At 43.8% G+C, this 57,257-nt stretch carries 57 protein-coding genes and 1 tRNA gene (2 of these 58 running past the window's edge); 32 read left to right on the forward strand and 26 right to left on the reverse strand.

The annotated features are described in order from the left end of the window. The 3 genes from JWG44_RS13900 to JWG44_RS13910 form a co-directional block, all read left to right on the forward strand. Nucleotides 1-669 carry the 3' portion of a YARHG domain-containing protein gene (locus JWG44_RS13900; RefSeq protein WP_205275607.1) on the forward strand. 105 nt of this gene lie to the left of the window's left edge, so 669 of the gene's 774 nt are visible here — the last part of the coding sequence; its start codon lies off the left edge, out of view; its stop codon occupies nt 667-669. Nucleotides 670-997: 328 nt separating this feature from the next. After that, nucleotides 998-2,509: a parallel beta-helix domain-containing protein gene (locus JWG44_RS13905; protein ID WP_205275608.1), complete on the forward strand. Its 1,512-nt coding sequence runs from the start codon at nt 998-1,000 to the stop codon at nt 2,507-2,509. Nucleotides 2,510-2,547: 38 nt separating this feature from the next. Next, the gene (locus JWG44_RS13910) at nt 2,548-3,642 is read left to right on the forward strand and encodes an SO2930 family diheme c-type cytochrome (RefSeq protein ID WP_205275609.1); all 1,095 of its coding nucleotides are present in this window, start codon (nt 2,548-2,550) and stop codon (nt 3,640-3,642) included. A 4-nt stretch (nt 3,643-3,646) separates the two neighbouring features. Here the strand turns inward: JWG44_RS13910 and JWG44_RS13915 are convergent, their stop codons facing one another. Both JWG44_RS13915 and ilvD read right to left on the reverse strand, forming a co-directional pair. Continuing rightward, entirely contained in the window at nt 3,647-4,177 is a 531-nt protein-coding gene (locus JWG44_RS13915; RefSeq protein ID WP_205275610.1) for a nucleoside 2-deoxyribosyltransferase, read from the reverse strand. Continuing rightward, nucleotides 4,174-5,856 (reverse strand): dihydroxy-acid dehydratase, encoded by a 1,683-nt coding sequence (gene ilvD, locus JWG44_RS13920; protein ID WP_205275611.1) that lies wholly within the window; start codon nt 5,854-5,856, stop codon nt 4,174-4,176. The genes JWG44_RS13915 and ilvD overlap by 4 nt, the downstream gene beginning before the upstream one ends. Nucleotides 5,857-6,224: 368 nt before the next feature. On the opposite strand from ilvD, the gene JWG44_RS13925 reads away from it, so the two are divergent. Then, entirely contained in the window at nt 6,225-6,839 is a 615-nt protein-coding gene (locus tag JWG44_RS13925; protein WP_232371645.1) for a glutathione S-transferase family protein, read from the forward strand. A 5-nt stretch (nt 6,840-6,844) separates the two neighbouring features. After that, complete coding sequence (locus JWG44_RS13930; RefSeq protein WP_205275612.1) at nt 6,845-7,411, forward strand: metal-dependent hydrolase; 567 nt, start codon at nt 6,845-6,847, stop codon at nt 7,409-7,411. 298 nt (nt 7,412-7,709) lie between these two features. Here the strand turns inward: JWG44_RS13930 and JWG44_RS13935 are convergent, their stop codons facing one another. Then, complete coding sequence (locus JWG44_RS13935) at nt 7,710-8,774, reverse strand: CARDB domain-containing protein (RefSeq protein WP_205275613.1); 1,065 nt, start codon at nt 8,772-8,774, stop codon at nt 7,710-7,712. A gap of 285 nt (nt 8,775-9,059) precedes the next feature. Between JWG44_RS13935 and JWG44_RS13940 the strand changes: the two genes are divergently transcribed. Further along, nucleotides 9,060-9,350 carry a YciI family protein gene (locus JWG44_RS13940; RefSeq protein WP_205275614.1) on the forward strand — a complete coding sequence of 97 codons (291 nt, stop codon included), beginning with the start codon at nt 9,060-9,062 and terminating at the stop codon, nt 9,348-9,350. Here the strand turns inward: JWG44_RS13940 and JWG44_RS13945 are convergent. The 3 genes from JWG44_RS13945 to JWG44_RS13955 all read right to left on the reverse strand — a co-directional run bounded on the left by JWG44_RS13945 (nt 9,347) and on the right by JWG44_RS13955 (nt 13,773). Continuing rightward, nucleotides 9,347-10,672, reverse strand: coding sequence for an adenylate/guanylate cyclase domain-containing protein (locus JWG44_RS13945; protein ID WP_205275615.1), 1,326 nt, complete (start codon nt 10,670-10,672; stop codon nt 9,347-9,349). The genes JWG44_RS13940 and JWG44_RS13945 overlap by 4 nt on opposite strands. A gap of 123 nt (nt 10,673-10,795) precedes the next feature. Continuing rightward, the gene (locus tag JWG44_RS13950) at nt 10,796-11,704 is read right to left on the reverse strand and encodes a glycosyltransferase family 2 protein (protein ID WP_205275616.1); all 909 of its coding nucleotides are present in this window, start codon (nt 11,702-11,704) and stop codon (nt 10,796-10,798) included. Further along, entirely contained in the window at nt 11,701-13,773 is a 2,073-nt protein-coding gene (locus tag JWG44_RS13955; protein WP_205275617.1) for an O-antigen ligase family protein, read from the reverse strand. Before JWG44_RS13955 ends, JWG44_RS13950 begins: the two co-directional genes overlap by 4 nt. A 143-nt stretch (nt 13,774-13,916) precedes the next feature. Between JWG44_RS13955 and JWG44_RS13960 the strand changes: the two genes are divergently transcribed. The 6 genes from JWG44_RS13960 (at nt 13,917) to JWG44_RS13985 (ending at nt 18,802) form a co-directional block, all read left to right on the forward strand. After that, nucleotides 13,917-14,219 carry a sulfate transporter gene (locus tag JWG44_RS13960; RefSeq protein WP_205275618.1) on the forward strand — a complete coding sequence of 101 codons (303 nt, stop codon included), beginning with the start codon at nt 13,917-13,919 and terminating at the stop codon, nt 14,217-14,219. Continuing rightward, the gene (locus JWG44_RS13965; RefSeq protein ID WP_205275619.1) at nt 14,216-14,656 is read left to right on the forward strand and encodes an LIC_11090 family protein; all 441 of its coding nucleotides are present in this window, start codon (nt 14,216-14,218) and stop codon (nt 14,654-14,656) included. Before JWG44_RS13960 ends, JWG44_RS13965 begins: the two co-directional genes overlap by 4 nt. A gap of 79 nt (nt 14,657-14,735) precedes the next feature. Beyond that, a complete protein-coding gene (locus JWG44_RS13970) occupies nt 14,736-15,683 on the forward strand; it encodes an MbnP family copper-binding protein (protein WP_205275620.1) in 948 nt (315 codons plus the stop codon). A 47-nt stretch (nt 15,684-15,730) separates the two neighbouring features. Next, nucleotides 15,731-16,930 (forward strand): MbnH family di-heme enzyme, encoded by a 1,200-nt coding sequence (locus JWG44_RS13975; protein WP_205275621.1) that lies wholly within the window; start codon nt 15,731-15,733, stop codon nt 16,928-16,930. After that, nucleotides 16,905-17,780, forward strand: a complete 876-nt coding sequence (gene lsa30, locus JWG44_RS13980) for a laminin/fibronectin-binding adhesin Lsa30 (RefSeq protein ID WP_205275622.1) — start codon at nt 16,905-16,907, stop codon at nt 17,778-17,780. The genes JWG44_RS13975 and lsa30 overlap by 26 nt, the downstream gene beginning before the upstream one ends. Then, nucleotides 17,780-18,802, forward strand: a complete 1,023-nt coding sequence (locus JWG44_RS13985) for an LIC11086 family outer membrane transporter (protein WP_205275623.1) — start codon at nt 17,780-17,782, stop codon at nt 18,800-18,802. Before lsa30 ends, JWG44_RS13985 begins: the two co-directional genes overlap by 1 nt. An 85-nt stretch (nt 18,803-18,887) precedes the next feature. Here the strand turns inward: JWG44_RS13985 and JWG44_RS13990 are convergent, their stop codons facing one another. Both JWG44_RS13990 and JWG44_RS13995 read right to left on the reverse strand, forming a co-directional pair. Then, nucleotides 18,888-19,490: a hypothetical protein gene (locus JWG44_RS13990; RefSeq protein WP_205275624.1), complete on the reverse strand. Its 603-nt coding sequence runs from the start codon at nt 19,488-19,490 to the stop codon at nt 18,888-18,890. A gap of 27 nt (nt 19,491-19,517) precedes the next feature. Beyond that, nucleotides 19,518-20,534, reverse strand: a complete 1,017-nt coding sequence (locus tag JWG44_RS13995) for an adhesin OmpL37 family surface protein (RefSeq protein WP_205275625.1) — start codon at nt 20,532-20,534, stop codon at nt 19,518-19,520. 726 nt (nt 20,535-21,260) lie between these two features. Here JWG44_RS13995 and JWG44_RS14000 point away from each other — a divergent pair. Together JWG44_RS14000 and JWG44_RS14005 are read left to right on the forward strand one after the other, a co-directional pair. Next, nucleotides 21,261-21,746, forward strand: a complete 486-nt coding sequence (locus JWG44_RS14000; protein ID WP_205275626.1) for an LIC11966 family surface protein — start codon at nt 21,261-21,263, stop codon at nt 21,744-21,746. A 275-nt stretch (nt 21,747-22,021) separates the two neighbouring features. After that, nucleotides 22,022-22,756: a hypothetical protein gene (locus tag JWG44_RS14005; protein ID WP_205275718.1), complete on the forward strand. Its 735-nt coding sequence runs from the start codon at nt 22,022-22,024 to the stop codon at nt 22,754-22,756. 239 nt (nt 22,757-22,995) lie between these two features. On the opposite strand, the gene JWG44_RS14010 is transcribed toward JWG44_RS14005, so the two are convergent. The 9 genes from JWG44_RS14010 to JWG44_RS14050 form a co-directional block, all read right to left on the reverse strand. Beyond that, nucleotides 22,996-23,535, reverse strand: coding sequence for a M23 family metallopeptidase (locus JWG44_RS14010; protein ID WP_332460792.1), 540 nt, complete (start codon nt 23,533-23,535; stop codon nt 22,996-22,998). A 169-nt stretch (nt 23,536-23,704) separates the two neighbouring features. Continuing rightward, nucleotides 23,705-25,108 carry a Na+/H+ antiporter NhaC gene (gene nhaC / locus JWG44_RS14015; protein WP_205275710.1) on the reverse strand — a complete coding sequence of 468 codons (1,404 nt, stop codon included), beginning with the start codon at nt 25,106-25,108 and terminating at the stop codon, nt 23,705-23,707. Nucleotides 25,109-25,113: 5 nt separating this feature from the next. After that, nucleotides 25,114-26,154, reverse strand: a complete 1,041-nt coding sequence (locus JWG44_RS14020) for a pseudouridine synthase (protein WP_232371652.1) — start codon at nt 26,152-26,154, stop codon at nt 25,114-25,116. Continuing rightward, nucleotides 26,151-27,230 (reverse strand): PilZ domain-containing protein, encoded by a 1,080-nt coding sequence (locus JWG44_RS14025; RefSeq protein ID WP_205275627.1) that lies wholly within the window; start codon nt 27,228-27,230, stop codon nt 26,151-26,153. The genes JWG44_RS14020 and JWG44_RS14025 overlap by 4 nt, the downstream gene beginning before the upstream one ends. A 107-nt stretch (nt 27,231-27,337) precedes the next feature. Further along, nucleotides 27,338-29,620, reverse strand: coding sequence for an alpha-hydroxy-acid oxidizing protein (locus tag JWG44_RS14030; RefSeq protein ID WP_205275628.1), 2,283 nt, complete (start codon nt 29,618-29,620; stop codon nt 27,338-27,340). Nucleotides 29,621-29,635: 15 nt separating this feature from the next. After that, on the reverse strand, nt 29,636-30,769 hold the full coding sequence (mnmA, locus tag JWG44_RS14035; RefSeq protein ID WP_205275629.1) for a tRNA 2-thiouridine(34) synthase MnmA: 1,134 nt from the start codon (nt 30,767-30,769) through the stop codon (nt 29,636-29,638). A 1-nt stretch (nt 30,770) separates the two neighbouring features. Further along, nucleotides 30,771-31,730 (reverse strand): retropepsin-like aspartic protease, encoded by a 960-nt coding sequence (locus JWG44_RS14040; protein ID WP_205275630.1) that lies wholly within the window; start codon nt 31,728-31,730, stop codon nt 30,771-30,773. Next, nucleotides 31,709-31,939, reverse strand: a complete 231-nt coding sequence (locus tag JWG44_RS14045) for a hypothetical protein (RefSeq protein WP_205275631.1) — start codon at nt 31,937-31,939, stop codon at nt 31,709-31,711. The genes JWG44_RS14040 and JWG44_RS14045 overlap by 22 nt, the downstream gene beginning before the upstream one ends. A 42-nt stretch (nt 31,940-31,981) precedes the next feature. Continuing rightward, nucleotides 31,982-33,040, reverse strand: coding sequence for a sensor domain-containing diguanylate cyclase (locus JWG44_RS14050; RefSeq protein WP_100784164.1), 1,059 nt, complete (start codon nt 33,038-33,040; stop codon nt 31,982-31,984). Nucleotides 33,041-33,240: 200 nt separating this feature from the next. On the opposite strand from JWG44_RS14050, the gene JWG44_RS14055 reads away from it, so the two are divergent. Continuing rightward, a tRNA-Met gene (locus JWG44_RS14055) sits at nt 33,241-33,313 on the forward strand. Nucleotides 33,314-33,556: 243 nt separating this feature from the next. Here the strand turns inward: JWG44_RS14055 and proC are convergent. The 3 genes from proC to JWG44_RS14070 are packed head-to-tail and all read right to left on the reverse strand — an operon-like array spanning nt 33,557 to nt 35,716. Further along, entirely contained in the window at nt 33,557-34,330 is a 774-nt protein-coding gene (gene proC, locus JWG44_RS14060; protein WP_232371647.1) for a pyrroline-5-carboxylate reductase, read from the reverse strand. A gap of 2 nt (nt 34,331-34,332) precedes the next feature. Further along, the gene (locus tag JWG44_RS14065) at nt 34,333-35,001 is read right to left on the reverse strand and encodes a YggS family pyridoxal phosphate-dependent enzyme (protein ID WP_205275632.1); all 669 of its coding nucleotides are present in this window, start codon (nt 34,999-35,001) and stop codon (nt 34,333-34,335) included. A gap of 1 nt (nt 35,002) precedes the next feature. Next, nucleotides 35,003-35,716, reverse strand: a complete 714-nt coding sequence (locus JWG44_RS14070) for a hypothetical protein (RefSeq protein ID WP_205275633.1) — start codon at nt 35,714-35,716, stop codon at nt 35,003-35,005. A gap of 101 nt (nt 35,717-35,817) precedes the next feature. Between JWG44_RS14070 and JWG44_RS14075 the strand changes: the two genes are divergently transcribed. After that, entirely contained in the window at nt 35,818-36,576 is a 759-nt protein-coding gene (locus JWG44_RS14075; RefSeq protein ID WP_408611978.1) for a flagellar assembly protein FlaA, read from the forward strand. Here JWG44_RS14075 and JWG44_RS14080 read toward each other — a convergent pair. Further along, nucleotides 36,548-37,165 (reverse strand): HAD family hydrolase, encoded by a 618-nt coding sequence (locus JWG44_RS14080; protein ID WP_205275634.1) that lies wholly within the window; start codon nt 37,163-37,165, stop codon nt 36,548-36,550. The genes JWG44_RS14075 and JWG44_RS14080 overlap by 29 nt on opposite strands. A gap of 6 nt (nt 37,166-37,171) precedes the next feature. Between JWG44_RS14080 and JWG44_RS14085 the strand changes: the two genes are divergently transcribed. Together JWG44_RS14085 and JWG44_RS14090 are read left to right on the forward strand one after the other, a co-directional pair. Beyond that, entirely contained in the window at nt 37,172-38,428 is a 1,257-nt protein-coding gene (locus JWG44_RS14085) for a 3-deoxy-D-manno-octulosonic acid transferase (protein WP_205275635.1), read from the forward strand. Beyond that, on the forward strand, nt 38,406-39,098 hold the full coding sequence (locus JWG44_RS14090; RefSeq protein ID WP_205275636.1) for a hypothetical protein: 693 nt from the start codon (nt 38,406-38,408) through the stop codon (nt 39,096-39,098). The genes JWG44_RS14085 and JWG44_RS14090 overlap by 23 nt, the downstream gene beginning before the upstream one ends. 352 nt (nt 39,099-39,450) lie before the next feature. Here the strand turns inward: JWG44_RS14090 and JWG44_RS14095 are convergent, their stop codons facing one another. Further along, nucleotides 39,451-40,425 carry an SRPBCC family protein gene (locus JWG44_RS14095; protein ID WP_408611979.1) on the reverse strand — a complete coding sequence of 325 codons (975 nt, stop codon included), beginning with the start codon at nt 40,423-40,425 and terminating at the stop codon, nt 39,451-39,453. A gap of 214 nt (nt 40,426-40,639) precedes the next feature. Here JWG44_RS14095 and JWG44_RS14100 point away from each other — a divergent pair, with 214 nt between their 5' ends. Next, complete coding sequence (locus JWG44_RS14100; protein ID WP_205275637.1) at nt 40,640-41,167, forward strand: DUF1564 domain-containing protein; 528 nt, start codon at nt 40,640-40,642, stop codon at nt 41,165-41,167. Nucleotides 41,168-41,433: 266 nt separating this feature from the next. Here JWG44_RS14100 and JWG44_RS14105 read toward each other — a convergent pair whose 3' ends face one another. Next, on the reverse strand, nt 41,434-43,548 hold the full coding sequence (locus tag JWG44_RS14105) for a sodium-translocating pyrophosphatase (RefSeq protein ID WP_205275638.1): 2,115 nt from the start codon (nt 43,546-43,548) through the stop codon (nt 41,434-41,436). Between the two features lie 13 nt (nt 43,549-43,561). Between JWG44_RS14105 and JWG44_RS14110 the strand changes: the two genes are divergently transcribed. From JWG44_RS14110 to JWG44_RS14150, 9 genes are all read left to right on the forward strand, one after another. Continuing rightward, nucleotides 43,562-44,782: a tetratricopeptide repeat protein gene (locus JWG44_RS14110; protein WP_205275639.1), complete on the forward strand. Its 1,221-nt coding sequence runs from the start codon at nt 43,562-43,564 to the stop codon at nt 44,780-44,782. Nucleotides 44,783-45,088: 306 nt separating this feature from the next. Then, the gene (gene lsa14 / locus JWG44_RS14115; RefSeq protein ID WP_205275640.1) at nt 45,089-45,604 is read left to right on the forward strand and encodes an adhesin Lsa14; all 516 of its coding nucleotides are present in this window, start codon (nt 45,089-45,091) and stop codon (nt 45,602-45,604) included. Further along, on the forward strand, nt 45,601-45,927 hold the full coding sequence (locus tag JWG44_RS14120; RefSeq protein ID WP_205275641.1) for a TRL-like family protein: 327 nt from the start codon (nt 45,601-45,603) through the stop codon (nt 45,925-45,927). Before lsa14 ends, JWG44_RS14120 begins: the two co-directional genes overlap by 4 nt. Further along, nucleotides 45,924-46,286 (forward strand): TRL domain-containing protein, encoded by a 363-nt coding sequence (locus JWG44_RS14125; protein WP_205275642.1) that lies wholly within the window; start codon nt 45,924-45,926, stop codon nt 46,284-46,286. Before JWG44_RS14120 ends, JWG44_RS14125 begins: the two co-directional genes overlap by 4 nt. Nucleotides 46,287-46,470: 184 nt before the next feature. Further along, on the forward strand, nt 46,471-46,827 hold the full coding sequence (locus tag JWG44_RS14130) for a hypothetical protein (RefSeq protein ID WP_205275643.1): 357 nt from the start codon (nt 46,471-46,473) through the stop codon (nt 46,825-46,827). After that, the gene (locus JWG44_RS14135) at nt 46,824-47,153 is read left to right on the forward strand and encodes a hypothetical protein (protein WP_205275644.1); all 330 of its coding nucleotides are present in this window, start codon (nt 46,824-46,826) and stop codon (nt 47,151-47,153) included. Before JWG44_RS14130 ends, JWG44_RS14135 begins: the two co-directional genes overlap by 4 nt. Next, entirely contained in the window at nt 47,150-47,866 is a 717-nt protein-coding gene (locus JWG44_RS14140; RefSeq protein ID WP_205275645.1) for a hypothetical protein, read from the forward strand. The genes JWG44_RS14135 and JWG44_RS14140 overlap by 4 nt, the downstream gene beginning before the upstream one ends. Before the next feature lie 18 nt (nt 47,867-47,884). Continuing rightward, nucleotides 47,885-48,769 carry a hypothetical protein gene (locus tag JWG44_RS14145; protein WP_205275646.1) on the forward strand — a complete coding sequence of 295 codons (885 nt, stop codon included), beginning with the start codon at nt 47,885-47,887 and terminating at the stop codon, nt 48,767-48,769. A gap of 317 nt (nt 48,770-49,086) precedes the next feature. Then, on the forward strand, nt 49,087-49,554 hold the full coding sequence (locus tag JWG44_RS14150; protein WP_205275647.1) for a hypothetical protein: 468 nt from the start codon (nt 49,087-49,089) through the stop codon (nt 49,552-49,554). On the opposite strand, the gene JWG44_RS14155 is transcribed toward JWG44_RS14150, so the two are convergent. The 3 genes from JWG44_RS14155 to JWG44_RS14165 are packed head-to-tail and all read right to left on the reverse strand — an operon-like array spanning nt 49,551 to nt 52,117. Further along, nucleotides 49,551-50,354 (reverse strand): ABC transporter permease, encoded by an 804-nt coding sequence (locus tag JWG44_RS14155; protein WP_232371648.1) that lies wholly within the window; start codon nt 50,352-50,354, stop codon nt 49,551-49,553. The two genes, JWG44_RS14150 and JWG44_RS14155, sit on opposite strands and share 4 nt — an antisense overlap. A gap of 3 nt (nt 50,355-50,357) precedes the next feature. After that, a complete protein-coding gene (locus JWG44_RS14160) occupies nt 50,358-51,140 on the reverse strand; it encodes an ABC transporter permease (protein WP_205275648.1) in 783 nt (260 codons plus the stop codon). After that, on the reverse strand, nt 51,140-52,117 hold the full coding sequence (locus tag JWG44_RS14165; protein WP_205275649.1) for an ABC transporter ATP-binding protein: 978 nt from the start codon (nt 52,115-52,117) through the stop codon (nt 51,140-51,142). The genes JWG44_RS14160 and JWG44_RS14165 overlap by 1 nt, the downstream gene beginning before the upstream one ends. A 118-nt stretch (nt 52,118-52,235) precedes the next feature. Here JWG44_RS14165 and rlmD point away from each other — a divergent pair, with 118 nt between their 5' ends. The 4 genes from rlmD to JWG44_RS14185 form a co-directional block, all read left to right on the forward strand. Next, nucleotides 52,236-53,591 carry a 23S rRNA (uracil(1939)-C(5))-methyltransferase RlmD gene (gene rlmD, locus JWG44_RS14170; protein ID WP_205275650.1) on the forward strand — a complete coding sequence of 452 codons (1,356 nt, stop codon included), beginning with the start codon at nt 52,236-52,238 and terminating at the stop codon, nt 53,589-53,591. Between the two features lie 87 nt (nt 53,592-53,678). Next, the gene (locus JWG44_RS14175; RefSeq protein WP_205275651.1) at nt 53,679-54,803 is read left to right on the forward strand and encodes a SpoIID/LytB domain-containing protein; all 1,125 of its coding nucleotides are present in this window, start codon (nt 53,679-53,681) and stop codon (nt 54,801-54,803) included. A 250-nt stretch (nt 54,804-55,053) separates the two neighbouring features. Next, entirely contained in the window at nt 55,054-55,755 is a 702-nt protein-coding gene (locus JWG44_RS14180) for an ABC transporter ATP-binding protein (RefSeq protein WP_205275652.1), read from the forward strand. 7 nt (nt 55,756-55,762) lie between these two features. Beyond that, nucleotides 55,763-57,257 carry the 5' portion of an ABC transporter permease gene (locus tag JWG44_RS14185; protein WP_205275716.1) on the forward strand. Its footprint extends 995 nt past the window's final position, so 1,495 of the gene's 2,490 nt are visible here — the first part of the coding sequence; the start codon lies at nt 55,763-55,765; the stop codon falls past the right edge of the window.

A 57,257-nucleotide genomic window follows, 5' to 3' on the forward strand; every position in this document is an offset into this window, starting at 1 on the left:
CTTTTCGCCAAACAAGGCCAAAAATTCAAAAACACAAAACTGGATTCGTATTTTAGAAAATTCGACTGGTATCGACCTGGGTCGAAGCCGGCAAAATTATCCCCAAAGGACCAAATACTCGCGGAAAAATACGTTCGTATGGAAAGGGAATATGCCCTTAAATATCTCGAATTTTTATCCAACGGAATCGCCTGGGACGATTCTAAATTAGAATATTATGAAACTGTGGAACGTTCCTTTCTTAAAAATGATTCGGTTCAGAATCAAATCGATAAAAGAACAGAAAATATTCCCTACCGTTCCGAAGAAATCTTTATCACCGGAATCCGCGTTTCGGGCAAGCCGAACGAAGAAAAATTACTCGATTCGATCCGACTGGCAAAAAGCGGCGAACTCGAATTCAAAAAATATTATACTCTCACACCTTCTCGGGACGGAAAATTTTATAAAATTCTGGAATGTTCTATGGACTCGATCAACCAGGAGATCTGTTCCACGCGCTATATCCTGGAAAAGGACAGACTTCTCTCGGTTTTACAGACAGTTCCTCAGACAAGTTATGTTTCGGAATGGATTTATATCTACTTAGAAGGAAGTCTATTCAGCACCCGATTCTACTTTAAAAGTATGGGACAGGTGGAAAAGGAAGTTGTAGTCAACAGCGACTAACTGACAAAATTTATTTTTCGATTCACCTCTTCGGTTTTGTTCTTGGAAAATAGTTTCTTATAAACTGCGTATTTCAGATTTTTCCATCCAAACGAAGGCCTCTTTCCGAAAGAAAAGAAATTTTCAAAAATTCGGTCTTCCTCAGATACCATTTCATCCGCGGAATATGAGCAAAAGGAACAAGCCCAGGCTGAACCGTCTTCGCCCGGGGAAGCAAGGATTATCTCCCCAATCTCTACTTTGGGAGAAATTTTTATTGTAAACGATTTAAATTCCGTTTTTATCGGTCTGCAATCAAGAACGGAGAGTTATTCAGGAGAATCCATACATGAAAAACGCAAATATAAAATTGATAACAATGGGAACGATCGTCCTTTTACCCATTCTGTATATTACCTTTTTATTTTTCTCTCGAATGGAAAAAAAGACCGTTCCCACATTCCCGGCGACGTTTTCCGATTCGGATACGTATTGTAAAAATAAGAATTCTAAAACTTTCAAATTTATTCCGAATCAGATTAAGGAATTACAAACCTTACTCAACTCTCTGGAAGAATGTACGACCATCGATTTAGCTTCGGGAATCTACGTTTTCAACAACAGCGTTTCTATTTCCGGAGTCAACGGAATCAAACTGAAAGGCGCAGGCAAAAAAGCGACCACTCTGAAATTCGTGGATGCAGGAAACGTCAACGGAGTGGATGTGGAAGCGGCAAATTCGTTTACCATTCGGGATCTAAAAATTCTCGATAGCCCGAAAAACGGATTGGAAATCCGATTATCCGAAAACATCTTAATCGATAACATTGAAGTTACGTGGTCCGCAACCTCCGGTGAAGCGATGAAAAAGAACGGAGCATACGGAGTTTATCCGGTCAACGTAATCAACGTCCTTTTGCAGAATACGGATACCTTTTATGCTTCGGATGCAGGATTGTATGTCGGACAGTGTATCAACGCACTCGTTCGTTACAATCGAGCAGAATACAACGTAATGGGACTTGAGATCGAAAATACGATCAACGCAGACGTCTACGAAAACACGGTAACCAATAACACGGGCGGTTTTTTAGCATACGATTTGAACAAGAATACGATCGTTTCCAGAAACATTCGGGTTCATAAGAATCGGATCTACGGCAATAACAATCCGAATTTTGCAAGCACGGGAATCGTAAAGACTGTTCCCGCCGGCGTAGGAATGGTACTTACTTCGATTCGAGATATCGAGATCTACGACAATGTCTTCGGAAAAAACAATTCTACCGATATCGGAATTATGAACGGCTTGGTATCGGAAACTCCGAATTTTTCCGAATGGCCTATGAACAATTGGCGAGCACACGACATCTATCTGCACGATAACTCTTTCGGAGAGGATTCCGGCAAAGCGGTGGACAACGGTAGCACCGACGGTAAAAACCGTCCTCTCGGTTTGCTCGTTAAATCGGTGATGGATTCAATCAATGAATTTAACGTTTCAAATAACAAAAAAGCGGAGCCTGTTCCCAATATCGTGTATGATGGAGTCGATACCGGATTCACGGTTCTCCAAATGACGACTTGGTTCGGAAATCATCCTGGAAATCTCAACCGAATCTGTCTAAAAAACAATAACAAGGGAAAGGTCGCGCCCTCCCTTTTGGATATAAACCTACCTGCCATCCTCGACAATTCGGAAGACCCGACGGATGAATCCATGCGTAAATCGGTAAGATCGGGTGAAACGAAAGTATATCGATATTCGGATGCACCCGCCTATGGCGGAACTCCTAATTCCGGTTTCGATTGCGAAGGATTTCGGTTCGAAGGTATGCCCGTCGTTTTTCCCGGTGCTTAAACTTCGATTTGAAAATGAGAAGAGATAGGAATAACGATATGAAAGCTCGTTTTTTATGGGTAAGCGTTTTTAGTATATTCAGTTTATTTGTTATAGGCTGCGGGGCAAAAGCCAATCTCAATCTTGAGGGAAAGGTGGTAAAAATAAACGAAAAACTATCCGCTTACGGATTATTCTCAACAATCAACCCGAGTAAACTGATCCCGATCTCTTCCGGCATCGAATACGATTTGAACACTCCGTTGTTCTCCGATTATACAAGAAAGGATCGTATTCTTTTTTTGCCGAACGGAACCAACATGGCCTACAATTCCGAAAGGGAATTCGACTTTCCGATCGGAAGTGTAATCGCAAAAACGTTTTCTCTTCCTGAAAATTTCTCCACAAAGTCAGGACAATTCGGCAAAAGACTGGAAACCCGTCTTTTGATACACCAACCGAAAGGTTGGTTTGCCGTGTCGTATGTTTGGAATGAGGAGAATACGGATGCCGATATCGCATACGCAGGAGAAACCATTCCGGTGAATTATAAGGACGAGGCCGGATCCAAACGAACCTTCAACTACTCGGTGCCGTCCAGAAACCAATGTTCTTCCTGTCATCAATCCTATGAAGGCAGAGCGCAATCCATAGTACCGATCGGAATCAAAGCGAGACATCTCAATAAGGAATACGGTTTTACCTCGGATAAGGAAAACCAACTTCGATATATGTCGAAGAGGAACGCATTGGTCGGCCTTCCATTTTTCGGAATTCCGAAACTCGCGAATGCTCTGGACGAAAAAGAATCGATCAACGAAAGAGCTAGGGCTTATTTGGATATCAACTGTGCCCACTGTCACCAAGCAAGTGCGGCCGGAGGCATTAATTCCAAGCTGATTCTTTCTTACGACGAGGAGGACATGTCCCTATTTGGAGTCTGTAAGACTCCCGGATCCGCAGGAAAAGGAGGCGGGGGACTCCGATTTGATATAGTACCGGGAAGTCCGAAAGAATCCATTCTCCATCATAGAATGGCGACAACCGATCCTGGAGCGATGATGCCGCAGATAGGAAGAGCGCTTGTTCACAAAGAAGGAGTCGATCTCATTTACAAATGGATCGCAGGGATGAAAGCAAAAAGTTGTCCTTAGAATCTCAGATCGATTCGCGCGCGACGATTTCCTGGAGCGCGTCCTCGAATTCTCCTTCTACCAAAAATCCGCGACCTTCGATCGCGTACTGCAGCATCAAGTTGAGGGAATTGCCGAAGTCTTCGTTTAACAAATAACCTTCGCGATCCATCGCGTAGCCGGAAGAATGGGGAAACGTCGGTATCATTCTTTTTACGATTTCGGGCAAAGGAGGAAGCGATTTCGCATAACCGTAGATTGTTTTTCCGAGAGCGAAGGCGTATCCGATTTCAAAGGCAGTGCCGTCGTCCACAAGCGGTCCTCGAAACGGATTACAATTCGCTAATATGAGATCCGATTTCTGGATCAGATCCAAATTTCCAAAAAATATTTTTCGGGCTAGATCCTGGTTTCTTTTTGCGTCTTTCGGAACTTCGGAATCAAAAGGAGAAAGCGCCGAAAAACCCCGGGAAAAACAGAGGGATTTTTTATCCTGAAGAACTTCAACCGCGTCGGGTAAAAAAACTTCAGGCCCTGCAAGATAGATCGTTTTCAAAGCAGATTCGTGATCGCCCCGTTGGAGGCGGATTGGACCAGCTTCGCGTATTTGGCGAGTACTCCGGATTTGTAACGAGGTTCCATCGGTTTCCAATTTTTCAGTCGTCTATCGATTTCTTCCTGAGAAATTTCAACTTGCAGAAGATTTTTCGAAGAATCGATGGTCACGTTGTCCCCGCTTTGAACGATCGCGATGGGGCCTCCGTCAAACGCCTCCGGAGAAATATGTCCTACCACAAGACCGTGGGTTCCGCCGCTAAAACGACCGTCGGTCATAAGCCCAACGTCTTCGCCGAGTCCCTTTCCGACGAGCGCGGACGTAACCGCTAACATTTCCCTCATTCCAGGCCCGCCCTTCGGACCTTCGTAACGGATGATAATCACGTCCCCCGCTTTGATCTGATCGCCCAGGATCGCGTTAAAACAATCGTCTTCGGATTCGAAAACCTTCGCGGGTCCGGTGATCGAAATTTTTTTGAGTCCTGAAATTTTTGCGACGGCTCCATCGGGCGCTAAGTTTCCTTTGAGAATCACAAGAGGACCGGAAGGATGGAGCGCTTCCGACTTCTTTTTAACGATCGTTTGACCGGCGACAAGGTCCGGAATGTCTTTTAGATTTTCTGCAAGTGTTTTTCCCGTGACGGTGAGACAATCTCCGTGGAGCATTCCTTCGTTTAAAAGATACTTCATCACGCCGTGGACCCCGCCTACCTTATCGAGATCGGTCATCGCGTATTTTCCGCCGGGTTTTAAGTCCGCTAGGTGGGGAGTTTTTTTACTGATTCTATCGAAGTCATCCAGAGTCAGATTTACTCCGATCTCTTTGGCGATCGCTATCAAGTGAAGAACCGCGTTCGTAGAACCGCCTAACACAAGAACGACGGTAATCGCGTTTTCGAACGCTTTTTTGGTGAGAATTTTTTTAGGAGTGATGTCTTTTTGGATCAATTCGATCAGGGCCTTTCCCGCCTCGTAACAGTCGTTCGACTTTCTGGAACTGACCGCCGGCATCGATGCGGAACCGGGAAGGCTCATTCCCAGAGCTTCGATCGCGGAAGCCATCGTATTCGCGGTGTACATTCCTCCACAACTTCCGGCTCCGGGACAAGCGTTCTCTTCGATTCGGATAAATTCTTCTCTTGAAATTTTTCCTGCGTTGAACTTACCGACCGCTTCGAAGATGGAAACGATATCCACGTCTTGACCGTCGCAATTTCCCGGAAGAATCGTTCCCCCGTAAACAAAGATGGAAGGAACATCGACGCGGCAAAGAGCCATCAAACAACCCGGCATGTTCTTATCACAACCGCCGATCGCGATCACACCGTCGTGTCTCATCGCATTGGAAACGATCTCGATCGAATCCGCGATAACTTCTCGGGAAGGAAGAGAATAGTGCATTCCTTCGTGGCCCATCGCAATTCCGTCGGATACGGTAATCGTTCCGTAGACTTGAGGCATCCCGCCGGCGGTCCTCACACCTTCCTTGACTTTTTGTGCAAGCCCGTTGATATGAATATTGCAAGGAGTGACTTCGCTCCAGGTGGAAGCGATGCCGATCATCGGTTTTTGAAAGTCTTCGTCCGTAAACCCGACGGCCCGAAGCATGGCACGATTGGGAGCTCGGTTGTCCCCATCCGTCGTCATGGAACTTCTTTTTTTAAAACGATCACTCATATATCAGATCCGATCGGAACCTCGCGCACAAACAACCTTTCGTTTTGTAAAACTTGAAAAAAAGTCAGAAAGCAAGGCGAACGGAAATACGATCTTACAAATTCTCCTCTCCGTCAAACTTAAAAAGGGAAAAAAGAACCGAAGGATCTTTTTGATTCTAACTTCCGTCTTCTTGAAACTGCGGCCTTCTTTTTTGTTAAGAATCGAATCCGATTCTTAAATATTAAGTCTTCCGTTTAAAAAAAAGAAATACAGGCTTCGCGGAGTCAAAAAGATGTTTCCGAAAGATTCTTTGTTTCAAAACGAAAGGACTCGGCTCCAAAACAAGTCGATCGTAAAATTCGGACAAAGACGCGGGAGAATTCGATTTGGAAAAAAATTATAAAGTTTTCGGGATGAAGGTTTCCGGAAATTGCCATAAGGTAAAAACGATTCTTACACTTTTGGATCTTCCGTTCGAATGGGTGGAACTGGATACCAGAAAGGGAGAAACCAAAACTGCGGAATTTCTAAAGATCAATCCAAACGGAAAAATTCCGGTGCTTCAACTGAAGGACGGCGCCAATATTTCGGAGAGCAACGCGATTCTATATTACCTTGCAAGAGATACGAAATTTTTTTCCAACGAGCTTTTGGAACAAACTCGAATTTTAGAATGGCTTTTTTTCGAACAATACAGCCACGAACCTTTTGTGGCGGTCAACCGCTGGCTCCTCAAATTTGCTCCGGAAAATACAAACGCGGAACAGATCGCAAACAATCATTCCAAAGGAATCAAAGCGTTTACGGTGATGGAGGCTCATCTCAAAAACAGGGACTTTTTCGTAGGAAACAGACTCACGATCGCCGACATCGCGTTATACGCCTATTCCCACGTCGCCGAGGACGGCGGGTTTTCCTTGGTAAGTTTTCCTTCAGTGGAGAAATGGCTGCAAAACGTGAAAAGTTTTCCAAAGATGATTTCCATCGATACCAAGGATTAAACCGAATGCCTACGATCATGACTCATACGGCGGTTCCGATTTCCTTATGGATCGCTCTTGGCAAAAAGACGATCCCTTTAAAACTGTTAACCGCGGGAATGATATTTTCAGTTCTTCCGGACGCGGACGTAATCGCATTCAAATTAGGAATTCCTTATGAAGCCGACTTGGGTCATCGGGGTTTGAGTCATTCCATCGGATTCGCATTTTCTCTTTCGATTTTTGCCTGTGTTCTTGTCCGTCGGTTTCAAGTAAAAGCGAGGATTCTTATCCCATTCTTATTTCTATCGATTTTATCACACGGACTTCTGGACGCGATGACGAGCGGAGGTTTGGGCGTTGGATTTTTGGTTCCCTATTCTTCCGAAAGATTTTTTTTCGATTACAGACCGATCCGCGTTTCCCCGATCGGCGTCAAAAACTTTTTGACCGCGAGAGGTATGACGGTGTTACGATCGGAGTTTCTTTTTGTTTGGATTCCGTTTTTGTCGATTTCCGTTTTGGTCTTCTTACTGCGAACGTTAACGCGTCGGATCCGAGTCCCCATCCATAAAAACAAAGCTGACAACTAACGAATCAAAGTCGGATTTTATTAGTATTTCTCTCGAGAAATCCGCGCCTTTAGAATCTTTAAGTGAGCGTCGAATTTGTAGTTTTGACACTATCCTCGAACGATTTTAATACGGACCCTTTCGTTTTCATCTCGCAACTTGTAGAATTTTTTCCGTTTCAAGAAGGGAACGTCTCAATTCTATCGTGAACGATTCTAAAGTTCGTTCTTTCGAGTATTCTGATTCTAAAAATGAAAAAACCGTTCGAGACGTTTTTCTTTGTCTCGAACGGTTTTTTTTCAAAGCGTGAAGTCTTTTTTCAACCGGGATGATTTTTGCAGTATCCTTCCGGAATCGTAATTTCCAAACTCTTCTTATATCCGTTATTCTTAATGTCCGCTTCCTGAATCCAGTTGCCGCGATTGACTCTCAGATCAAAAATGTGCGAACCTTCCATAAACAACGGATCCTTTTCCAAGTAATAGATTGGAAAGGTAACCGTCACGGTTTGACCGGGTTGAATCGCTTCCAGTCCGATTCCATTCCCCCAAACGCCGTTCCCCTCTCCCCATACGGCTCCATTCGTATCGAGCGCGTTCAAGAGTCCGACTTGTAAGAGATTAGGACTTGCCGCTTTTCCGATATTTTTCACTTCGGCCGTCACGAAAAGCATCGGCTTTCCGGCTCTACATTTCATTCCGCTCGGATAAATGGAAGCGCGTGGAATCACGAGATCCGGTAGAAGACTGGAAGGAACGGTGATTTCCATCGTAACACAAAATCTGTTGTTGTTCTCATTCGATTCTAAAACCGCTCCTTCCGGATCGACAATCGCACAAAGATCGTAACTTCCCGCAGATAGTTCTCTCGGAATCCTGAGTTTCTCGAGCTGATATTCACCCTGCCCCGCAGGTAAGTCTTTCGTCAGACTCAAACTTCCCAATTTGATAGGAGTTCCTTGTACCGCTTCCTGATTCTTAGAAAGAAGGAAATCGACTTTATAGCCCACTTGGGAAGCGGTATTCCCTTTTGCTAAAACGTTTCCAAAATTCTTAACAAAAACACCTTCTAAAAACGATTGGCCAACGGGAAGTGTATAAAAATGAGTAATCCCCGTTGGAACCAAATCCGGACCTTCTCCGAACGAAGCGTTCAAATCCGCGATAGGGTTTGATACCAGCTCCGGCTGAATGGAAGCTTCCAGATTCGACCCATCCACGGTCGTTTGATTTTCGATACCGTTCGAATTTCCTACATTGGTTACAAGCGAAAGAAGCGGAATTGCTTCGTCCCCAGCTTGAGAATTTTGATTACACCGAGCAAAAACAAGAAACATAATCAAAATAAAAATGGTTTTCGCTTTTGTTCTAAAATTCAAAGTCATAAAATTTTCCTTCAAGAAATGCACGCACTGATCAGCTTTTCTTGTAGCTGAAACATACAACTCGAGGTTCGAAACTGAGACAACGAGGGAAAACTTTCGCGGTTAAAATTCAAAAAAAAGAAGGTTTCAAAAGGAGCACTCTTCAAAAGTTTGCAGACAAAAACGACTCGATGGTATCCAAAAGCGATCGGAGAAACATCAAAAAGGATATTTGTCTACATTCTCAAAGACATTCGTTAAATTAAGGTTTAAAATACAAGAGTCTCCTCCATTATAGGAATTCCAATGAAACAGTTTATCGTAATTCTCCGCTATCTCACTCCGATTGAAATCGTAGATCAACACGTGATCGAACACAGAGCCTTTCTTTCCAAAGGATACGAACAAAAAATTCTTCTCGCTTCCGGACCACAAGAACCAAGAAGCGGAGGAATTTTGATCGCAAGAGCGGAAACGAGAAAGGACCTTGAGGCGTTTTGCCAACAAGATCCTTTTTATACAAACGGAGTCGCCGAATACCAAATCTTAGAATGGAATCCGGTCAAATACCAGAAAGAATTCGAATTCTGGCTTTAGAGTTTCGCGAGCTCGTAAATGTCCACGGGCTCTTCTCTTCCTTTTACATGGATCGAAGAAAGATGTCTTCCCGGAACCTTGTCTTTTACGTTGTCAAAAACCGCCTGAGTCACTAAAAATTTCGTCTGAAATTCCTTATTCAACTGTTCGACCCTCGACGCGAGATTAACGACGTCTCCGATGATCGTGTATTCTTTGCGGGCTTCGGATCCAACGTTACCCGTCATCGCCTCGCCCGAATGAAGACCGATCCCGATGTTTGTCTCCGGGATTTTTCCTTCCAGGTTGAGTTGTTCCACTTTTTTGAGAATCGCCAATGACGCGTTCACCGCGTTGTGAATGTCGTTGGCCCCGTCCGAGATCGGCGCTCCGAAAACCGCCATAAAACCGTCTCCCAAAAATTTATTGATCATCCCGTTGTGCATGTTGACGATATCGATCAAGTGAGTAAAAAGATAATTGAGATAATCGATCACTTCACCGGGAGATCGTTTTTCGGAGAATCTTGTAAAATTTCGAATGTCCAAAAACATCACACAAACGTGTTTGAACTCGGAGAAGTTTTCGTTTTTCTGTTCGAGAAGACGATCCACGACCTCGGGAGAAACATACTGGCCGAACATTCCGACCACCTTATTCTTTTCCTGAACCGCGTCGGTTGCCGAAATCAGGGTTCTTTTTAACTGAACCGCGACCAAACCGGAAACGACACCGCCCATCAACAACAGAATTCCTTTCCCTAAAAACGGCATAAACGAATTGAAGAACTGAATCGAAAGTTTGATTTCGTTCGCGGGAATATAGATAAAAGCCAGACCGAACAACTCGACGCCGGCGATCAAACCGGTAAACACACTCAGAGAAAATTCAAGTCGTAACACCGAAAGAATGATAAAGATAGAATAAATATAAGGCGCGGGCGAATAAAGCGGAATCAAAGGAGAACCGAACGAATTGATATTCAACCAGATCAAAAATGTAACAAAGGAAATCTCGATAAAGGCGTTTCCAAAACGCGCCGGCGGAAAGATAATCTTTCGTTTTTTCTGAAACAGAAGAAACATCCTGTAGACGATATATTCATAAAAAGAAATCCCGAGACCTGTAAGGACGATCGCTTCAAACGGAAGACGAACTCCGACTTCCTTTGTCATCCTTTCGCCAAAGATAAAATAAACGAAGCCGAGTACGAGAGTGGCGGCCAAAAAGAAACGAAACAAAATCCGAGTACGAACGATCTCACTTTTTAAAACTTCAAAAGAAAGCGCGTCCATCACTAACTTTTTTTTTCTTTGAATGAGTTCCTGAAAACCTTTGAGCATCTAATTTTCTCCGATGGATCTCGATTTTAACACGATACGATCCAAGTTGAAATTACATTTCACAATCGGGAAAAAAAAGAAAACCAGAAATCAAATCGGAGATAAAAAACGATCGGAAAGAAATTAGGTTCGAGTCCAGTTTTCATTGGAGAGTAAAAACGTTTGGAAGGATTTTCCGGACGGAGAAGAGAAACCGTTTCGAATCGTTTCTTCCCAAAGAAGATCCAATCCCGGATTCCAAAGATTTCTTTTGATCCTTCCTTGTTTTAAAACATTCCACTTTATAAACAGAATGGCCTCTGCCTGTTCTTCCTGCGCTGCGGTCAATATATGAGTATTTAATAATTTTAGAATGGAGTAAATCCGGAATCGATCCATAACGGGATACTGAAAGGAGAGTTGGTCTTCGTGACCTCCGTATCGAATCAGGAGTTCTTCGCTTAACAAAACCACGGGATTTTGAGAAGTGATCCGTAACCAGAGATCGTAGTCTTCGCAGGCGGGCAAGTTTTCGTCCATTCCCCCTGTTTCCAAAAAGAGTCCTTTTTGTAAGATCACGGAAGAAGGAGTGACCGCGCAGAATTCCAGACTTTCTCCGAAAATTTGTCCGTCTTTTTTTTGTAAATAAATCGGAGGATTGACCCTCTTCCCGTTTCGGATCCAGACTTCCGAGGATTGAAGAATTCTGACGTTCGGATTTTTTTGCAAAAACTCCCACTGTCTTTCCAACTTCTCGGGCAGCCATTCGTCGTCCGAATCCAAAAACGCGATCCAATCACAGCTTGCGAGTTCCACCCCCCGATTTCTGGCGTAACTCACACCGTGATGTTCCAAGGTAAGAATCCGGATCCTTTCCAAAAAATTCGAAAATCGTCCGCGGATATTTGAGACTGTCCCATCCGTGGAACCGTCGTCTACGACGAGAATTTCCTCGGGCAATCGAGTCTGCTTCAGAACACTCTCGATCGCAGTCAGAATTTTTTGCTCTCGGTTGAAGGTGGGAATGATTACCGAGACGGGAAGAGAATTCATAGAAAACGTTTCTCGATCAAAATTCTACCGCAGATCTTTCGGGGTTCCGGATCCAGAACCCGAGATTTCCAGAATGCGAACTTCTCCAGATCCTTTCTCTCGGTCCCTAAACCACATTCCAATTTTAGAATATTCTGACCTTCCACCGTTCTAAAAATTAAACGATCCTGCCGATCCGTCGACTTTGGAAACAAACGGGATTGTAGATATCCACCTTCTATATCGATCTTCGAAATTCCGTCGGGAAAATCATGTTGCGGATAAACGGAATAAGAATCGGGCTCGCTTACTAAGACGATCGAACTCCGACCTTCCAAGATCCATGCGGAACGCGGCTTCCCTTCGGGAGGCAATTCTACTCCCGGTGGAAAATAAACCCCGGACCGAAACAGCTTAGTCGGGAAAAAATAAAAAGACAGACAAAACAAAACGACCAAAGAAAAAACGATTTTCAGAACATTCTTCTTTTGGAATATTCCAAAAGCGTATTTGTTTGTTTTATCTAAAACTTCCTTTTCGAAAAAAACGAACAAAACAATCCACTGAAGATAAACCCCGCGTAGATAGAACCATTCTTGAAAAAAGGAATAGACGAAGATCGCAACGGCCGCACCCAAATACAAGGAGTTTGCGCCGATCGACGCGTTTTTTTCCTTTTTCCCAAACGCGATCGAATCCAAAAGCAATCCCCAAAGCAGAGCAAAAATGACCGCGCCGAAAATTCCAAGTCCAGAAAAAATCTGAATCCACTGGTTATGAGTCGTGTGATACTGACTTTCTTTTCCGCTCTGGCTCAGACAACATTCGTTGTACCATCCATAAGACTCGAATGCTCCGCCAAACAAGGGTTTGGTTAAAAAAAGTTTCCAACCCGCCGTAAAATGAGAAAGACGTTCCGGATCACCTTCCCCGAGTTTTGTATAAACTACGAGGATCGGAAATCCGATCCCACAAAGAATCAGAGCCGAAATCCCGAATCGAACAAATCCCTTTTGAAGCCATTCTTTTTTTACCGACTTGAAAAAGAGAAAATGAAAACCCGCGACGATCCAAAGAACCACAAAGGAAAGGATTCCTCCCCGAGCTCCGATCCAAAGAAGCGTCAAACCCAGGAAAAAAAAGATTCCCAAAAACCAAAAGATCCGGGTGAGATTCCGGTCCCGAAACGTTTTAGAGATCGAGTCGTAGTTTTCAAACCTTTTGTTTAGTTTTTCAAAAAGGATATAGAATAAAAAAGGAATACTTGAAATCAGATAAACCGCAAACCAACTTCGATTCCAAAACAGGGATTGAATTCCAAAAGGAGCCTGCAGTTTTTTTATCCACGGAAAAAAAGCATGCGGCTCCGCAACGAGTTTGTATCCATCCAGCCAAAAATGATACGCGTCTAACTTTGATTTGACGAATGGAAAAAAATATTCCAGCCAACCCACTATGACCGCGATAAAAAGACCGCTTACGATTCCGATCGCGAAAAAATCCAAAAGCCGATCGGAGTTTTGACTTTTTTTCAACCATTCTTTTCTTGAGTTCAAACCGACCCAAAATAAAAGACCGATCGTAAGAAGTTTGATCGGATACCAGGGCTCGAGCTCCGTGGAATGTAAAAACCAAAACCATCCTTTTTGATAAAAACGGAGATCAAATACGAGTTCCGGATTGGCGAGAAGACTCAAAAACCCGGAAGCAAAAAAACAAAGAAGAAGAATTCCAAGCGGGCGTTTCCAAAAATCCAAAGAGAAGACCGAACTTCCTGAAAACTTGAGTTCAACGATCCCCCTGACGGACCAAAAGATCCAAAAAGAATCCTGGAGTTCTAAAAATCTTCCTCCTGGATGATTCCCAAAAAAAACCGACGAAGCGGCGAGGATCGCTGTGGCGACTAACGGAGAAAATAAATCGATCAGAACCAGCAAAAACATCCCCGCGGTAAAAACGATTCTATACTTCCAGGGATAAAAACTCAAAAGTGGAACGAGAAGCAGAAAAGAGAATCCGATCCAAAGCTGAATCTTCCACGCCGGGATCCGCAAATGGGAGAAGAATGGATTTTGCTTCCGATTTTGCATAAGGATACAGAAATTCAAAAGGATTTTTTCCGAAACGATAAATTCAATGTCTTAGGGTCGAGATTTGGATTCTTATCGAGAAAGAGTTTTTTTGTTTCCAGGAAAAACTTGCTTCTGAAATAGTTGTACGAAAGTTCCCTTTTATGCAACGACTGGAAGAATCCACCATCTACCCCGATAAAAATCTGTTCCGAGTGGAGTTTCGTAAGAATATCTGCTCCGTGGAATCGGAGGAAATCGAGATCATTCTTTCTCAAATCCGGGAAATCCGTCCACAAGCGGTCGTGTTGGATCTGACTCCGGTCGTCGCGATTCCCTCCATGGTTCTCAACCGAATTCTAAAATTTATCTCGGATCTGAAAAAGGAACAAATTCAAATTTCGGAAGTTAAATTGAGCGAAGGACTACAGTTGGTTCTTTCCAAACTCAAGATCAATTTGGGATGAAACGTCTTCTTTCCGTCTATCTCTCGACCACAATCCTATTTCAAGCAGTCGTGTTTTCAAGCGGTCTTTTCGGCTGTGTGTTATCCGAACAGGCCAAAATCTGTGAATGCAATCACGGAAGCCGGGCCCAAAAACACAAAAATCAAGAAGACGATCGTTTTACAAAAACCGTCCGTTCCGAATCGGAAACGTTCCATTCTTCCCAAAAACTCCCGGACTGTCATTCCGCAAAATCGGGAGAAACACATACCTGCGCCTGTAAAAAATCGGAGAACAAGGTTTCTCAACTGAGTGCGTTCTATTCCATTCTTTTTTCCGCGGTAATTTTCCGTCCGATAGAACCGGTTTCCGGTCTTCTCGAAATCATCGTATTCAAAGATTTGAATACAGGGATTCATTCCTCTTCTTTCCTCCTTCGTCCCCCTCAATTCTCCTAAATTTCGATTCCGCTTTAGAATAGGCGCCGAGCCTTCTTTAGTTTTCAAATCGGCATTTTATGATTTTAGGAGAATTCTCATGACTAAAAAATTACTAGTCGCATTTTCGATTCTTTTCGTCGGTTTTACGTTTATCAACTGTCCTTGGAACAAAAAAAAGGAAGACGACAATCTTCTTTCCATCGCCTCGCTCGTTGCTTTGAATACCACTCAGGGCATTCAATTTTCTGCATATGCAGGAACTCAAAAGTTAGAATGCGGACAAACCCTCAAAGGTCACGCGCTCACTCTGGAAACCGTCCCTTTTGTTCCTTCGGCGCATATCGCCGAAAGTCTAACGTTTCAGTTGCATGACTTTCGATTGTTTGTCTACGGGGTTACTCTCGTCGCGGCGGACGGAACCGAAATCCCTCTGAGTCTAAACCAAGACGGGAAGTTTCAAAACGGAAATATCGCGCTTCTGGACTTCGAAGACAAAACCGGAAAATGCGACGGAACAGCGGAAACAAACAATATGGTTTCGGCGATGATTCCCGCAGGAACTTATAAGGGACTCAAGTTTACGGTCGGACTTCCGGAGGAAAAAAACCACCTAAACGCCGACAGTCAACCTTCTCCCTTGAACACGACCGGTATGTTCTGGAGCTGGACCGCAGGTTACAAATTCTTAAAATTGGATTTTGAAACCGCAGAAACCGGAGCAGCCGGAACCTCGGTTCATATCGGATCGGGAGATTGTACGGGAACCGGAAGCGCGAGCACCTGTGTTCGTGCCAATCGAATTCCGGTTACTTTGACTCCCGACGGAGGTTTTAACCCGGCGACTCAGACCGTTAAAATCAACGTGCAGGCGCTTTTACAAGGAATCGACCTTACCGCAAACGCGAACGGCGCTATGTGTATGTCCGGAACCGCAGGTATGATGGCGGTCGGTTGCCCCACCATATTTCCGAATATCGGATTGAATCTCGCGACCGGTGTACCGATCACTCCGAATCAGACGGTTTTTTCGATCATCTCCAAATAACCTATTAGAACGCCCGGAAAAATTCCGGGCGTCGAAGGGACAAATATATGAGATTTTTAGCATATTCCATTTTTTTACTTTTTTTGATCCAGTGCGGATCCGGAATCCTTCCGATCGATCCTTTCAAAAAAAAAGAATCCAAAAACAGCGACGCTTTGCTTCTTTTGCTTCTTCCCCAAAATTCTTACGTATGGAATCTTCCACCCGGTTTTCCGGTTCCCCAGGTTCCGGCTTCCAATCCGATGACTCAGGAAAAAGTGGATTTAGGCAGATTTTTATTTTTTGATAAAAGAATTTCCGGAAATCAAACCCAATCCTGCGGCTCCTGTCACAAACAAGCCAAAGCGTTTACGGACGGACTCGCAACGGGAATCGGTTCCACCGGCGACGTTCATCCCAGAAATTCTCAGGGAATCATCAACGTCGCCTACAACCTCCGTCAAACTTGGGTCAATCCCAATCTAAGAAACTTAGAAGACCAGATGTTGGTTCCGATTTTCGGAGAACATCCGGTGGAACTCGGACTGGCCAATAAGGAAAACGAAATGTTGGATCGTCTTCGATCGGATAACCGCTATCAGACGATGTTTGCACGGGCCTTTCCCGGAGGAGATCCTTTTACAACGGGGAATCTCGTAAAGGCGATCGCGAGTTTTGAACGGACTCTGATTTCAGGACGTTCTCCCTATGACAAATATCTCTACGACGGTGACGTCGCCGCGCTTGGAAACTCCACACAAAGGGCGTCCATCCTGAGAGGAGCTCAGATATTCTTCTCGGAAAAGGGAGAATGTTTTCACTGCCACGGCGGATTTAATCTCGCTTCGACCAGCGTCCACGTAGGAACGGTGTTAGAGGAAGTTACGTTTCACAACAACGGACTCTATAACGTCGGCGGAACCGGAAGTTATCCTACCGGCAACCAAGGACTTTTCGAATTTACGGGGCTTGCTTCCGACAAAGGAAAATTCAGAGCTCCGTCGATCCGCAACATAGAATTGACCGCGCCTTATATGCACGACGGTTCGATCGATACTCTTGAGAATGTCGTGGAACACTACAACAACGGCGGAAGAAACGTCACCGTCGGTCCCAACGCAGGAGACGGAAGAACCAATCCCAACAAAAACGGTTTTGTCTTTGCGATCGGACTTACGGCGGGTGAAAAAACGGATCTCGTAAATTTTCTCAAAAGTTTAACCGATACGGAATTCGTGACCAATGCGAAACACAGCGATCCTTTTTAGTTTTTTTTGCGCTACCCTCTTTTTCGGATCCTGCACGTTTGGCTCGGTCGGAAACTCAAAAGAGGAAGAAGCGAAAATGATTCAAAAACTTCTTACACTTTTTAGTCAGAGAACTTCCTCGTTTCAAACCGGGATTTATTTTACGGACGACCAACAGGACGTCAATATCGGAACTTTTAGTCTTGTTTCCGGAGGTACTACCTACAACTTACAGTTGTTAGCCGGATCAAAAATCGTTTGGGACGGGGTTGCGATCCGAGTCAATCCGAATCCGGTACCGACCATACCGAATCAGTCCAGTTCGATCGACAAAAACGAACATTCAGCACAATCGCATACTCCGTATACGGTTCCTTTGGACTTGCCCGTATCTTCCCCCTATGGAGCGGACTACGGGACTCCTTCGTTTACGGATTCGAGTCTGGAAGTCGCGAACGGATCGATACTGACGGGGGACGTTCATTCTTCCGTAGTTCCTCCCATCCAAGGGATTCCCTCTGGTTATCTCGCCTCCGTAAAGTATAAGATACAATCCCTGGATCTTTCGTTTCAGATCACGGCTCCGGGCATCAATACGACGGTAAGAATCCAACTGGCTCCCTTTGTTGTGGAGTTGTTTCCGAGATGCAGATTCGATATCGTTCCCGAAAAACTCGGAAACTTTCCGGTCACTTGGAACCTAACCGGAATTTTGCAGGATCAGGCCGGTATCTCTCTCCTAGGAACGGTTCCGGCGGCCGGAACCTTCAATATCAACCCGTATCAAAACGTAAACCTCTACAACCTGATCCTGACAAACTTTCAACAACAGGACAGAGTCTTGTATCAAACCGGATGCAGTGTATTTTAATGAAACGGAATATTCTAATTTTATTGATTCTTTGTTTTTTTTCGGCGTCTCGCTCCGTTTTCGCGCATCACACGGGGATGGGGGGAAGCGATCAGGCCTCCACTCGATTTGTGGATCCTTTTACGGGAAAAAGGGAAAAGCCTGCAAACTATTTCGTACTCACCCAGGATTTCTATAAACAAACAAAAGAGAACAGCAACATCCATACGACCACCTTCTACGGCGAGATGAATCTGAAAAACGGAATGTTTGCGATCAACCTAAGCACACCCTACACTTATTACGAACAAAAAGATCGATCGGATGCGGCGCGTATCGGAAAAACATACATCGGAATGAAATATCTCCCGTTGATCGACTTTCAAAAAAACTACTTCGTAGTTTTTAGCGCAAACGTAGGCTTCCCGTCCGGACCGGACACGGATAAGTTCACGGGCGGGAATTACTATTCCGGAATTCCGGGAGTTACTTTGGGATATCTTTGGGGAAAGTTCAGCTTTGTAACAAGACTCAGCGGAATTTTTCCACTCTCAAGATCCCAACCTAACAACTTACAAGACAACGACGGGATCGCCTACTGGCTCAGAGATCCTTCTTCCGCTCCGCCGGAAGAAACGTATTTACTCAAAAAAACCGCGATGATTTCAGGATACGTTACCTGGCTTTGGAAGCCGGGACTTTCTTTTTTTACCGGTTATCTCTATCGAACTCCGTATGAAGGAATCGATCTCAAAAGATCCGATCAGGGAAAGGTTCCTTCCATCTTTAGAGAGGTCAGCGTGGGACTTTCTGCCAACGTTTCGGAAAAACTCAACTTCAATCTTGCGTATCGTTACCCTCTCCTTCGAGGAGAAGATCAACGATTGTATGATTATGCCGTTACCGCCGCAGTATCGATCGAGATCTCCGAATTGGACTCCGATATAAAAAAAGAATCCGATCCAAAGGAAGAGGTTCGTAAAAATCCTTCCGAAACAAAGGACGACTCGGCGGAAGAAAACGAAAAGAAAACGGGGGAATAAAAAAACAAAAGGAAGTTTCTATCGAAATAGATTCTACGACGGTGCGATAAAAACGAATATCCTTAGAGTACAGGAAGGCTGATTTTCACTGCTTAGTTTTCTTTTTTAAAAAACCTTCGTAACCTTTTGGAGGATCCAAATCCAAAGAATCCAGCGCCTTTAAAGAATACTGAATCGATCTTCCGTACAAAACGAGTGCGTAAAAATCATTTCGATCCCGGTCAAACTTCTCGGCTTGATTGAATTCTTCCTTTGCCATGCGAAAGTAGTTGGAGGATTTTTCCTCGTCCTTGACGGAGATCGGAGTTTCATCCGGATGATTCTTTTTTTGTAAGAATGCTTCCGAATAACGGATGATCAAGTTTTTAGCGGAGCCTTTTCCTTCGGCGGCAAACTCCGAAGTGATCTGTGGAACCGCTCTTTCTAAAAGAAGCAAAGATTCTTCTCTTTCTTGAGCGCTTCCGGAACGCGCGAAGTTTTGAAAACGTTCCTTTAGATTTTGGAGTTTTGTCCAGTTTTCATCCTGTTTGTGAAAGGGGATCGCCTTTTTGGATTCTTCCAAAATTTTGATTTTTCTTTCGATCGATTTTTTCTTCTCTCGAAAGGAAAGAGTTCCGGCCTCCAAAAAACTTGGAAGAACAAAAAGCGCGAGAAAACAAACGATAGAATATTTCTTGGATCGATTCATACTTCTAATTCCTTTCGGAAGTCAATTTTAATTTCCGGTTTTGGCCGGTATCGGAGGAAGAGTTTCCTTCTGAATCATATCGTCGGTTTTGATCTCGTCGTTGCTCATATCCATAAAAGAGACTCTTCCGGACGTGATGAACGAATAATTATCATCATGAATTTCTAATATATCGATCGGTTTGTCTTTGGATTCTCCGGGAGGAACGATCTTTCTTTGAATGAGATCGTTATCGATATAATTGATCATGGTGTTGCGGATTCTTTCGTAATCCGAGATGTTCTCTTTTTCAGCGGTCGCTTTGATATCGTCGAGATTTACAAATTGATATTCCGGTTTGTCTTCCGCGGGGGTTTTGGAAGCGATCATTGCAAGGAGCGCAAATCTTCTCGCCCTTCTTGCAATTTTGATTCCTTCGCTATGGAGCAGTAGTTTGTAGCGGAACTGATACGGAGCGGAATTGTATGCGGTCGTAAAATGATCTTCCGAACTTTTAAGGTCCCTAAATCCCAAACGAAGAAGATGTTGAGCGATCTTATCATTGCTCCTCACGATCAAAGGAGAGGCGTATTCTAAAATGACCCTTGAGTTTTGAAGATACGCCTCGTGTGTAGCTTGATAAAGATCCTTCATCTCGCCCTGAGCGCCTCGAAGATTTTTAAAGGAAAGGCTATAATTACTCTGATAATACCACATGTTTCCGTTAAAATCGAATTGATTCGCTTTTTTCAGACTCGTATACGATGGAAGCGCGTTTAACTTTTTATAAACCTCTTCTTTGCCCGCGCTATTTTCGGCGGGAGAAGTAGCAGGAGCCGCCGTTCCGGCCTCCGCCTTTGTATTGTTTGGCGGTGTTTTATCTCCGCCTGCGCCCTCTTCCAAGGGCGGTGCGAGATTACTCACACAAATATTGATGAATTTGAGATTGATTTTGTTTTCACCAATCAAAATTCCGAGATTCGTTTGATCCGGTGAAACGGCCCACAAAAGGCCGCCGGAAAGGGAGATAAATACGATCAGTGCTGTTTGAATTCTGGAAACCATGGCTTTCTCTACTTTTTTATATCGGCCTTCCACCCTTTTTCCAAGGAAAAAAAGCTCAAAATTCAGGGGTTTGTTCGATCCCGGAAACGGATTCTAACCGCCTTGGAATCTCCGCAAATTTGAATCCGATTCGAACTTTTATCACCATTAGCCCAATTCCAAAATTCGAAAGAATCCGGTTTCACTTTAAAAGATTTGTTCTGAAACTATTAAAGTGTGGGAACTCCAATCAGGATTTAGCAAGATAGAGTTCTTTAGAAAATTCATAAACCGTTCCAGAAGCAAACTTTGTGGGAACTCCACCGTTTTTTTTATAAAATCATGGCGCGCTGTAAGTGATTTCTTTTGAGAATTTTGGAAAAGTTCTTAGTTTAAATCGTTCCCGATTACGGTTTAACCCATTGTAGGTCCAAATCTTCAAGAACTCAACGAAAGAAGAAACGCTTTGGCCCCATTTTCTAGATATCAGCAGAAAGGTTTAGGGCGGCACACAATTCTTCACAAAAGGTCATCACTTACACATCCGGATTTGTTCGAACCGAATTCTTAAATTGAATTCTCGTTTCCGGATGATCGTCGAAGTAGAGCAATATTCCATAAAGATTCAACTCCCAGTTATAGGTTGAACTCGTTTTTATTTAAATAAAGATTATTCATTTTATCAGATGCGATAATTCTAATTTTCAAAACTCTTGCATAGAAAGATGTGCAGGAAACGATCGGCCTATGAAAACCATGAAGAATATTACAATTTTTGCAACTATCAGTTGCCTCCTCCTTGTTTCCGCCTGCACTTCGCAGGATCCGGTAGCTTATAACAATCAAATCATCGACACGGTCAACGGCGCCGGACAAGACATGGATGCAATGAACGACGCGATGGGAAAAGAGGATTTTACGGCCGCGGAAACGATTCGAAAACAATGGGAAACCAAACTGGCAACGGCTCTCGAAGAATTAAAAAAAATGAAGGACTTCAAGGGGAACGGTTCTCTAAAAAATGCGGGAATCGCCTCGATCGAATTGTATCAAAAAATAGTAGGATCCGATTACAAGAGCCTCATTGATCTCAGAGTCGGCATAAAAAACGGGGCAAAAGCCGACGAGGCTCAGATCGACACTCTTTTGGATCGTATCAATCAAAACCTGGCAAAGGCGACTAACGATTTGAATGCGGCTTCGGACAAATTCGGTCAAGAATTTACAAAGTAAAACTTACGAAATCTGTCCCGAGACGGGACAGATTTCCTGCGAATGTATGGTTCCGATAAACCGCAGTTTGACGAACGGCTCTAAAAATTCTACTCGATACTGATCGGTTTCCTTCTATCGAGCCCGATAGAATAACACAAAACTACGATCGACCGTCGATTCTTCCGAATTTTCGAGATCGACGCTTCTCTTTTCCTTAATAATTTATAGACTCGGATTTATGGAAATGTTTTTCTGAGATTCCGTTCCGATCGGCAAGGAGAGACGAAATTCGAATGAAAATAGACAAAATGGTCCTGCTCAAATCCACCACCAAAGCTTCTTTATCCGGTCTTTTGAACATCGTATTTTTTTCCCTGATCGGACTTACCTTTAACTGGATTCTTCTCGCTTTTCTTTTTCCCGAGATGCAAACCCTTTTCTCCAATTTGGGCGGACTTCCGATCGCAAGAGCTGGAGGAATCGGCGCAGTGATCGCGCTCGTCTTCATCATCATCGAACTCTGGCCGGTCACCTTAATTGTGTTAGGTTTTGGAATCCTATTTCCGGGGCTTCATTTTCTCTTCGGAAAAAAATTCGCCGTCACAAAAGCGCTCTATCAACTCCTTGGGGACAATCGGGGAATCATCAGCGAATATCTTTCGGAACGTCTGGAAGAATCGATCCGAAAAAAAGCGGAAACGGACAACACAAAAGGAAAGAATTTTTCGATCGCGCAGCAGATCCAAAATCTTCCCTACTATTTAACGAAGTTGGACAACCTTCCCTTTCCACTGACCGCCCTCGTCTCGAGACTTACGCAAAAACTCAAAGTTGATACGCTTCTGAAGGAAATCTCGGCGAAAATTCCGGATCAGGAAAATCCGAACTCGGAAGATCTGCAAAACGCTCTCAAAAAAACGATCGACTTTGCGATTCTGGAGACGATCTCTTCTCCGAGTTTTCAATGGTTTTTTATCTTAGGCGGAATAAACTTCGGGACTTTTTTGGTTCTGAAAATTTTGATCTAAAAGATTTTTCGATTGGAACATTCCATTTTTTGAATTTTGAATCTTCCGAAAACCTAAAATGTGGGAACTCTCACAGATTGATTAGAATTTTATAAAATGAGAATCTTTCGGTTTACGAGATTTTGGGAAAAGCTGTAATTTTCGTTTGTTCTTGTCTCCAAAATTAGGAAGTCGTAATATACAGAAAAACGAAATTTTTCTCCTTTAAGGTTCCGCCAAAACGTTTAAAACTTCATTTTTTATTTGCGAAACGAAGAATCGGATTCAAGAGCCGATTGGATGTAATGAATCGGATTGAGAAAGAACATTTTTTTCCATCCTTCTCTGTCCCGATCCATTCTCCAAACATAAGGAATCGGGGTGAGAATCGCATAATGCAAATGCGGCGGTTTACCGATTGCATTTCCCGTCGTGCCGACGGTTCCGATCCGCTCCTTTCGGTTTAACAAAGACCACATTGAAGTTTTTATTTCTTTCAGATGTGCGTAATAATGAAATCTCCACTTCGGCCCTAGGACAAGAACCACATTCCCTCCCATTTCTATTTCGCCGCAAAAAACTACAATTCCATCCGTGGAAGAAAGAACGTTCTCTCCTTCCTGCGCAAAGATATCGACTCCTTTGTGAGTTCCCGACCTTCCCCAGGGATAGAACCAAAAGGATTGTTTGTTATAACTGGATATTGTTGCGGCTTGCACCGGCATTGAAAATTCTTGCGGAACTACAAAGCCGATCATGACGAATGACAAAAGGCTTAAAACTATTTTATACTTTCCCATCCTAACCGTCGAAACTGATTCTTATCCAAAGAAAAGAGAGACGACTCCGGCTCCAAACGTAAATTGTAAAATAGGATCGTAAAATCGGAATTCTATTTCTTCGCACCAAACTACTTCGATCTTAGAATCGCAAAACTTCAATTTCTTTTGACGTTTTGGAAGAGATCCTTCATGAAACTTTCCGACGAATCGTCCAGCCGGTCCAGGCGCAGATCAGAGAAATGATCGGACTGCTTAGGTTCATAAACGCGTAGGGAAGAAAAACGATCACGGGAACGCCTAACGTGGCCGCCATAAACGAACCGCAGGTATTCCAAGGAACCAAAGCGGAAGTCATCGTTCCGGAATCTTCCAAGGCTCTGGAAAGATTTTTCGGATCCAAACCTCTTTCTTCATACGCTTTTTTGAACATCTTTCCCGGAACAAGAATCGAAAGATACTGATCCGAAGAAAGCAGGTTCGCCGCAAAACTCGTAAGAATCGTTCCGGTCAAAAGAGAACGGTCCGTGGTAGCGAATCTTAAAATCGCTGTCGTAATTTTCTGAATAAACCCCGCCCCTTCCATCGCACCCGCAAAAAACATCGCCGAAAAAATAAGCCAAACGGTCGGAAGCATTGAAGCCATTCCACCTCTCGAAAGAAGCGCGTTCGTCAGAGTGTTTCCGGTCTCCATGGAATTTCCTTTCGAAGCCGCATTCAAAATCTGTCTATAAACTTCTTGAAAACCCAAATCCGGATGTTGTAAAAATATCCCCGAAACGATTCCGGAAAGAATTCCCGCCAAGATGGAAGGAATTGCAGGAATTTTAAAATAGATCAAGACAAAAGTCAGAACCGGAGGAAACAATAAGGCCGGATGGATTCGAAACGAAGACTCAAGAAGCCGAATGACCTCCTCGGTCTTTTGACCGGAACCGGAAGATCCTGAAAATTCTCCAAACCCGATCCAAACAAACGCGACAAGCGCGATACAAAAAGCGGGAATCGTAGTATATAACATATGTTGAATATGCGTAAAAAGAGGTGTTCCTGCGATGGAAGAAGCTAGGTTTGTAGTCTCCGAAAAAGGAGAAAGTTTATCTCCGAAGTAAGCCCCGGAAACGATAGCGCCTGCCGAAATTCCGGGAGGAATTCCCAATGTGGTTCCGATTCCCATTAAGGCGACTCCGACCGTACCCGCGGTGGACCAGGAGCTTCCCGTGATCAAAGAAACCACGGAAGAAAGAAGACAGGCGGTGATCAAAAAGTAAGAAGGATCCAATATTTGCAAACCCCAGACGATCATCGAAGGAACGATTCCGGACCAAATCCAAACTCCTATCAAAGAACCGATCAGCAAAAGAATGAGAACGGGTTTTAAAACATTCTTCAATGATTCTAAAATCTGATCTTCTAAGGTTTCCCACTTTACTCCGAGACGAAGACCGAGCAAACTCGCGACCGTTCCGGATAGAATCAAAAGCATCTGAGCCGGCCCGTCCACTGTGCCGTTTCCGAAAACCACACCCGCATATCCCAGGCCCAAGACCAAAACAAAAACAGGAATGACCGATTCGAACAAACCCGGTTGAATGAGTTTCATAAAAAATCCTCCGGTATCTTCGCTCGAATTTTCAACTTCCGATCGGTATCCGGATGTATAAAAAAAACTGCATATGAGTGTAAGGCCTGTCTTTGCATTCCCAATCTTTCGACAAGATCGGGTTCTTTTCCTTCTATAAATTCCAAAAAGACTTCTTCCTCTTTTCCGTAGAGTTTGTCGCCTAACAACGGATAACCGAGACCGTAAAGGGTAGCGCGGATCTGATGCATTCTTCCCGTAACCGGCTTACAAAGGACATACGAACTGATTCTTGCGTCCGTCCTGGAATCAATCCGATCCGGTTTGATTTTGCGAAAATAAGTCAGACTAATTTCTTCTTCCACCGAAGTTTCCGTTTCCAGAATCAAACTTTGTTTTGAAATAAATTTATTTTTTTTCAAAGATACAAATTTTCTTTTTTTGCGGATTTTAGATTTTTCGTCGGATTTAAGAACGCCGTATCCTACAAGGGAATCCGGAAAGTTGCCCCAAACTTTTGTAATGTAGAATTTCTGAATATTCCCGGAACTGAATAGACCGCTCAGTTTGGACGCTGTTTTTTGATTCTTTGCAAAAAGAATCACTCCCGATGTCTCTCGATCCAAACGATGGATCGTATATAATTCCGGAAACTTTCCCGATTCCAACAAGAGTGTAAGAAGATTTCCCTTTCTGTAAACCCCGGCCGGATGAACCGGAAGATCCCCCGGTTTATCGATTGCAACGAGCCATTCGTCTTCAAAGATGATTTTGTAATCGGTTCGAACCGGCGGTTCCGTTTTGTTTTCGATTTGATAAACGACTTGATCGCCTTCTTTGAGAAGTATCCCCGGTTTTACTTTTTTACCGGAAAGAAGAATTCTACCTTCGGAAATCTCCCTCTGCCAAACGGTTCGAGAATGATATGTGAATTTTTTGGACAAAAAGTGATCGAGTCTGACGGCCGAATCTTCCGCTCGAACGATAATCCGCAAAGACTCGGAGATGGATTCTTCCGATTCTAAAATTTGTAAAGAATCAGATAGGATCGGATTCAGGACGCCTGTTCCTTGGAATCGATATAATTCTGAATCATCGATTCTTCTTTTTCATTTAGATTGAAAAACTCGCAACCGATCCGAAACATCTTATCCGTGTTATTGATGTTTCGTATCACGGCACGAAAAGTCCCTTTGTTATCGGCGGAAAGATTGAGATCGAAAAGAATCGTTTCACCAACCGTAAAACTTCTGGAAAAGAAAATGGATTGAGGATGAAAAAAACCGAGACCTTGCAGAGAAATATTATCCACGCTGCATTTTTCTTTTGATTCTTGAAAAAATCCGGAAGCGATCACGTCCTTGGAAACTGCGCTCGCGGCGATGTTCGCGGAGTTGAAGTCGTTCGTATTCAACTCCTTTTCGGAAAGAATCTGAACGTAACCGAGCGGAGTATAACCTTTGTAGCGGATCATGATCGATACTTCGGACGTGATTCCGGATTCTAATTTATTGACCGTGATGAGTTTCTGATATTCCGGAAACGGTAAAAACTGAAATCCGCCGCTTCCGTCATTTTTAGAATAACGATCCAAAACGTAGATCGACTGATCGAAGTTATACATCAATCGCAGACGATTGTCCATTCGATCGGAGAAAAATACGGTCGAATTCGGGTATTTTTCTTTGAGTTGTTTTGCGTGTTTTTTTACGATCTCATCGATCTTTTTATCAGCAAATGCTAATGTCTTTCTGAGATTCCCTTGATTGATGATGTTTGTAAGAATCGTCTGAGACCCGGAAGAAGTATCAACCGGAATCCGTTCTTCGGTTCTTTGTGCAATCGTAACTTGAATCGAAGTAGCAAGCAACAACTCCACGCCGTTTGCGGGATTGTGCATTTCCACGGCGAAGTTCGCCGCAAATCGATGATTGTTATGAATCAGATAGAGTTTACGATTCGGTTCGGGAGTTGTTCCCGGCGGAAGTGTGACCACGATACGAGTCGCGTCCTTGAGTCCGACGATTCTTACGGGAAGAGGACGATTCTCCACAACGATCGCAACGGGAAGTCTCGTAAAAAGAGACTGAAGAATTTTGTGAATCCCTTCCGGGTCGTTGATGAGTTTGTCCATGATTCTATAATTACGATTTGAAATCCGTTTTTGTAAAGGATCCTATAAACTGACGATCGTAAGTTTGAATATTCAATCGGAAAAGTCGAGTTAGTAAAACGATTTTCTCATTGAGACGCTGAATTTTCTTCGTCAATTTTTTTCCGAAAAAGGAGATCGGTCCCGATTCCCTTTAAATTTTCCACTCCGGTTACATTCATGGATTGTAATAAATTTTCCGTAAATTGAGAGATCAAGTATCGAATTCCGGCGACTCCTCCGCCTACTGCATAGATCGCCATCGGCCTTCCTACGAGAACCGTGTTTGCTCCGAGCGCGAGCATTTTAAAGACGTCCATTCCGCTGCGAACCCCTCCGTCGACCGCGATCGGAAACGATTCTCCCACCGCCTTTCGAATTCCGGAAAGAACCCTCGCGGTTCCGGGCATATCGTCCAAAACCCTGCCTCCGTGATTGGAAACTACGATACAATCCGCGCCGGCTTCGATCGCGAGTTGTGCGTCTTCGGGGGTCATCACACCTTTGATGATAAAGGGAAGTTTTGTGAGAGACCGGATCTTTGCGAGTTTGGAAACGTTTCTTGTCACCGAGGAAATATTTTTCATCGCCATCGTTTTAAAATTCACGGCGTCCACATCCATTCCCAGCGCAAAAATGCCGGCGTTTTCGGATTCTTGAAAACGTTCTTTTAAAAGTCCTTCGTCCTCTCTCGGTTTGCAGATAAGAATCGCGTCCGCCTTTGTCTTACGAACCGCTTCGAGCATGATGAGATATTTTTCAGGACTGGCTCCATCGCCTAACCATGCTAAGGTGCCGGAGGATCGACAACCTTCAAGAAGTGTCGCCGCAAACGTAAACTCGTCCATTGCCCCGTTCATGTTCGTGACCGCTCCGGTCATAGGAGCCGCCATGATCGGAGTTTTTAATTTTTTTCCTAAGAATGCGGTTTCCACCGAGGCCTGTGTGTGTTCCCGGATATAACGCGGAAGAATCGAATATTCCTGAAGTGCGGCGATATTGTCTTGGAACGTAAGCATTCTTCCCAAACCTCCCATACCGGGAACTCCCGAAGCGCAGTCGGTTCCGTCGCAGACTTTGCAGACCCAGCAGACTTCTTTTCCAAAACGAGTCCTCGCGTTTTGTTGGATTTCTTTTTCGGAGATAGAATAGAGTTCGTCGCAAGTAAAACGGATCGTATTTTTTACTTTTTCAAAGACCGATTCCGCGTTTTGCAAGTTGTCAGCGCTGATGATGACGTGTCCCGTCTTTTCGATGTTATTCGTAGGTTCATGGATGATATCGCCGATCTTGTTCATAAAGAAGAGATCGTTGACCCCTTCGATCTTACGCGCGTCTTCAATTCCGTCAATGGCGAGTAACTTTCCTCTCGGAGCCAAGAGACAACGTTCGATCGAAACCCTTTGGACCGTAGGTGTGAGATTGTCGGGTTCTTCTCCGAGCGCGATCAAAATAGCCGCGCGATTTAAGTTGATCCCCGAAGAAAGGGGAAACGTAAACGCGGACATAAAACCGCCGGAAAGTCTCGCGGCGATCTCTCCCACCTTGACACCGTCCGGAGTGACCTTGATGTCTCCCTTACCGGCTCCGAGTGTAATGCCCAAGGCTTTCATACTGCGAAACATTACGTCTTCCACTTCTTTCAAAACGGAAGGACTCAAAGCCGAAGGCATGTTGTGCCCCATCTCGATAAAAAACGGTTCTCTTTCTATGATTCGATCGGCGATTCCCGTGATCACAAAATTTCCGTTCCAAGTCAAAGCGTCGACCGAGACCTCCGGGCCGGGCATATATTCTTCGAGAATCATTTCTCCCGTGGGAGAATATTTTTTTGCGTGTTTGAAGGCGGCTTGTAATTCTTCTCGATTCTCGACCTTGATCACGCCCCTGGCGCCCATATTGTCAGCGGGTTTCATGACCAAAGGAAATTTCAAAAATTCTAATGCGTCTCTCGTATCGGCGAGGCTCCAGACGGGAGCAAAACCGGGAAGAGGAATTCCCGCTTTTTTGAGACGTTCGCGCATCTTGACCTTGTTGGAAGCGGCCTCCGCGTCCACATAACGAATCCCGGGAAGATCGAGCGCGTTTGCGACCGCTGCGACCGTCATACTCGCATCCGTTCCCGCGGTGATCACTCCGTCGATCTTGATCTTGGTCGCGAGTTTTTTGGATTCTCGCACCATTCCTTCGATGTCTTTCGTGCTCATCACCATCGGGACGTCGCAGATTTTCATTCCCGGAGCTTCTCCGTTCATGTCGGCGACTACGGTTGTAAGTTTCATCATTCTCGCGGTTTGGATGATCGGAACCTGGAGAAGTCCCCCACCCACGATCATGATGGTTTTCCCGGTGATTTTGTGATTCACTGACAAAAAAGAAAGTCCTATTTAGTTCTGAAGCGCAACGGCCGGAACCGTTTCTCGGATCTGCATCTCAATACTTCCCTTTCGAATGATTCCACCTAACAAGAGATAGTCGGAATCGACGGGATAGAACACGGCGGATTGTCCCGGAGTTACTCCTCTCACGTCTTCGAGAGGTTCGACGACTAAATCTTCTCCGCGTTTTGTGATCGTACAACGGATCGGACTGTGTCTGTAACGGACTTGCACGCGGCATTCCAAGGATTCCCCTTCTTCGAGAGGAGCCAAACCTTGGTAGTTGGTATCGATTACGGAGAAAGAACCCGTATAAGTTTCATTCTCTTCTCCTAATATTACGGATCCGTCATCTTCGATCGCGATGACATACAACGGGTTTTTCCAAGCGATCCCGAGACCCTTTCTTTGGCCGATCGTGAAGTTTTCCCGTCCTTTGTGTTTGCCGATGATTCTTCCGTCTCTGAGTTTAAAAAAACCGGGAGTGAATTCCACGTTTTTCTTTTCTAAGAATTTTCGGTAGTCGTTCTCGGGGATAAAACAGATCTCTTGCGATTCCGCTTTTTCCGCGACGGGAAGTCCCATTCTTCTTGCGATCTCTCTGACTTCCGGTTTTGTCATTTCTCCGAGAGGAAAGATTACGTTTTTGAGATTCTCCTGAGAAAGTCCGTATAAATAATAGGCCTGATTTTTTCCCATATCGAGACCGTTGGCGATCGCGTAACGATCTCCGTTTTGCGCGATGCGGGCGTAGTGACCAGTTGCGATCTTGTCGATTCCGAGGGCTTTTGCTTTTTCAAAAAGTGCGCCGAACTTGACGAAGGTATTACATTCCACACAGGGGTTCGGAGTTTTTCCGTGTTGATAGTCGTCTATAAAACGATCGATCACTTTCTCTTGAAAGACCTTTTCCATCTTCACTACGTAGAACGGAATTTTGAGCGAAAGACCCACGTCTCTCGCGTCCCGAATGTCTTCGGGAGAACAACAGGATTTTTTGGTCGTGTCGCAAGCGGGGGCTTCGTATTCCCAGGTTCGGAGATTGACCCCGATGACTTCGTAGCCTTCTTCCATGAGAAGACCCGCCGTCACCGCGCTGTCCACTCCGCCGCTCATGGCTACAATGATTTTACCCTTGCTCATCTTACTTCCCGCCGTCTTTCCCTACTATACCTATAAGACTCCGTTTCATGTCCAAGAGAATTCTGTGCTCGTTTAACCAGTTTACGCCGAGAATTCCCTGGATCCGAACTCCGGTCGAAACACCGGCAAAATCGACCGGAAGCCCCGAAGGTAGAATTTCGAGATCATTTACACAATTGGACGTCGCGAGAATACAAAGTTTACGAACAAAACGCGTTCTCACGTTCAAAACCTTTCCTTGGAAGTTGAGAATCTGAACGGGACGACTCGAAGAAGTTTCTTCCACAAAACCGGGAATCGGATTCGGCAATTCCAAAAGACTCAAGTCGGCGCCGGTGTCCATCAGGAGAAGCGCCTTTTCTTGGGTTCCATATTCGATTTCCAGAACCGGATGTCCGGAAAAGAATCGAAGCGGTTCCGTATTCTGAGCAAGGCCGGGGAAGGGAGAAAGCATGGCTTCGGTAAATTCTCCGCCGGCGCTTTCCAAAAAACGAATCTGCGTGGGATATTCTAAGATTAGAATTTTCTCATAGAGCGCGTCCATACCGAGGATTCCGTCGAGTTCGAGATTTCCGGCAAAGGAGTGAGAAAGTACGGTAAGATCCTTAAAGACCGAATGAGATTTGGAAAAAAGCTGAATCGTCCTCACTTTGCGGTAAGAATCGTCTTTTCCTCCGGGATAGGTGACCGCAATCCTTCGTTTAGAATCCTGTTCGTTGAAAAACTTTTCATCCAAAAAGGAGAATCGAGAACCGGTATCGACTAAAAACCGAAGGGGTTTTTCTTCGGGACTCAAGGAAAGTTGAATAAAACGAAATCCTTGTTTTTCAAAAAAGGGAAGAATGATTTCCATTCCCCCGGAAACTACATTGACCTGTGTTTTCGAGGGAAGAAGGGAGCAGGAAAGAAACGCAAAAAGAAAGAGTGTAAGGAAAAACCTCAGATCAATTTTTTGATACATTTCTGATTGGAACATCGTGTGTAGTCGATCACGCAGTCCCTGTACTGAATGCCTGTCATTGGGTCCGCTGGTTTGTATTCTATAAAACACGAATACGGAGAAAAATCAAATTTTTCTTTCCCGAGCGCTCGGTCTTGGATCCGTTTTGTGAGTTCTCTTTCTTCGATTTGGGTCAGAGGAACTTGGTACAGCAGGAGATTCTTTTCCATGCTGTACTGATCGGCAAATTCCGAAAAAAGAAAAAGGTTTTCTTAGGTTTCTTTATAACAAATGGTCCGATTCTTTCCCGAATGTTTCGCCATATAAAGGGCCTTGTCCGCTCTTTCGATCAGATCTCTGTTATTTTTGTCTTTTGGCCAAAACTCGGAGACTCCAACGGAAAGTGTGACTTTGAGATCCGGACCGCCGTTCGGGTTTTTTACGCTGCTGGCTTCCACCGCTGCACGGATCTTTTCTCCCATCTCATATCCTCTTTCGAGATCCGCTCCCGGCATCACGAGGCAGAATTCTTCTCCGCCGTATCGAGCCGGCGTATCGTGTTTGCCTGCGTTTCGAATCAACTGTCTCGCGACTTCGATCAGAACCTGATCCCCGGCTTGGTGACCATGTGTATCGTTGAACTTTTTAAAGTTGTCCACGTCGGTAAAAAGAAGAGTCAGATGAGACTTTTTCTTTCTACAACGATCCATCTCTTCTTTGAGTTTTGTCTGGAAGTAGTGATGTACTTTGAGACCGGTCATCATATCCACGGTCGCGAGTTCGTAAAGACGAGAGTTTTCCACTGCAATTCCCGCAAGAGTGGAAAGTGTAGTTAAAAAATCCCGGTCCTCTTCTTGGACCTCGTTCATGGTCATCTTTTCTCCGAGTACAAGAAGACCGTTCACCTTTCCCTTTGCGTTCAAAGGAATGATGAGGTCTGCTCCGATTCCCCGGAGGAAATCGATTTCGGTTACGGATCGGCCCATACTCTCTTCAATCTGGTTTACCGTCATCGCTTTCATTCTGGTTTCTAAAAACTGAATGAGAGCCGCGTCCGTTTTGATACGGAATGATTTTTCGTTTTCCGAAAGATCAAAACCTTTGTAACTCGGATCCAATTCGAAAAAATCGGAATCCGCTTCCGGGCTGACATAGATTGCCGCCTGCAAGGTTTGCAACTGTGCGAGACAAATATTAAGAATTGCATCCATTAGATATTTGTAATCTAACGTGGAATTGAGAGCTTTGCTGATTTCTAATAATTGCTTTTGATCATAGATTTTCTTTTCGAGATATTCTATCATCAGTGGATCATTTTCTTTACTGATCAAACGGTTGGTTCTCCGGTGCTATAGATACGAAAGGAGCCTTTTCCAATTTATTGCCGAAACTTTGAACGGCTTTCTTTTTCATTCGAAACGAATCTCTTAATACAAAGGATATAAGATCTAATTTTTCTTTAAAAATCAATTCTTTTTGTCGATTTATTCTTGCTTTCGAGGGTTCAGCACAAATACTGACCTATATACACCGCGCGGTGGAGCAGCTGGTAGCTCGTTGGGCTCATAACCCAAAGGTCATAGGTTCGAATCCTGTCCGCGCTAGTGTTTTAATCCTTCCCTCTTTCTTTTCAAGATAAATTTTCCCTTTTGTCCTTGTTTTCCAATATAACTGAATATTCAGCTAAGTTTGCATCCTTTTTCTAAAAAGGAAAGTGAATATTTACTCACAGCCTTACGTTAGTCTCTTCTTGCTACAGAAACTAATCAAAAAGAGCTACCCCATTCATCCGAAAACGCCTTTTGAGAAAATGTTTTGGTGACAAATGGGATTTCTCCCATTTCGCATTAATTTCCGAGTTCTTTGGATCGTCTTGTAGCAGCTTGAACCGCTTCTAAGATCGCATGGGTAAACCCGTGTTTTTCAAGTTCCGCGAGTCCGGCGATCGTAGTTCCTCCAGGGGAAGTCACTTTATTCTTCCAAACTTCCGGATGTGTTTCCGGATCTTTTTTTCTTTCTTTGCGAAGAAGTTCCGCAGAACCGATCACGGTTTGTATGCTCAGATCCAGAGCCTCTTGATAACCTAGACCGGAAAGAATCCCGCCTTCTGCGAGAGCTTGGATAAATTTAAATACATAAGCAGGCCCCGATCCGGAAAGCCCGGTCACCGCGTCCATCAAGGACTCGGAACTGAGAGCGATCGCATGCCCAAGAGATTGAAAAATTTCTTCTACGGTTTTGTAGAGTTCGTGATCGCCATAATATCCGATCGCCCCTTCCCCAACGAGTAAGGGAAGATTCGGCATGATACGAACGACCTTGGATCCGGATGGAAGAGAATTTCGAATCGTCTGTAAGCCGATTCCTGCGGCAACGGAAAGGACCAACTTGGGAGAGGAGATTTGTTTGAGAAGTTCAACGACCTTTCCCGGTTTTACACAAACTACGATGAGATCCGATTTTGCCGAGAATTCTTCCCAAGAAGATACGAGTTCTATCTTTTTATTCGAGGTCATGTGGGGATCGTATCCAAAAACCTGTGTCGGATAACGTTTCTTGAGAGAGAGATAGATCGCTCCTCCCATATTTCCGCAACCTGCGATTCCAATCGTATGTTTCATGATCAATTCCTTTCTCCAAAGATGGCGCTTCCGATTCTTACAAAATCGCTTCCCTCTTCGATCGCGATTCTGTAGTCACCGGACATTCCCATGGATAATTTTCCTTCGGGATAATATTCTTTTCGGATGTTTGCGAGTTCTCGAAAAACTTCTCTCGTTTTGTTAGGCTCTCCGTCGGACGGTCCCATCGTCATCATTCCTTCCAAAAAACAAAACTCGTTGGAAAGGCTTTCTTTTTGGGAAAGAATTTCGAGAAGTTCTTTTTTATCAAAGCCGTGCTTGGTGTTTTCGTCCGTGAGATTGGCTTGTAAGAAATAGCCGATTTTTTTTTGTTCTTTTTGGGCGCGTTTCAAAAGTTCTTCTACGGTTCCAAGACTACCGACCCCATGCGCGTATGAATAACCTAAGAATAATTTTCGAAGGGTTCCGCTCTGCACCGGCCCGATATGATGCAGAACCAGAGGAGAATCTTTTTGTTTTAACCATTCTTCGAATTTTTCCAATCCTTCCTGGATTCGATTTTCTCCGAAATGAAGAACTCCTCCGTTTACGGCTTCTCTTACCGCCTCCAATGTTTGGAACTTGGAGACCGCGATCAGAGTGGGAGGTTTTTCGGGTCGAAGTTTTGTCAGCTCTTCTTGGATTTGAAAATAACGTTCTCGGATCCCCATATCATTCGCTGGATTTTAACTTTTTCATTTCTCTTTCGAGTTTTTCTACGCGTTTTTCCAGACTTCTTTTGGAAGAAGTTTTTTTGGTTTTGCCCTTTTTTTTAGAAGGAGAAATTCCCAATTTTTTTTCCAATCGATTCACCCTCGTTTCCAAGGAGCGAATTCTTTTTCCGGTTTTGATTGAAGGATGTTTTTTAAGATGTCTTTTCTTTTTGACGGGATGTTTTCTTTCCGCCTTGTCTTCCCAATCCGTTTTGTCCTCTTTTACCCTTTCTTTTTTGGATTTGGGTTCTTCGTCTTTATAGACGCTCGTTTCGTCTTTGGGAGGATTCCATTTTTCTTCGGGATATTTTTCTTTTTCGGGTTTTGAGGGGGAAGTCGTCTTCTTTTCCTCGGGCCATTCTTCTTTGAGACTTTTGTTTTCTTTGGATGGAGTTTTCTCTTTTTCCATTCCCGTAGAATCGCCGATAGGTGGAGAATTTTTTTCTTCGGTCGGAAGCGTATTGAGATCGTTCGGAGAAATCGGAGGTTCGGTGTTCATCTCGGGACTTAAGATGACTCGATCCGTTTTAGAATTGTTCGAGACTTCTTCGCCTTCTTTCTTTTTTAAGAATTTGGAGATGTCTTCCCGAAAGAGATAACTGTAGAGGATCAAAGATCCTAAGAGTAAAACTAAAATTCCGGAAAGTAAGATTTTCAACTGGTCTCGTCTCATGGGCATACCTTTTTAGAATATCGGTTTTTTCCTTCGAAAAAGGGAAGGGAAAACGGGATAAGTGTCTCTTTTTAAGTCTCATTTTCACCGAATAGAATCCTGTGAACCTTCGCTTTTCCATTCTCACCCTTCTCTGTTTCCTTGGTTTGAGCTTGTTTGGAGGTTTTACCGATCTTCCTTCGGCTCCCGTCAAAAGAGACGAAGACGAGGTCAGCCGGGTTCTGATCTTGGAAAAGATACTCTCCGACTGGAAGCAATACAATCTTTTTCTTGTGGATTCCTTCGACGGAGAAAGACCTTGGGAAATTTATAGAGGAGTTTCGTTTTTAAACGAGATCCGTTTCAATTCTCAGATTCCTGCCAATTCCGCGTTTTTAAAGGAAAGAGAATTCTATCCGACTCTCACTCCTGCGAATGACTACCGTTCGATGATGGTCCAGACCTTTTTTGAAAATCCGAAACACTCACATCTCGAACTTCGCCCCAAAGAAAAAATCCGTCTTCCGATCGGCGCCCCGACTCGGATCTTTTTTTGGATGTATGCTTCTTCCCAAAACGCAAAGATAGAATTGGTTCTTCATCAGTATCGGTCCAAGGAGATCGTGATCGAACTTTCGGATTTGAGTTTTGACGGTTGGAAACGAATCGAGAAAAAATTGGAGATTCCGGCGAGAAACACAAGACTCAATCGAAGTTTGCGTTATCCGTTCGAGATCGCGGCGATCCGGTTGATTCCGGGTCCGTTTCAAAAAAAGGGGGAATTCGTTTTTTACTTGGATCGAATGGGACTTCTCATCGACACAAGAGACGAAGCTTATCCGGGCGCCGAGATCAAAGACAATTGGGGTACTGGTTTTTAAAAAACTCTCCGAGTTCCGAAGGATTTTTAGAACTAAATTGAAACGTATCCCAACCAACGTAACCAGCCGCTTCCACGTTAGTCGCGTTGTCGTCGATCAAAACGTAACGTTTATCGGGATAATCGGTCTGGATCCATTGAAAGTATTCCTCCGCGGGTTTTCGGGTTCCTAATTCGCAGGAAAAATAGAGTTGATCGAATTGGGAAAAAACTTCCTGCATTTCCGGGAATTTTTCGAGTTCCTTATACCAGATCGAATAATTGCTCGCGAGGACGAGTTTGTTTCCGTTCGCCTTTAGGAGTTTGACGATTCCGACACTTTCCTGAATCAAGCGGACTTTTTGAAACATCAGTTCCTTGATCTTACGAGGATCGGGAAGATCGGAATTTCTAAATTCGGGAAGATAGAATCGTTCGAAAAATTCCTCTTCTTCGATATGCCCTTTTTCGAATTCGATAAAGGCGTTTCTTTCCCTTCCCTGGATAAATTTTTCTCTCGATTCGCTGGGAAGTATTTTATAAAGTGCAGAATGAAAGGGATCCTTGATCAAGGTATCCATCAGATCAAAAGCAAACAGAACTCCGCTCATAAACCAATGATTTTTCTCTATCAAATCCTGACGATCTTTCTTCGTATCTTTATCGTTCCTCTTTTGTTCCTCTTTCCCGCGGGAAGAATTTTTTTTCTAAAACGAAAGGAAGATCGGAAAAGAATTCTTTCCAAACCCTTTGATTCTTCCGGAAAAAAAACGATCTGGCTTCACGCCGCTTCGGTGGGAGAATTGGATCAGTGCCGGGCTTTGGCATTAGAGTTTCGAAAAAAAGATCCAGACGCCTTTTTACTTCAGTCCGTTTTTTCCGAAAGCGTTAGAGATTCTCAATTGGAAGCGTTTCCGGCGGATGAAACCTTTCGTCTTCCGATCGACACTCCGTTTGGTTACGACTGGATTTTCGGACACTTTCATCCAAACGTTCTTGTGCTGATGGCTTGGGACACTTGGCCGAATCTGATTCTTTCGGCAAAACGATTCGGAACAAAGGTGGTTTTGGGATCCGCAGTTATAGGAACGCGCAAAGACGGAATTTTAGGAATGTTGACGAGGTCCGTTTTCCGGAACCTGAGCGGGATCTATCCTTCCCACAAAAGTTTTTACGATGCGTTCCGTTCTCTTGTTCCGGAAAAAATTCCGGTAAAGGTTTTAGGAGACACACGATTCGATACGGTTTTAAAAAAAATCGAGGATAACCAAAAGAAATTCGTCAGACCCAAAGATTATCCGTATTCAAAAATCATACTATTCGCGTCCACTTACGAACCTTGCGAAGAACTTTTTGTTTCCTTTTACAAACTCGCCAAAGAAAAACAACCGAATTTGTTAAACGAATTTGCGTTTTGGATCTTTCCTCACAAAACCTCTCCCGAAAGAATCACTTCCCTAGAACACAGACTGCAGGACGCAAGGATGGAATACCAAACATGGACTTCCACTCCCTACGAAAAGATGAGCGCGCAGACGATCGTATTCGACGTTTTGGGAATTTTGGCGTTCGCCTATCAAGCTGTGGATTTCGCCTACGTCGGTGGAGCCCTTCACAACCGGGTTCACAACGTTTTGGAACCCGCGACCTTCGGCCTTCCTCTAATGACGGGTCCTAAAATTTCCAATTCTCCGGAGGCGATGATCTTAAACAAAACCGGCGGTTTGTTTGTAGTAAATAAACCGGAAGATATATTAAGAATTTTGAATTTTCCTCCGAACGAAATCGCAGAGATCAGAAAACAAAACTCTGAGTTTGTTAGAAACGGTCGGGGCGCGGCGGAAAGATTGTATGAAGAGATTTCTAAACTTTAGGTCGGGCGTGGAAATCTATCGATTTCCCTTTATATTAGTCTTTTGTTGTTTCTTTCTGATCGGAATCGGGAAATTACATTCCGCCGAAACAATTTCGCAGGTCAAAATCCTTTCGGCCGTTTCCGCCGAATTCGTCAAAGAACCAAATTCACATTCTTATATTCAAAGGGCCCTAAAAAAGGAAGATTTAAATGGTCATTCTCATATTCCCGGTTCCTCTTTTTTCGGGTTTTTAAACCTTCTAAATCCGACGAGGTGGTTCGATCGAGAGATCACGGAAGACGCGTATGATGTTCTTTTGAAGGACGTCTCCGTTTTGGAAGGCAGCGATATAAAGCGGAAACTCGATTTCGTATTAATAAGACACGTTAAGCGCGGTCGGAAACCGGAATGGTCCTGGGATCAAGGTTACGACGGTTTTTCCAATCTTAAAAAGTTCCTAGTCGATCGACCCAAAAACGATTCGGCAAATTCGAAGCTTCCGATCGACACTACACTCTGGTATTCGGATACTCCCGTTTTGCTTTCGAAATTGAGTAAGGAAAGAAAGGATCAAGATCGACTCGTTTATGTTGGCCATATTCATATCGATCAAGAACTTCCGGAAACGGTGAAAAAACAGTCCGTTCCTCGGGTCAACTTCGGAAGATTCGGTGTTTTTTCGGTGTGAACTTTTTAGAGGAAATTCTTTTTTACTCGGACCCGATCTGCTCCTCAAATTCCCACGATAAATAAGGGAGGAAATCTCCTTTCGGATTCAATTCAGATTTCTTTCGGTTCGATGAATAGAAAATGTGGAAAACCATAAGTGTGAGAGTTCCAACAGATTACGTCTCTTCGGCCCATCTCGTAATCATTCGAATCGATCACTGACATCCGGAAAAGTGTGAGAGTTCCAACATATTAAGTCTCATAAGGCTTATTGTGAGATTTCGAATCCTTCTCTTTGATTCCAAAAAAGTAAGAGTTCCCACGTTTTTCGATTTTAGGATAAGATCAAAGTCCTTTTGAGCGAAATCGTTCTAGGACTTCTCCATTCTCTTTTTCAAAATTCTCAAAATCGTATTTTGAATGTCCCGCATCAGAAAATCCCCCCAGAAAGACGCATAAAAGTTAAAATGGGTCGAAAGGCGATATTTGCTTCTGAGATGTAAGATTACGTTCCGCTTTTCGTTCTCGCCGTCACCTTTTGTATATTCCAATTCGTATTCTCCTTGGAGCGCGTCGAAGTAAGCCCCTCCCGGAACCACATGGGCGTCTAACGTAGTAAGCGGTGTGAGATTCGGATCCGCTTTGATTTCGAACTTCAATCGATGTTGCGGTTTCCATTCCGTGATCGTTTCGTAAAAGAAAAGTCCCCTTTCGAATTTTGCTTCTCGAATCCCGCCGACTCCTTCGTGAGAAAGTGTCGCCTCGATCGGCCTTGGAAACCCTATCTTGTAAAAAAATCCTTCCTCCGTTTTTTCCAATTCCGAAATTCGAATGATATTCTTCCAGATCGTTTCCGGTTTTGCATTTACGGAAATGCTAGTTTCCACAAAACGGATTTCGTTCGGTAAATCCCAGTGTGATTCTAAATATCCTGAAACAAGTGGAAGGGAAAGAATGCCTAACGCACCGAGGAAATTCATCCGATTCTCCGGAAAAATATAAAACCAGATTCCGACTGCAATTCCACCCACGCTCGATAAGACGAGATAGATCGGAAGACCCATGACGAGACAAATCATTCCTTCCCAGTTTACGAGAAAAGAAAGCAACATCGAAATCGTCGTCGGCATCCATGGAAAGAAGATATGAAAAAAAATCGATCTTGGTTTTTCTTTTTCGGCCCAGTAGACGCTGATCGCTCCGATCAAAAACGGAAGGATAAAAACGGCGCCGTAGGCCATCGTGATTCCAAGATTTTTTAAGGATTCAATTCTGATAATATACTGAACCGCGCTTGCGTAGAGGACTGAAAAAAGTGCGGGAACTACAAAAGATCGAAGTTTCATAAGGATAAAAAGAACTTCTTTTAAGAATTTGCAAGTGAGAATGTGGAGAGTGAATCGAACGGTGGATCTAATTTCCGACGTTGATTCTAACGGATTCTAATTTTGATTCGTTTCTCGGGCCGTTTTGTCTTTTTGTTGTGAACTTATTTCCCGAAACTTTCTTTTTTTTCGCTTTTGGAGTACGTTCCGCGTTAAAGAAAGAACCGTTTTTAGTATGGATATTCTTTTACTTTCTTCTAAAAAAAAGATTCTTTCCGCTCTGAATGAAGGCGAGTTGGGCTCGGATTCTCTTTTGATTCCGTTCAGTTACTGGAATCGTTTAGACAAAATTCAAAAGAAAGCTCTTTCTCAAAAACTCCCTTTTTTGCTGATAAGATATACGAAATACATTGCTTCTTTGGATCGTCTTCATTGTAAAGGAGGTAGGATCAAATACAATTGGGGAGTCGGAGACCTGAAGAAGATGACGATTCATGTGCATTCGGGTGTTTGGGCGGTTTTGGGGGCTTTAGCGGCGGCTCACGGTGTTTCGCGATGTTTTCTTTTTAACTATCTTTTGTGGTTGGAAGACGCCGGAGTCGGGGATTCTATCGTTGAAACGATGAATCGGGGAGTTCCTCACTTCCATACGATTTACCAGATGACATGGACTCTAAATCTACGGAAAAATCAAATCGCCCGAGCCTTACACTTCGAACCAGACCCGATCACAAGCGAATCTCCGCCCGATCCCTTTCCCTAAAAGCCCGAAAATCTCTGAGGCTCCCCCAAAGCGTGAGCGATCGACGCGGAGTCAAGTTATTGCTCCCAAATTCGTAACATCGCTCTCGGAAAAACTTCAATAACTTGACTGAAGCGGAGAGCGCGACCTTCGCAGAAAACTCAATCTTGCTCCCGATGGGTCGCAAGATAGGGCACGCCCAAATGAAAATAAAAAAGCCCCTCCCGCTTATTTGCGAAAAGGGCTTTTTAAAATTATAAATTCGAACGGAATCGAATTCTAAAATTCTATTGAAACAATCTTAAAACCAATCCGCCGTGCTGAACAAAAAACTCAGCAAAGACAAGACTTGTGATCGCCATCAGTTTGATGAGAATGTTGATCGAAGGTCCGGATGTATCCTTGAACGGATCTCCCACGGTATCGCCTACGACCGCAGCCTTGTGTTGGTCGGAACCTTTTCCACCGGCTTTTTTCTCGATGTATTTCTTTGCGTTGTCCCAACCGCCGCCCGAGTTTGCTGCGGAGATCGCGAGAACCACACCGGCAACGAGCGCACCCGCGAGAACTCCCGCAAGAGACTTTACTCCGAAAAGATAACCGACAACGATCGGCGTCAAAAGGACGAGCAATCCGGGAAGAATCATTTCTCTCAGCGCCGCCGTCGTGGAAATGTCCACACAACGTTTGTAGTCCGGTTTGTTCTTTCCTTCCATAATTCCTGGAATTTCACGGAACTGTTTTCGGACTTCTTCCACCATATCCACCGCCGCTTTTCCAACCGACTTCATCGTCATCGCTGTGAAAAGAAAAGGCAACATCGCGCCAAACATCAATCCCCCGAAAACTTCCGGGTTTAGAATTTCTAGACTTGTGGTTTGTGTTCTCGTGATAAAGGCCGCAAAAAGAGCGAGTGACGTCAAAGCCGCCGAACCGATCGCAAACCCTTTTCCGATCGCCGCAGTCGTATTTCCCGCCGCGTCCAGCGTATCCGTTCTATCACGGACTTCTTTTCCGAGTTCCGCCATCTCGGCGATCCCGCCTGCGTTATCCGAAACAGGACCGTATGCGTCGATCGTAAGACCGATTGCGATTGTGGAAATCATCCCAAGCGCCGCAATCGCGATTCCATACATTCCCGCAAGAATATTCGCGGTTACGATGGTGATCACGAGAAGAATCACGGGAATCACGGAAGAATGATATCCAAGCGCGAGTCCGTAGATGATGTTTGTCGCCGCACCGGTGTTAGACGCTTCCGCCACTTCTCTTACGGGTTTGTAAGAATGGGAAGTGTAATACTCGGTTATGATCCCGATGAACATTCCCGAAAAAAGACCGACGAGCATGGAGATATAAACGTCCCATTTTGTGATCGTCTTTCCGGCGATTTCAAAAGAATCCACCATAAAGGTGTTGGTTACAAAATACATGATGATCGCAACAAGAATCGTCGAAACCCAAAGCTGAACTTTCAGAGTGGTTTCCACGTTTCCACCTTCTTTGACTCTGGCGAGAAAACTCGTCAAAAGAGAAGCCGGGATTCCAAAAGCGGAAATGAGAAGTGGATACAAAAGTGCGTCCACGGATCCTGAAAGAGCCGAAGCGGTCGCTCCGATCACAAGAGCCGCACAGGTCGCTTCCGCACAGGAACCGAAAAGATCGGCGCCCATACCGGCAACGTCACCCACGTTGTCTCCCACGTTATCCGCAATCGTAGCTGGGTTTCTCGGATCATCTTCCGGAATTCCCTTTTCCACCTTTCCAACCAAGTCAGCTCCGACGTCGGCGGCCTTTGTGTAAATTCCTCCGCCTACTCTTCCGAAAAGTGCGACCGCAGAACCACCCAGACCGAAACCGGCGAGGGATTCCATGAGAAAGTGTTTTTCGATTTCAGGATGTAATCCTGTGAAAATCATAAAAAGAACGATCATTCCGAGGATCGCAAGACCTACGAGACCAAAACCCATCACGGCTCCGGAATCAAAGGCAACTCGGAACGCTTTGGAAAGAGAAGTTTTTGCGGCTTCTGCGGTTCTCACGTTTCCTGCGGTTGCAATCTTCATTCCGATAAATCCGCAGAGACAGGAAATCACGGCTCCGGAAACGAATGCAATCGCGGTGTGAATTCCGTCATTGAACCCTTCCGAACCCGGATTGTCCAAAAGAAGAACGATCAGGACCGCCATAAAGGCGATGAATACGGAAATAACCTTGTATTCCCGAACGAGGAAGGCCATGGCCCCTTCGGAGATGGCGGATGATATTTCGATGAGTTTTTGAGTCTCTTTATCGTTACTACCCGGGGCGCCGACTTTGATGCCGATCACTTTGAAGGTATAGACTACTGCAGTAACGATCGCCAAAATGGACATGGCGATAATAATCGTAACTGAATTCATTCAGTGAAACCTCTTGTTTTTTTTCAATGTTCCGATGTTTAAAAAGATGGGAAGAATTCTACCTGACAGAGCGCCTGGGAAACTGCTATCCACTTGGTTCTTTTTTGTACTTTGCACAGGTTATTCAACGCTCCATGGGAATTCAACCTTTTCTTACGGAGAGTTGCTCAGACAGGCAAAGGAAGAATTGGGACGTCTCCGCTATGACGAAGCGCTCCAGAAGTTGGAAATCGCCGATTCTTTAGGAACCAAAAGAACCGCTCCCTACTACGAGATCGAAGGAAGAGCTTGGATCGGAAAGGGCGACCTGACGACCGCCTTGGAAAGTTTTGAAAAAAGTATTCAGATCGAACCGGCAAACCAACCCCTCTTACAAGAAATAATCGCGGGTTTTGAAGAATTAAAAAAACCGGATAAGACCTTTCGATTTACAAGACTCAGCCTCAATCAAAATCCGAATCATCCCGAATACCGTTACAAGGCGCTTGTCTTGAGTTCGAGACTTGGAAATCTGAACTATTACAAGGAAACTCTGTTTTGGATTCAAAAAAACAATCCATACAGGGAAGATCAAGCGGCAATCGAAGCCGAGGTCAACACCTCCAACGAAACTGGAAAAATTGACGAGGCGATCTCCAAATGCAGAAAATATCTTCTCTACTTTCCGGAAAATTCTTATCTCCACCGAATTCTTCTTTTGTCTCTGAAAAAAAAACAATCTCCTCTATTAGAACAAGCCCTTCTCGATCGAGCCGCGATTTTCCGGGATGAACCGATCTTCGCCTACGAATCCGCTCTCGAATTCCTGCAAAACAAAAGATATAACGAGTCTTTGGCGATGTCCCGAAGGGCGTTTTATCTGAGTCTCAAAAAGGAAGGAAGGGCCGGAAAAGAAATTCTTTATCCCTTGCATAGAATCTACAGACAAAGAGGAAACGTCTCCGACATACAAGCGATCGAAATTCTACAAGAAATCGTAGAATCGAACCACCCTCTCGACGAAGAGTTTTTGGATTCTAAACTCAAACAAACCGGATTTAACAGAGAATTGCTTTTATTCTCTCTTTTTTATATTCAAAAAAATGCAACTTCCACATCCAAAAAAAAAGCGGAAATGTGGAAAGGTGTTTTTGGAAAGATACGAAGACAAAAAGAGGAAGACGATATCTCCCATACCATTTCTCCGTTTTCTTACGATCCGGAAGAATCGGAGACTCTCTCCGAAAAAAACTGACCTTTTTTTGGGAAACGGATTCCTAAAAAAAAAGTTTCAGTTTCCATTCGGTTTTTTATTTCGCTAAAAGATAAAACGTAAAAAAAAAATTGAATCATTCCGGAACCTCGCTTGGACTCTCACAAAGAACAAATCGGACTAAAATTCCTCATTTCGCTAATGTACGAATTCACAAACCGCTTTTTCGGGCTTTCTTTTTTAGAAAACCCGCAAAAAAGCGGAGAATGACTTTTTTTTATCGAAAAATGCAAATTCTTCTGTCTTAAAATTTTAGAAAGATATGATATAAGAGGTCAGGGGGAATTTATGGCTTCATCGTTTTTATTCCGAAAAGACCTTCGGTTTATTTCCGGAGTCTTTTTATTAGGAATCCTTTTTTCTTCCGGCTGCACCGGGGTCAATCTCGTCAATTCTCCCGTAGGCCCGGAAGAAATGAACACCAACCCCACTCCCGCTTATGGAAGGCCGTCTTTGGAACTCTTTTATAAGGGCGGCTTTTTTTATCACAACGAATCGATCCCTGCGACTCTGACCGGAAACGCGAAAAGTATAGACCGAGGAGAAGCTTGTTCGAAATCGGTGTTGTCCTTATTTGCTTGGGGAGATTCCTCCATTCTTACCGCAACACAAAAAGGGAATATTAAAAAAATTGCACATATAGAATACGAACACACTGCGATTCTTGCGATCGTATATCACAGTTTTTGCACAATCGTTGTGGGAGAATCCAACCCGACTCCGAGCGTGGGAGAAGACGCACAAAATTCAAATCCGGATTCCGAAATCATAAAAAGGAAAAAAATCAAAGGTGCGTCGGAATGAAAAATCAAAAATCGTTTCTCTTTCTGATTCTTTCTTTATTCTTCTTTGTAAACTGCGCTTCCGGTCCGGTCGGAGGTCTTCTTTTTACTTACAACAAATATCCGGGACAAATCAATCCTGCAAACGACGTAAAACCGGAAACGATCGCAGACGGATGTATTCATAACATTTTCGGCTTGATCAGTTTTGGGAACGCGGGTGTAGGAGCCGTCGCCAAAAATAACGGGATCCAAAGGATTGCAATGATCGACTACAGCGCCCTTCATATCCTCGCGATCGTATATCGAAATCACTGCGTCATCGTTGCGGGAGAAAAAGAATGAAACGGATTTTTAAAAACAATCTTTCCTCTTTCACAATCGTAACGTTTCTGATTCTGCAATTTTCAAATTGTATCGCCACTTCGGAACCGGCTCTTCTCGTCTCTTACAATACGCAACATCTTCTTTCCAAAAGCAACGGAAGTCTGATTTCTTCCGCGAGAGTTTTAAAAAAAGGAGAAAGTTGCGCCTATGCGATCTCTCTTTTCTACTACAATTCGATGTATCGTGGACCCAAAAACAGCGTCACCGAAATCGCCAAAGAATTCGGGATCGAAAAGATCGCGGTCGTTGACTATGCTTCCTTTAGTTTTTTAGGTCCGGTCTTTTACAAAAACTGCGTCGTCGTCTGGGGGGAATAAAATCGCTAAAATGATTAGAACTGTCCGCGAGAGAATCATTCAATCCAAGTGAATTTTTCCGCGGGCAAAACAAAACTATCCGGCGCCAAATCTAAAGGAACTAAAGTTTTGTCTCCCGAATCCTTCGTAAAAAATACTTTACCCGTATTCGTTAAGTCAAGATCATTCTGAATCGAGAACCTTCATGAAACAATCTTTCGTTCTTATCTATATGCTCCTCGCGATTTCTATTTTCCATCAATGTTCTTCCGATCACATTCTTCTGCAACCCGCTTTGACTGGAAATGAAAAGACGTTAGGCGATGTAAAAGGTAAAGCCTGCGGTTTTGTCGGATTCCCGCTTCCGGTATTTATTCTTTTTCCAATCCATTATTTGATTCCGATTCGGCAAACTTCTAAAATAGAAAGAGCTCATCAAAATGCGTTAGAACAAATTCCCGGAACAAAGGCGATTAAGAATATCAAAATAGGAGAATACTGGTTTTGGGGAATTTTCGGGACCTTTCAATGCCTTACCATCTCGGGCGAGGCGATTCAATGATTTCAAAAATCGGATTTTTCCTTCTTTTTCCTTTTCTTTTCCTTTCTTGTTTTTCAAATCCCGTTTTGATCGAACAGAATCAGAGGATCGAAATCGGATCCGTCAGTTCTCCCGCATATGCAAGAGAATGTGGGACCGTATTCTTATTTTTCATTCCGATCCATATAAACGATCGATATACAAGAGCCTACTCAAAATTATTGGAACAGGCCAAAGACGGGATATTAACCGAAATCAGAATCCAGGAATCCTGGTATTATCAGTTTTTAGGAACAAAATACTGCACTACGTTCACTGCACAAGTGATCAGAGGAATCCCGAAATGAAATCCGAGTCCTATATATTAAACATTTCCTTTTTATTATATTCTAAAATTATTGTTTTATTTTTATTTCTTTTTACGTTCACTTTTTTCATAAGTTGTATCTCGATCCGGGTTTATATTCCGCAAAAAGGAACGGATGTATTCGATATCGGAAACGTGGATACGATTCCTCATTTTGCCGTTCCAAGGGAGAATCCGAATTTTGAAGTGATAGAATCGCAGGAAACAAATGGATCCGCTTTTGCAACGAGGGACCCGTCCTTATTCTTCTTAGCTCCGCGAAAATTGGAAAACGAGTATGGATCGGTCAAAACGCTGATTTTGAGGGAATTGGATCGAAATAGGAAGGATTACAAGGTCGATCAAAAGTATAAAATTCTAATAAAGAATTTCGAACTCAAGACGAACGACCGTTGTTTTTTCGGAAGTATGACCGCCGTCAATTTGGAAATCGACGTGATCCGGTCCGCTCGGGAAGAAAAAATTTTAGAATTTCATTTTGAAGATTCCATCGATTCGAACGTGACCGATTGTAACTTTACTCTTGCGACCGCTACGATCGTTGGATGGTTGATCTATATGCCTTATTTGGGATTTCGTGGAAACAGAGAAGACCAGCTCAATCAGCTCGGTAGAATCGCTCTCTTGGAATTCTCTGAACGGCTCAAGTCCTCTCTGGAAAAGTCCTCAGTTCCACGAACTGAAAAAAAATAGAGGGAAAAAGCGCCATTCATGAATTCGACGATAAAAACCGTAAGTTCGTTCCTTCTCCTTTTTTGTATCATGACCTCGATCGGTTGTTCTTATTCCGTTGAGAAAAAATATGTTTATGCAAAGCCTTATTATCCGAACGAAAATTATTTCGACGAGGACAATCCTCAATTTGAGGAAGGAGAACCCTACTGGTTTTTGGACTTACTCGGCAACATCTTCGGCGCTTTGACAAAACTCATCCTCTGGAATTCCAAGATGAACAATCATAACATTTCGGAAGAAACAAAAAAGTATCTGATGGATTATATCCGAGAGAACAATCTCAAAGACGTCAAGGTCCGTTTTAATCAGTATTCTCCGGGTAACGATTTGAAACAACTCTGGAAATCCGATACGGTTCATCCCGTCTTAAAATACACGCTTGGAATCGTTAGCTGGCTGATTTCCACGGTATTCCCCGAAAGACTTTTCGCCGGTTTTATTTTCGGAGGAGGAGATCACTACAATCCTTACACAAATACGATCAATATCTACAGCGACATTCCGGCGGTGGTCCTTCACGAAGGAGGACACTCCAAAGACTTCGCTATGAGAAAGTATAAATCCCTTTATAGCCTCGGATATTCGATTCCAATTTTAGGAGCTCTTTATCCGGAGGCAAGAGCCTCCGATGACGCGCTTCGTTATCTCAGACACAAATGTGATCAGAAAAACGAACTCCTCGCCTACAGAACGTTATATCCCGCGTATTCAACTTATGCGACGGGCGCCTTGTTGGGGTCCGCCGGTCAATATCTCGGTTTGTTTTCTTCGATTCCGGGACACGTCCTGGGATATAGAAAAGAAAAACGTGTGGAGAAAGAGGAGATTCCGGAATGCAAAATTTTAAAGGAGATAGAATGAGTTTTGTGAACCGAAATCGAGTTCAAATTTACCGCCGATAAATCGGATTTTACGAAAAGTGTCGGATAACGTTCCCGATCTTCCTCCAATTTTAGAATCTACGATAAACCTCCTCTTTGCAGTTCGCGATTACAACCAACCCATTGCATAAGGGAAAACTTAAAAAAGCAGATCCGCTTTTTGTATAAACCTTCGGAAGGATCTTTTGTTCTTTCGCCGCAAGGATTCTTTCGGAACGGTTTCCGGATCGTTTGCGGTAAATTTCCTATAGAAATAGATTTGGCAATCTGCGCCTCCCCCGTGAAATGGGAATTGTAATGAATATCGAACTCACACGCGAACAATACGAAGCCCTTCTCAAGTCCTTAGCGATCACCCGTTTTCTCTATCACTCGATCTTAGAGGAAGAGGAACCCGCTCCCGACCGTTTGGATTCGTATGATGCCTACGAGGACATGGAACAACAAGTGCTGTCATACGCAAAAGCTTTGGAAGTTTCCCATTTGGTTGCGTATGACAGCGAGGAAGAACTTCACTACCTGACGAGAGAGTTCGAAGAAAAGACCGACATTTCCGATTTGATTACGGAATATCAGGATAGTATCTTCTGGGACGAACTCGTTCAGAGATTGGCGGGAAGAGATTTTACTAGAACTTATACCGAAGCCGAAATCAAGGGAATGGCAATCGAAGAAAGAATCGAAAAAGAAGCTCCCTTTATTTCAAAATACGAGGAGATCTTTACGGAATCCGGAATCGAACACTTAGAAATCAAATCATTCTAAGTTCCTGTCGATTCGTATCTTTTCTGACCCGTTTTCCAGAGAAACAAGGAACCGAAAAAAAGAAAACAACCTACCGGAAAGTTCAAGTATATAAAAAAAGGATGAAATAAGGAATCGCCGCTTTTATCCAAAAAATAATGCGCTGGATAAAAATTAACGAATCCGAGAGGAAGCAAAAAAGTAAGAAGAATACGAATCGAAACGTTGTAGATATTCATCGGATACATCATAAACTCCCGGCTCGAAAAAATAAATAAGTGAACTAAAGAATAATTTTGAATCGCATAAAACGCGATCGAAGCGATCGCGATTCGGATTCCCGCCAGAATCATCGCACTTCCTAAAACTACTAAAAACAACATGATCACCTTCTCCCAAGTCCATTCAATATTCGTAAACTGATTGGCCGCGATAAACGTGACGACTCCTAAAATCAAATGAAGGAGTCCGGTGATATCGAAGTGGTTCATCAATACCTGACCGATCGGAGAAAGCGGTCTTAAAAGATATCGGTCATAACCTCCGTCTCTCACAAGCGATCCGAATTCCACCATTCCCGAAAATACTGAAGCGACGATTCCCTGTGCGAAAATCAAAAGACTGTAAAGAAACGCGATTTCTCCGCGGCTCCATCCGCCGATCGAAACAAACTTAGAAAGAAGAATAAAAATCGTCGCAGCCTGCGCGGAATAGTAGATGAGCAGTGTGACAAGATAGATCCAAAAACTCGCCTTATATTCCATGTGTGATTGAACCGACGAAACCGCCAACTTGAGATAGGTTTTCAAAGCGCGTAACAACGTCTAACCTCCCGCCAGTTCCAGGCGTTTCAGCCCGGAAAGATAAATCGCCGACGCCGCAGCGGTAAGAATTCCGATCATCAGAAAGTAACGAGCGATCAACTCTCCATATTCCATTCCGATCGGCTGCGAAGTCAAAACTTGTGTCGGATAATAATATAGATAAGCGAAGGGAAGCCAGGAAGAAACACTCCTTAAAAAATCGGGGAATAGATCCAACGGAATGACTGCTCCCGAAAACAAAGTAATCAACGCGAAATAAAGCAGAAAAAAGGAAAACACTTCGGTAAAATAAAAGGATAAGGACGAGATTAAAAATCCGATCAAGAAAAAGATTAAAAACGCAAGACCGTAAACCAACAAAAAGGAAAAAATGGAAACGAGTTCGGGCGCAAATCTTAGATCCAATACCGCGTATGCAAGAATCAGAAGGGGAAACGATCTTGATAGAAGATGATAGATGCTGACTCCGATCGTATCGGCAAAAACGATCAACGGGAATCGAATCGGTTTTAGAAGATCAAAAACGATCGTTCCATTCTTAATCTTAGAAGAAACAAGTCCGTCCTGTCTCCCAAACGAAACCTTGATCAAGGTGGAGATAACGGCGTAAAGAATCAGGGATTCTCTGCTCCTTCCTCCTTCCAAATCATTTCCTGAAACTGACTGCCAGACTGAAGTCAGAATGGCGAGATACAAGACCGCGTTGAGAACTCCGGTAAAGTATTCAAGTCGATAGGTGGAAGATCTCTGAAACGCTTTGGAAATAACTTTTAGATAAAGCATCAGGATTTTTCCCCGTAGATCTGCTTGATAACGGTTGCAAGATCCGGTTTTTTAAAGTTTATCTCCGTTATTTCCAATCCGGAGGCGCTCAAAAAAGAAAGAAGACGATTTAAGGACTCGCCTTCCTTTACTACGATACTTGCGTGATTGGGTAAACCGTTTTGAATCCAAGCAAACTCGGAAGGAAGTTTTGAAATCGTTTCACCTTTGTATTGGATCTCTACCACGTTGTTCGTCCCGCCCAACCCTCGAAAAGAATTCAGATCTCCGTCAAAACGAATTTTTCCGTGGTCGATGAGAATGATCCTTTTCGCGAGATATTCTATGTCTTGGACGTCGTGGGTTGTCAAAAGAATCGTAACCTTCTCTTCTTGATTGATGGTTCGAATAAATTCACGCACCTTTTCTTTTACAAGAACATCCAATCCGATCGTGGGTTCGTCCAGAAACAAGACTCGAGGAAAGTGAAGAAGGCTCGCGGCGATTTCGGCCTTCATCCTTTGTCCCAAACTCAATTTTCTTACCTGTTGCTGAAAAAATTCCTGAAGACCCAGAAGATCGTTGAACATCTCCATTCGTTTTTTGTAATCTTTCTCTTCGATCTTATAGATGGATCTCAGAAGATCGAAAGATTCTCCCACGGGAAGATCCCACCAGAGTTGAGTTTTTTGGCCGAAAACAACTCCGATTTGTTTTGAATTTTCCCTTCTGTCTCTGGAAGGATCCAGACCGAAAATACGAATCTCCCCCTGATCCGGAGTCAAAACTCCGGTCAATAATTTAATGGTAGTGGATTTTCCGGCACCGTTAGGACCGATGTATCCGAGAAATTCTCCGGGCTGAATTTCAAAGGACACGTTTTCGACTGCGTGAATGATTTCTTTCTTTGTATGAAAGAGCGAACCGATCGCCCCGATGATTCCGGGTTTTCTTTTGGAGATTTGAAAGGACTTCTGAAGGTTTCTGACTGTGATCAAAGAATCTGGCTCCGATCTATATCAGACAGTATTCCAAATCAAAGTAGATAAAAAAATACGGATCAAACTCGAAAACAAGCGATTTACAGAGGAGTCTTCGCTCCTAACCTGACCTAAAATGGAAGTCGATCCCGCTCACAAAGCAGTTCCCTCCGCCACCGTGGAGAAAATCAAATCCAATCTTCGCGGCGTCCTCTTATTCGAAAAAAATCAGATCGAAGTCCCCTATTCACTACCGGGGGATATTTACAACGTAACTCTTTTTAAAAAGAAAAGAAGAAAACCTTCCGCCAAACTCGAATTAGTTTCCCAGGTTCCAAGAACTACAATTCCGCCCTGTCCGGCTTTTACACGTTGTGGAGGTTGTTCGGCCCAACACATTCCCTATGAAGAACAGTTTTTACTAAAGACTTCTTCTCTTTTGCAAAGTTATCAAAATGACTTCGGAGTATCGCCGATTCTGATTCCGGCTAGGGAAACGTATCAGTACAGAAATCGAATGGACTTCTCGGTATTTCCGGGACCCGTAGTCGGCCAGAGAGAATCCGGATCCTTTCGATACGTGGTCGATTTAGAATCCTGTTTTATCCAAAGCGCCGAGTCCAACGAGGAACTGACAAGATTTCGCAATCTCATCCAAAAATTTCCGGAACTCCCTTATGATCGAAGAGAAGATTCAGGATTTCTAAAATACATCACACTTCGTAAAGCGAGAAACACAAACGAACTTATGTCGATTCTAACCTTTGTGGAAGAATTCAAAGATACGGAGGAAGAATTCAGATTTGCGGAAGTGTGCAAAAAATTCCTAAAATCGGATCATCTTCTTTTTTGTTTCAATCGTAGAAAGGGAGAAATTTCAGCGATGGGAGAAATCAAAATTCTCAGAGGAAAGGATTCTTATCTCGAACTCGTTGCGGGAAAGGAATTTCGAGTTCCCTTTGATTCTTTTTTTCAACCGAATCCTTTCGGGTTTCAACCGATCTTGGATTTTATCCAAGACGAAATTCCGGAATCTTCCGAACATCTCATCGATCTTTTTTGCGGGTCCGGTTTTTTTAGCAGAATTCTTGCGGACCGTTTTCAAAAGATCACGGGTATCGACTCGATCGAAAGTTCTTTAGAGATCGCCCGTAAACAAATGGAGACCGATTTTCCGGAAATTTCTTTTTCCTATATTCGAGAAGATCTTTTTTCCAAAAAGGCGATTGAAGGTTTGGAAAAACTCTTTCAAGGAAAGGAAAAAATTCTTCTGATCGCGGACCCTCCTCGCGCGGGCTTGGGCGAGTTTGTCATCGACGTTTTAAAAAATTCTAAGATTGCCTCTTTTCTCTATGTCTCATGCAATCCTTCTTCTCAAAAAGAAGATCTCTGGAAACTAAAGGATCGTTTCCAAATTCAAAAGATCCTCGTAACGGATCCTTATCCTCAGACTCCCCACCTGGAATCCGTAGCGCTTTTGAAGTCGATTTAGATTCTTAAAAAAACAAAAATCTCTGCAGGGATTCCGACTTCCCAACGATATTTAAGAAAGAGATAGACGTATCTCCAGGAATCCTCTATGACCAGAAAACTAGTTTTATTCTTCTCACTCTTTTTAATTCTTTGGGAAACGGGTTGTAACACCGTAATCATTCGTCCCTGGACTCCTCCTTATAAAAGCCGTTCCGTTCACGACGTCCGAGTTCTCATCGGAAAAGCGGAAGGTGATCTTCAGATCCGAGGCGAAGGAATCCTCTCCGTCTACGACGCAAACGATCTTTTGATCAAAAAGGGAATCGATCTTATATCTCTCGACGTTTCTCGTCTCAAGGCTCCGATTCGTTTTTCGGGAGAAGGCAACCTACTCCAATACAAATCCTTAAAGGTCCGCGGCGCAATCTTTGTCCTTCCCCAAGGCCAAGGCCCCGCGTTGATCGTTAACTCCCTTCCACTCGAAGAATATCTCTACGCCGTCGTTCCTTCCGAAGTTCCTTATAGCTGGCCGAACGAGGCGTTAAAGGCGCAAGCGATCTGCGCGAGAACCTATGCAGTTCGTGAAATATTAAATAAAAAGAATGCGCTCTACGACGTGGAAGCTACGACCAACTCCCAAGTCTACGGTGGATTGGAAAAGGAACATCCCTCCACTACCAAAGCGGTTCAAGACACGACCGGCGTGATGGCGATTTATGAAGAAACTCCGATCCAGGCTTTCTTCCATTCGAATAGCGGCGGTAAGACGGAAACTCCGGAGAACGTCTGGGGTGGAAAAAAAATTCCTTATCTTCCAACGGTCGCTTCCGAGTTTGATCGTGCGGGCGACAATTTTTATTGGAAGGAAACGATCTCTCAAGATCTCATCTCTTCCAAATTTCCAAATCTCAAAATCGGAGAAATCCAATCGATCCAGGTTTTATCCAGAACCGGATCCGGCCGTGTGGATCTCATGGAATTTGTGGGAAACGAAGGTTCCGCAAGAATTCGAGGAAAAGAATTTAGACAGGCATTGGGAACGCCGGTTCGTTCTCTTCGTTTTGGAATTCAAAAAGAAGGAAACGGATATCTTGTCAAAGGAATGGGTTCCGGCCACGGAGTGGGTTTAAGTCAATGGGGAAGTTTCGGAATGGCAAAGGAGAATTACAACTACGTAGAAATTCTCAGACACTATTACCCTGGAATCGAACTCGCAAGAATCACTCGTTAATCCTTTTGAAATTTTAAAACCGGAAACTTTTAAGAATCACTTCTTAAAAGCGCCTTCGATACAACCGCTTTTTGCGGACAATCCAGGGCGCTTTGATTTCGGTCCTTTGAGCGGAATTCGGAAATCTTGTAAAAGAACATGAACCTTTGATTACAAATCGTTTGCTGGATTCTGTTTTCTTTAAACAAATCGAAATCTTTTTTCTCTTTTCACGATCCCGATTCTTCTATCTTCTGTCTGATCATAAGAAATGACAAATTCCATTCTTTCGCAATCTTCCCCTTTCCGGATCCGCGTCTCTCAACTTAGAAAATCCTATCAGAGCGGAAAACTCCAAACTTTTGTTTTAAAAGGTGTAAATTTAGATATTCCCGGCGAATCGGTCATAACCCTTATGGGTCCATCCGGTTCGGGTAAATCAACATTTTTGAATATACTTTCCGGGATCGACACACCGGACTCGGGGGAAATTTTCGTAAACGGGCATCCTCTTCACTCCATGAACGAAAAGGAACTCACGAAATACAGAAGGGAAGAAACGGGAATCATCTTTCAATTCTTTCATCTCCTCCCCTATCTGAGCGCCTTGGAAAACGTAGCGGTTCCCCTCTACATTTCCGGGATCGGAAAAAAACAAGCTCAGAAAAAAGCTAAGGAAGCGTTGGAAAAAGTCGGGCTCGAAACAAGAATCCTCCACAAACCGGACGAACTTTCCGGAGGGGAACAACAACGTGTGGCGATCGCAAGAGCCGTCTGCAAAAACCCTTCCTTGATTCTTGCCGACGAACCCACCGGAAATTTGGATACGAAGAATGCAGAAAACGTAATTCATCTTTTGATGGATCTTCAAAAAAAGGAAAAGTTCACGCTTATAATCGTAACCCACGATCAAAACCTCGGTTCGCTCGGAGAATTTAGACTCAAAATGGCGGACGGGATTCTTGTCCCTTAAAAAACCGATGTCGTTTCGAATCTACACCCTATTCCTATTCGAATACTTTCGAAGCCACAAACTCGCCGCTTTTTTTGCGTTATCCGGAATCGCGCTCGGGGTCGGACTTTTTATTTCCACGACGGCTAACGGAATGAAGGCTGAAAAAAGTCTCACCGATTTTGCGATGGGTTATTTTCAGGGAGAATTTAAGATTAAAATTTCCTCTTCCAAAGGGGATCAAAATCTTCCCGCAACCCTAATCCGGAAACTTACCCTTGACCGCGATCTCGACTGGATCGAAAAGATCGTTCCCCGTTTTCAAAAGGAGGTCATTCTCGAAGACGGAATCCGCGCGGTTTATTTGGGTTTGGACTTTTTAAAAGAAACCGGAGGACTCCATGAATCGGAAGATTTTAAGAATCCGAACGATTCCGAAAACATGGGATCGATTTATATCAGTCGAAGTTTGTTCGAAAAACTCGGCGGATCGGAAACAAAACTTCGTTCCCAGTCCAAAAGTTTTGTCCTTAAAAATCTAAAACCCGTTGAAAGTGAAGGCGGAAGTATTCTCATCGAGGACATAGAGACCGCAATGGAACGATTTGAGACCGACGGGAACGTTAGTTTTCTTTTGATCCAACCTCGTAACTTCCATTCTTCCCAGAAGCAAATTTTAGAAAAAAAACTCGGTACTCTCTATCGGGTCGAAACGATAGACGATATTCGGGAAAAATCGGGGAATGCACTTCGTTCCTTCCAACTCAATCTCCTCGTGATCTCTTTTATTTCCCTCATCATCGCGTTTTTTATGGTTTCGAATACGATGTCCGGTTTGTACATCGCTCGCGAAAAAGAATTGGGAATCTTAAAAACGATGGGTTTAAGCGCGGGACACACCTTTCTTTTGTTCGTCTCACAGGCTCTTCTTTTAGGAATCGCGGGGAGCGTTTTCGGTCTCGGAATCGGATTCCTTTTTTCAAGACTGGATTTTTTTAGTCCGGAAGCGGCGTCCGCCGATCTTTCTTATATTAAAACGTATCGATCGATTCCTTCTTCGATTTGGATTTTGGGTCTTGGAATCGGAATCCTCGGTTCGTTTTTTTCCGCCGCCTTTTCTTCCTTTAGGGCGGGAAACGTTTCCCCGGTGACGATTCTCCGGGAATCCTCTTCCGGAAACGATCGTGTTCCCGAACAGAAATTATTACTTTATGGAATCTTAATATTAGTGGCATCGTCTGGAATCTCTTTTTTGCCGATTCGTTTGCGATTTCCGATCACGGGTTTTTTGGGAATCGGAGGAATCGTGGTCGGAATTACCCTCTGTTTCCCCTGGATATTTCGGACGATTACGGGTTTTTTCTTTCGTATCGGCGATCGTTCCGATCGATCCTTTGTTTTTATGAAGGTCGGTTTGGAAGAAACCAAAAACCAACCTCTCAGAAACACTCTTACTTCGGCGACATTGATGCTCGCTACTTCCTTGGTGGTTTGTCTTTCCATTCTTACGGACAGTTATCGAA

It is taken from the genome of Leptospira ainazelensis, assembly GCF_016918785.1.
Lineage (GTDB): Bacteria > Spirochaetota > Leptospiria > Leptospirales > Leptospiraceae > Leptospira > Leptospira ainazelensis.

Excerpts from the sequence above, each read along its gene's own strand:
- JWG44_RS13905 (WP_205275608.1), top strand. The coding sequence starts at position 998 with ATGAAAAACGCAAATATAAAATTGATAACAATGGGAACGATCGTCCTT.
- JWG44_RS13910 (WP_205275609.1), top strand. The coding sequence starts at position 2,548 with ATGAAAGCTCGTTTTTTATGGGTAAGCGTTTTTAGTATATTCAGTTTA.
- ilvD (WP_205275611.1), bottom strand. The coding sequence starts at position 5,856 with ATGAGTGATCGTTTTAAAAAAAGAAGTTCCATGACGACGGATGGGGAC.
- JWG44_RS13930 (WP_205275612.1), top strand. The coding sequence starts at position 6,845 with ATGCCTACGATCATGACTCATACGGCGGTTCCGATTTCCTTATGGATC.
- JWG44_RS13935 (WP_205275613.1), bottom strand. The coding sequence starts at position 8,774 with ATGACTTTGAATTTTAGAACAAAAGCGAAAACCATTTTTATTTTGATT.
- JWG44_RS13940 (WP_205275614.1), top strand. The coding sequence starts at position 9,060 with ATGAAACAGTTTATCGTAATTCTCCGCTATCTCACTCCGATTGAAATC.
- JWG44_RS13945 (WP_205275615.1), bottom strand. The coding sequence starts at position 10,672 with ATGCTCAAAGGTTTTCAGGAACTCATTCAAAGAAAAAAAAAGTTAGTG.
- JWG44_RS13950 (WP_205275616.1), bottom strand. The coding sequence starts at position 11,704 with ATGAATTCTCTTCCCGTCTCGGTAATCATTCCCACCTTCAACCGAGAG.
- JWG44_RS13955 (WP_205275617.1), bottom strand. The coding sequence starts at position 13,773 with ATGCAAAATCGGAAGCAAAATCCATTCTTCTCCCATTTGCGGATCCCG.
- JWG44_RS13960 (WP_205275618.1), top strand. The coding sequence starts at position 13,917 with ATGCAACGACTGGAAGAATCCACCATCTACCCCGATAAAAATCTGTTC.
- JWG44_RS13965 (WP_205275619.1), top strand. The coding sequence starts at position 14,216 with ATGAAACGTCTTCTTTCCGTCTATCTCTCGACCACAATCCTATTTCAA.
- JWG44_RS13970 (WP_205275620.1), top strand. The coding sequence starts at position 14,736 with ATGACTAAAAAATTACTAGTCGCATTTTCGATTCTTTTCGTCGGTTTT.
- JWG44_RS13975 (WP_205275621.1), top strand. The coding sequence starts at position 15,731 with ATGAGATTTTTAGCATATTCCATTTTTTTACTTTTTTTGATCCAGTGC.
- lsa30 (WP_205275622.1), top strand. The coding sequence starts at position 16,905 with ATGCGAAACACAGCGATCCTTTTTAGTTTTTTTTGCGCTACCCTCTTT.
- JWG44_RS13985 (WP_205275623.1), top strand. The coding sequence starts at position 17,780 with ATGAAACGGAATATTCTAATTTTATTGATTCTTTGTTTTTTTTCGGCG.
- JWG44_RS13990 (WP_205275624.1), bottom strand. The coding sequence starts at position 19,490 with ATGAATCGATCCAAGAAATATTCTATCGTTTGTTTTCTCGCGCTTTTT.
- JWG44_RS13995 (WP_205275625.1), bottom strand. The coding sequence starts at position 20,534 with ATGGTTTCCAGAATTCAAACAGCACTGATCGTATTTATCTCCCTTTCC.
- JWG44_RS14000 (WP_205275626.1), top strand. The coding sequence starts at position 21,261 with ATGAAAACCATGAAGAATATTACAATTTTTGCAACTATCAGTTGCCTC.
- JWG44_RS14005 (WP_205275718.1), top strand. The coding sequence starts at position 22,022 with ATGAAAATAGACAAAATGGTCCTGCTCAAATCCACCACCAAAGCTTCT.
- JWG44_RS14010 (WP_332460792.1), bottom strand. The coding sequence starts at position 23,535 with ATGGGAAAGTATAAAATAGTTTTAAGCCTTTTGTCATTCGTCATGATC.
- JWG44_RS14025 (WP_205275627.1), bottom strand. The coding sequence starts at position 27,230 with ATGGACAAACTCATCAACGACCCGGAAGGGATTCACAAAATTCTTCAG.
- mnmA (WP_205275629.1), bottom strand. The coding sequence starts at position 30,769 with ATGAGCAAGGGTAAAATCATTGTAGCCATGAGCGGCGGAGTGGACAGC.
- JWG44_RS14040 (WP_205275630.1), bottom strand. The coding sequence starts at position 31,730 with ATGTATCAAAAAATTGATCTGAGGTTTTTCCTTACACTCTTTCTTTTT.
- JWG44_RS14045 (WP_205275631.1), bottom strand. The coding sequence starts at position 31,939 with ATGGAAAAGAATCTCCTGCTGTACCAAGTTCCTCTGACCCAAATCGAA.
- proC (WP_232371647.1), bottom strand. The coding sequence starts at position 34,330 with ATGAAACATACGATTGGAATCGCAGGTTGCGGAAATATGGGAGGAGCG.
- JWG44_RS14065 (WP_205275632.1), bottom strand. The coding sequence starts at position 35,001 with ATGGGGATCCGAGAACGTTATTTTCAAATCCAAGAAGAGCTGACAAAA.
- JWG44_RS14070 (WP_205275633.1), bottom strand. The coding sequence starts at position 35,716 with ATGAGACGAGACCAGTTGAAAATCTTACTTTCCGGAATTTTAGTTTTA.
- JWG44_RS14080 (WP_205275634.1), bottom strand. The coding sequence starts at position 37,165 with ATGAGCGGAGTTCTGTTTGCTTTTGATCTGATGGATACCTTGATCAAG.
- JWG44_RS14085 (WP_205275635.1), top strand. The coding sequence starts at position 37,172 with ATGATTTTTCTCTATCAAATCCTGACGATCTTTCTTCGTATCTTTATC.
- JWG44_RS14090 (WP_205275636.1), top strand. The coding sequence starts at position 38,406 with ATGAAGAGATTTCTAAACTTTAGGTCGGGCGTGGAAATCTATCGATTT.
- JWG44_RS14095 (WP_408611979.1), bottom strand. The coding sequence starts at position 40,425 with ATGAAACTTCGATCTTTTGTAGTTCCCGCACTTTTTTCAGTCCTCTAC.
- JWG44_RS14100 (WP_205275637.1), top strand. The coding sequence starts at position 40,640 with ATGGATATTCTTTTACTTTCTTCTAAAAAAAAGATTCTTTCCGCTCTG.
- JWG44_RS14105 (WP_205275638.1), bottom strand. The coding sequence starts at position 43,548 with ATGAATTCAGTTACGATTATTATCGCCATGTCCATTTTGGCGATCGTT.
- lsa14 (WP_205275640.1), top strand. The coding sequence starts at position 45,089 with ATGGCTTCATCGTTTTTATTCCGAAAAGACCTTCGGTTTATTTCCGGA.
- JWG44_RS14120 (WP_205275641.1), top strand. The coding sequence starts at position 45,601 with ATGAAAAATCAAAAATCGTTTCTCTTTCTGATTCTTTCTTTATTCTTC.
- JWG44_RS14125 (WP_205275642.1), top strand. The coding sequence starts at position 45,924 with ATGAAACGGATTTTTAAAAACAATCTTTCCTCTTTCACAATCGTAACG.
- JWG44_RS14130 (WP_205275643.1), top strand. The coding sequence starts at position 46,471 with ATGAAACAATCTTTCGTTCTTATCTATATGCTCCTCGCGATTTCTATT.
- JWG44_RS14135 (WP_205275644.1), top strand. The coding sequence starts at position 46,824 with ATGATTTCAAAAATCGGATTTTTCCTTCTTTTTCCTTTTCTTTTCCTT.
- JWG44_RS14140 (WP_205275645.1), top strand. The coding sequence starts at position 47,150 with ATGAAATCCGAGTCCTATATATTAAACATTTCCTTTTTATTATATTCT.
- JWG44_RS14145 (WP_205275646.1), top strand. The coding sequence starts at position 47,885 with ATGAATTCGACGATAAAAACCGTAAGTTCGTTCCTTCTCCTTTTTTGT.
- JWG44_RS14150 (WP_205275647.1), top strand. The coding sequence starts at position 49,087 with ATGAATATCGAACTCACACGCGAACAATACGAAGCCCTTCTCAAGTCC.
- JWG44_RS14160 (WP_205275648.1), bottom strand. The coding sequence starts at position 51,140 with ATGCTTTATCTAAAAGTTATTTCCAAAGCGTTTCAGAGATCTTCCACC.
- rlmD (WP_205275650.1), top strand. The coding sequence starts at position 52,236 with ATGGAAGTCGATCCCGCTCACAAAGCAGTTCCCTCCGCCACCGTGGAG.
- JWG44_RS14175 (WP_205275651.1), top strand. The coding sequence starts at position 53,679 with ATGACCAGAAAACTAGTTTTATTCTTCTCACTCTTTTTAATTCTTTGG.
- JWG44_RS14180 (WP_205275652.1), top strand. The coding sequence starts at position 55,054 with ATGACAAATTCCATTCTTTCGCAATCTTCCCCTTTCCGGATCCGCGTC.